The organism is Streptomyces sp. NPDC051563, assembly GCF_044454225.1.
Classification (GTDB): Bacteria; Actinomycetota; Actinomycetes; order Streptomycetales; family Streptomycetaceae; genus Streptomyces.
Window position 1 is genome coordinate 1 of record NZ_JBITDL010000042.1, and the last position, 54,779, is coordinate 54,779.

Sequence of the window (54,779 nt, forward strand, 5' to 3'; positions counted from 1 at the left end):
GGGTGTTGGCCTGGACGTAGAGCGTGATTTGTGGCGCGTGGGGAAGCCACAACTGTCGAAAGTCGGGGACAGGGCGCCTAAATCATGCAGTCCAGGCCAACACCCCACCCCGACCCCGGCACCGCCCCACCCCCCGCAGCCACCAAGCCCCGACAACACCCCAGCCCCGCCGGCGCTTGAGGCGCAGGGGCCCGGGGACAGAGTCCCCGGCAACGGCGCCGCGGATGGGCCGGGTCAGGGCCACAGGAGGTGGCGGGTCCAGGGGGTGGTGGGGGTGCGGGTGTAGCGCAGGCGGGTGTGGAGGCGGGCCGCGTCGCCCTGGAAGAACTCGATCTCCGTGGGGGACAGGACGTACCGGGTCCACGTCGGCGCCACCGCATCCGGCTCCGCACCGGCCCGCTCCCAGGACCGCGCCGCGACGGCGGCCAGCTCCTCCCGGGAGTCCAGGACCTCGCTCTGGCGTCCCGTCAGCGCCGCCGCCAGCGTCCCGCGCGTGCGGGAGGCCAGGTCGGCCCGGCTCTCGGCCGCATCGCACGCCGTGACCAGGCCGCGGATGCGGATCTGGCGGGCCACCGCCGGCCAGTAGAAGCCCAGCGCCGCCGCCGGCTGCCCGGCCAGCTGGCGGCCCTTCGTGCTGGTGGAGTGCGAGGCGAAGTGCACGCCGCGCTCGTCGGCGTCGTGGAGCATGAGCGTGCGTACGTCCGCGCGGCCGTCCGCGTCCACCGTGGCCAGGCTCATCGTGTGCGGCTCGGGCTGCCCCGCCTTGGCGGCGTGCGTGAACCACTCCCGGAACAGCTCCAGCGGGTCGGCCGGTGCGGTGGCCGTGTCGAAGGTGGGCAGCGGGCCGTCCCAGACGCGCAGGGAGTGCAGGGTGGTGTGGAAGTCGCTGAAATCGCTCGTCATTTCTCAATCGAACACCACGCGGCTCGGCCGTCACTACGATGTGCGCGTTTTAGGTGCTTTACGCGAGCCGTGAGGGTGGGGAGTCGTAGGAATGAAGAGCAGAGCCGGAGCCAGATCCGGAGTCATACGAAGAATGCTGGTGGCGGTGGTCGTTGCGGGGGCCGCCGTGGCGTGCGGGCCCGCTCCGGGGAGCCCGTCCGGGCTCGCGTCCGCGACGGCCGGCGCTGTCGTATCCGTACCGGCGACCTCGTCGCCCCCCGCCGCCACCTCCGTGGCACCGAGTCCGAGCCAGAGTCCGACGCCCACGCCGACGCCCACCCCCACACCCACCCCCGCTCCGAGCAAGCCGCAGACCCGCCCCCCGGCCCCCGCGGACCCGAAGCCGGCCCCGACCCCCACCCGCAGCGCGGCGAAGCCGCCGGTCGCGAGCAGGACGCCGGCGCCGCCGGAGCCCCCGAGCGGGGTCTGCGAGATCGTCTCCAATGCCGGGAACTGCTACAACGCCGGTCAGTTCTGCCGCAAGGCCGACCTCGGCCGCTCCACCCATGCCGCGAACCGGCGGATGATCTACTGCCGGATGGACGGGTCGCAGGCCCGTTGGCAGTACTAGAGCGGGCGACCAGGCGGCCGCCCGGCCCGGAGAACGGCACGGGGGCGCCCCGGCCGACCTGTTCGGTCGGGCGGAGCGCCCCCGTGGGAGTCCGTCCGGACGGTGTGCCGGAAGGGCTCAGGGCGTCAGGTGGTGCCGGATCAGTCGAGGACGTCCGGGATGTGCTCGGTGGTGCTGCGCTGGAGCGCCGGGGCGCCGGCGGGTGCGCCGAGGGCCCAGTCGGTGAGCTTGATTGCGTCCGGGTAGCGGTCCGTGGAGTTCAGCAGGACGCCGATGATGGTCTTGCCGTTGCGGGTCACGGAGAAGACGAGGCACTGGCCGGCGACCGAGCCGCTGCCCGTCTTGACGCCGATGGCGCCCGGGACCGCGTAGCCGCCGGGACGGGGCTGGATCATCAGGTTGGTGTTCGTCCACGTGGCGCTGGTGGACGTGCCGCCGGTGCTGTACGAGGTGGTCTTGACGATCGACTTGAAGGTCGTGCCCTTCATCGCGGCCATGGTGAGCTTCGCCAGGTCGCGCGCGGTGATCTTGTTGTTGCCGTGCTGCGAGATGCCGTCGAAGGCGTCGTAGTACGTGTTGGTCATGCCGAGGGCCTTGGCCTTGGCGTTCATCTTCGCGATGAAGTCCAGGATGCGGGCCTGCCGGGACGCGCCCGAGCCGAAGGTGTCGGCGAGGGCGTAGGCCGCGTCGCAGCCCGAGGGCAGCATCATCCCGTAGAGGAGCTGGCGGACGGTGGGGGTGGCGCCGGCCTTCAGGTGGGCCGTGCTCGCGCCCTCGCGGACGACGTAGTCCAGGTACTCCTGCTGGACGGTGACCTTCTTGTTGAGGTCGATGCCCGGCGAGGTCAGGACGACGAGGGCCGTCATGATCTTCGTGGTGCTGGCGCCCTCGAGCTTGGTGTCGCCGACCTTGTTGGCGAGCGTGGCGCCCGTGGTGCCGTCCATGAGGAAGGCCGACTTGGCCAGGGTCGGCGGGCCGGTGACGGCCTGGGCGGGCGCGGCGACCGCGATCAGGGCGCCGGTGGCGACGGTGATGGCGAGAGCGGCGCGAGAACGCCGCAGAAGGTTCGATATCAAGTCAGTTCCCGTGATGGCTGGAGATTCCCCGAAGGGGCCGTGGGCACCGAGGTGCCGGCCCCTCCGGGAGCTTACGCAGCCCGACCGACAAGGAGATCAGTCCCGTCCGAGAATGAGGGTGCCCGAGGAACAGAACCAGCCACCCGTCCCCGAGGCCAAGGCGATTCGGGGGAGGGTTCCGCCTGGTTTGCGTACTTGGCCCGCTCCTGCCTCGCCGCGCAGTTGGCGTACGGCCTCGACCAGAAGGAACAGGCCGCGCATGCCGGGGTGGCAGGCGGAGAGTCCGCCGCCGTCCGTATTGACCGGGAATTCACCGTCCCGCAGGAGGCGGCCCTTCTCCACGAAGGCCCCGCCCTCGCCCTTCGCGCAGAAGCCGAGGTCTTCGAGGGTGACGAGCGTCATGTAGGTGAAGGCATCGTAGATTTCGGCCAGGTCCACGTCCGCCGGGGCGAGTCCGGCGCGGGCGAAGGCCTGGCGGCCCGAGACCGCCGCGGGGGAGACGGTGAAGTCCTCCCACTCCGACATCGTGGTGTGCGAGACGGCGGTGCCGGAGCCGAGGATCCAGACGGGTTCCTTGGCCGTGTCCGGTACGTAGTCCTCCGCGGCCAGCAGGACCGCGCAGCCGCCGTCCGAGCGGATGCAGCAGTTCAGCTTCGTGAAGGGGTCCGCGATCATGCCGGAGGACAGCACGTCGTCGACGGTGATCGGGTCGCGGAACATTGCGTCGGGGTTGGTGGCGGCGTTCGCCCGGGCCTGGACGGCGACTTCGGCGAGCTGCTCCAGCGTCGTGCCGTACTCGTGCATGTGGCGGCGCGCGGCCATCGCGTACTTGGACACCAGCGTGTGCCCGTACGGGACTTCGAACTGGAGCGGTCCCCGCGCGCCGAAGGAGAGGTTCGAGGTCCGGCGGCGGGCTTTGATGTCGGCGCGCGCGGTGGACCCGTAGACGAGCAGGACCGCGTTGGCGTGGCCGGCGGCGATGGCGTCGGCGGCGTGGGCGGCCATGACCTCCCAGGTGGAGCCGCCGACCGAGGTGGAGTCGACCCAGGTGGGGCGCAGGCCCAGGTACTCGGCCACCTCCACGGGCGCCAGGATGCCGAGGCCGGCCGAGGCGAAGCCGTCGATCACCGAGCGGTCCAGGCCGGAATCGGCCAGGGCCCGGCGGGCGGCCTGTGCGTGCAGGGCGTACGGGGTGGGGCCGTCCACCCGGCCGCAGTCGGAGAGGGCGACGCCGACGACGGCGACCCTGCGGGGCCGGGCCTGACGGCCGGCGTCGGCGGGTGCGGTGGCGGGGGCGGAGAGGGGTCCGGGTCCAGGCATGCCCTGACGGTACAACTGACGCATCGTCAGATGCTAGGGGGTCCGGGTGGGTTGAGTCGCCGCGCGCTCCCTCCTATGCTGCGCCGCGTGATGGAGGCCGCCGATGTGCTGTCCGTGCTGGCGCTGCTGCGCCGGGCGGGGGTGGACGTGTGGGTCGGCGGCGGATGGGGCATCGACGCGCTCCTCGGGCGCCGGACCCGGGACCACCGCGATCTGGACCTGATGCACCGGCAGGAACAGGAGCCCGCCCTGCTGGCGGCCCTCGCGGGCGCGGGCTTCTCGCAGACCCTGGACTGGCGCCCCGTACGGTTCGTCCTCGCGCACGCCGACGGCCGGGAGATCGACCTCCACCCGCTGGTCTTCGCGGCCGACGGCTCGGCGCTCCAGGCCTCGCCGGAACCGGAGCGCCCCTTCCACTACCCCGCCCCGTGCTTCGTGGCGGGCCGGATCGGCGGAACCGCCGTCCCGTGCCTGTCCGCCGAGCAGCAGGTCTATTTCCACCAGGGCTACGAGCCCACCGACCGCGACCGGCAGGACATGGCCCACCTCCGGCAGGCCTTCGGGATCGTCACCCACTTCTGAGGCGGGGGCGCGGGGCCCCGGCCTCCGCCCGACCCGCCCCCGGCGATCGGCTTCGGGGCGGTCCGCCCCCTGGGCTTATGGCGCCGCTCGCCCTAACATGACGGCCCGTCAGATACGGGGAGGAGCCCGACGATGGATGCCGCCTTCACCGCGGAGCAGGACGAGATGCGCCGCACCCTGCGCGAGATCCTGGGCAAACGCTGCGGCCCGGACGAGGTCAAGGCCGCGGTCCGCACCGACGCCGGACACGACCGCGAGCTGTGGCAGCAGCTCGCCCGGCAGCTCGGGCTGCCGGGCATCGCGGTGCCCGAGGAGTACGGGGGCGTCGGCTGTACCGCCGCCGACCTGGTGCTGGCCTGCGAGGAGACCGGGCGGGTGCTGCTGCCCTCGCCGCTGCTGGCCACCGCCGTGCTCGCCGTGCCGCTGGTCACCGCACTGGGGACCGGCGACCAGCGCTCCGCCCTGCTCCCGCCGCTCGCCGCTGGCGGGCTCACGGCCGCGCTCGCCGTGCCCGGCCCCGCCCTGGCCACCGCCCTCGCGCTGACCGGGGACAACGCCCCGGGCGACTGGGCCGGCGGCGGCCGGGCCGGCGGGGTGCAGGCCCGCGCCGTGGACGGCGGCTGGCGGCTGTACGGGGAGGTCGCCCAGGTGCTCGACGGGCACAGCGCCTCGCTGCTGCTGGTCGCCGCGCACACGGGAGGCTTCGCCCGCAGTCGCACGCTGCTGTTCCTCGTACGGGAGGACGCACCCGGGCTCGTACGGGCGCGGCAGACCACCCTGGACGAGACCCGCCCGCAGGCGCGCATCCAACTGCGCGATGTGGAAGCGGAGTTGCTGGGGGGTGAGGACGCCGACGTGGCCGGAGCCCTCGCCGCCACCGGGCGCGGGGCGGCTGCCGTGCTGGCCGCCGAGGCGGTCGGCGCGGCCGGGCAGGCGCTCGCGCGCACCGTGGAGTACGTACAGCAGCGGGAGCAGTTCGGCCGGGCCATCGGCTCCTTCCAGGCGGTCAAACACCGCCTCGCCGACCTCTACGTACGGGTCCAGGCGGCCAGGTCCGCCGCCTACTACGCCGCATGGGACCCGGAACAGGGCGGACTCGCCCTGGCCCAGGCCCTGGAAGCGCTGCGGATCACCGCCGGCGAGGCCATCCAGCTGCACGGCGGCATCGGCTTCACCTGGGAGCACGACGCACACCTCTACTTCAAGCGGGCGGCCGCCGACGAACTGCTCTTCGGCCCCGTCCACCGGCTGCGCGCCCATGCCGCGGAAGCCGCCGGGCTGTTCGCCCCCGCGGCCCGGGCAGTGGCACCGGTACCCGCACCAGCCCCTGCCCCCGCACCGCGCACTGAGAAGGTGGCCGTCTGATGGCGCCCGGAGTCAAGCTGATGCAGAAGGTCTCCTCGACCATGCTGTTCGCCAAGATCGCACCGCACTTCATCCCCGCCATGGACAAGGCGGTGCACAAGCTGACCCGCGGCAAGGTCATCCTCAGTGCCCAGATGCTCCCCGGCGTGATCCTCACCGCCAAGGGAGCCAAGACCGGCGAACCGCGCACCACCCCGCTCGCGTGCATGCCGGAGCAGGACGGGGCGAGCTGGATCCTGATCGGCTCGAACTTCGGCCGCCCCGGACACCCGGCGTGGACCGGGAACCTGCTCAAGAACCCTGATGCGGACGTGAGTTGGAAGGGTCAGGACATCGCCGTACGCGCCCGCCTGCTGGCGGGTGAGGAACGCGCGGCGGCGTGGCAGGCGGTACTGAAGTTCTGGCCGCCGTACGCGGCGTACCAGGCGCGCATCGAGCGCGAGATCCGGTTGTTCCGCCTGGAGCGTCGCTGATCGCGGCGGAAGGCCCGGTGGCCGAGGCCCTGGCGGCCGAAGCCCCGTAGGCAAGGCTCCGTAGGCAAGGCTCCGTGGGCGAAGCCCCGTAAGGCCGAAGCCCCGTAAGGCCGAAGCCCCGTAAGGCCGAAGGCGCGGCGGACCCGCTCAGGGTCCGCCGCTTACTTCGTCGGCTTCTTGCCCGTGATGCCCAGGTGGACCAGCAGCGCCAGGTTCGGCTTGAGTTCCGCCTGCTTGACGCCCCAGGTCTGGAACCCCTTCTGGTGCGAGGCGACCGCCGCGAGCATGGCGACCAGCGAACCCGCCATCGCCGCCGGGCTCACGTCCTTGTCGACCTTGCCCTTGGCCTGGAGCTCCTTCATCGACTCCGTGAGGGAGTTGGTGACGGAGTTGAGGATCTTCATGCGGATCTTGTAGAACCGCTTGTCGCCCTCGGCGGCACCGAGGTCGACGACCCGCAGGATGGCGTCGTTGCGCCGCCAGAACTCCAGGAATCCGTCGACGAGTTCCTCGGCCGCAGCCCAGCCCGCCTTGCCGACCCACGCGCGCCCCTCGACCAGCGAGGTCAGCTGCGCGCCCTCGTTGGCCATGCGCTCCGCGATCTCCAGGACGGCGCCTTCGACGTCCGGGAAGTACTGGTAGAAGGTCGCGGGGGAGGTGCCGGCCTTGCGGGCGACGTCGATCACCTTGACGTCGCGGTACGGCGAGGAGCTGAGCATCTCGCTGAGGCAGTCGAGCAGCTTCTGCCTCGTCGCCTGACCGCGCCGGCCGGCAACGCGGCCGTCGACGGTACGTACTTGTCCTGTCATGCCGTCAGCTTACCGAGGGGTGATCGGCGCGCGATTCGGCCGCCTGCAAATGGGGTGACGGGACGCCTGGCCTGGGCGTACGCCCGTCCCGGCCCGTCGCGGCGACCGATTCCGGCCGGGCGTGCGCCCCGGGCGCGCCGTCCGGGTTCCGACCCTATCCCCCGAATAGTCTTATCAACAGGCTGTGGACAAGTTTTCGGGCACATCATGATCCGGAGGACATGGCTGGGCGAGCGAGGCGGAACGTGCGCGGAGGGTGCACACCCTCGCACACCCCCGCACAACGGAAGGAACCGGGCTCATGGCCGCATTCGTGGAAGGCTCACCCTGCTGGGTCGACGCCTCCCTGCCGGACGTGGAAGCGGGCAAGCGCTTCTACGGTGAGCTCTTCGGGTGGACCTTCGCCGAGGGCGCGGGAGCCGAGTACGGCCACTACACCCAGGCCTACAGCCGCGGCCGCAACGTCGCCGCCCTCGCCCCCAAGCCGGACGGCCGCATGCCGACCGTCTGGGGGATCTACCTCTACACCAACGACGCCTACGCCTGCGCCCAGCGCATCCGCGCCGCCGGCGGCCAGATGGTGATGGACCCGATGCCGGTCGGCCCGTACGGGACCGCCGCGATGGCCGCCGACCCCGGCGGGGCCGTCTTCGGCCTGTGGCAGCCCGGCACCCACCACGGTTTCGACGCCCAGAACGAGCCCTACACGTACTGCTGGTCCGAGGTGTACACCCGGGCCCGCGACGCCGTGGACGTCTTCTACGCCAAGGTCTTCGGCTACGTCCCCGAGGACCAGAACGACGCCGAGTCGGGCATCGAGTACCGCGTCTGGTCCCCGCCCGGCAGGGCGCCCGGCTCGGAGACGGCCGTCCTGGGGCGCAGCCTGATCACCGACGCCTTCCCGGAGATCATGCCCGCGCACTTCCTCGCGTACTTCGCCGTCCCGGACTGCGACCAGTCCGTGGCGATGGTCCAGCGCCTCGGCGGCCGGGTCACCGCCGACCCCTTCGACACCCCGTACGGGCGCATCGCGGTGGTCGCGGACAACCAGGGCGCCGTCTTCGGGCTCCTCTCGGAGCCGCGGACGAGGCTGGGCACCCCTTAGGGCCGGGCACCCCTTAGGGGTGCCCGGCCGCCGGGTCAGCCGGTGACCTCGACGGAGTCCACGCGGCTCTCGGCGCGCAGCCCCCAGGCGTCCCGGGACGTGACCGCCATCCAGTCGCCACTGCGGTCCACGATGAACGCCTTCTTGAAGGCGCCGCGGGCATCGGTGGCCGTGGTTCCGACCTTCACCCATGCGCTGGTGCTCGTCGGCCGGTAGAGGATGGCGACCGTGGCGCGGGCGACCGGCGTGGCCGGGCTGTTCATCCCGTTCACCCGGCCCTCTACGGTCAGCTGCCCACCGCGCTTGACCGGCTCGGGATGGGCGTTGAACTCGGAGATCGCGGGTACGACGCGATCGACCTTGAGGACGTCCGAGGAGCCGTGCGGCACGTCCTTGCCCGCGTACCGCAGGCGCCAGTACCCGCGCTCCGCGGGCACGGACTGGTCGAATCGGGTCTCGAAGGTGGTCACGAAGGTCTGACGGGTGGTCCAGGCCTTGCCGTCCGTCGAGAACTGGATCTCGACGGGACCGCCGGTCGGGAGCTTCGGGCCCGAGTGCACCGTCGTGTGGTACAGCGTCGCGTACTGGTTGAACCGGACCGTCCACGGGACACCCGGCCCGTACTGCTCGGTGGGCTGCCCGGGGAAGTGCACGTCCGCGGGGACGTCGGCCACAAGGGAGGCGGACGTCTTCTGGTCGAGCCAGATCTGACGATCGGTCGTGACCTCGGCCGTCCGGTCGTCATCCGCCCTGAAGCTGGTGGAGAAGCGGCCGTCCGCGGTGCTCTTGAACTTGTACGGGTACCTGAGGACGTGCAGGCTCATGGGTGTCGCCACCGGCTTGAGCGTGCCGTCGGCCGCGACCCGCTTGATCGAGCCCTTGACCGGGACCGTTCCGTTCTCCGGCACGGACACGGCGCGGGAGCCCGGATCCAGTTCGATCTTCACGGCCTGGGCCGACACCCGGACGTCGGCCTTGGCCCAGACGGAGAGACCGGCCGCGGTCTTGTGGCCCACCTGGACCTGTGCGCTGGCCTCGGTCCCCGTGAAGGTGATGGGCGCCTTGACGTGGCCCTTGCCGTCCGTGGTCGCGGTGAAGGGCTTCTCCGCGACCCAGACGGCGACCTCCGCGTTGGCCAGCGGGGTCTGCTTGCCGTCGCGCGGGTCGAGGCCCTGGAGGTCCGCCTCGACGGTGGTGCCCAGGCTGTCGAGGGACACCGCCTTCGAGCTGGTGATGCCGCTGAGGACGGGCTTGAGGGTGTAGGGGAGGGTGGCCGTGTCCTTGCGCACGAGCGACTCGCCCTCGGTGCCCCGGTACTCGACGTCGACGTCGTAGAGCCCGAGCTTGTCGAGCTTCACCGGGCCGGAGGTGAAGGAACCCTCCGTCGACGACGAATCGCTGTCCTCGTACTTGAAGTCCTTGATGGTCTGGACGCGGGTGTTGGAGCCCTTCACCCGCAGGTGGACCACGGGGTTCATGAACTGGCCGCGGACCACGTCGATCTGTATGCCTTCCGCGCTGGCCGTGACGTAGAAATCCTGGTCGGCGGCGTGCGCCGGGCCCGGAGCGAGGAGCATGCCGCCGACGACGGCGGCGGTGACCGCCAGTGCGGTGGTGTAGCGCATGTGCTTCACAGGGTCCCCCCAAGGACTGGTTGCTTACGGCTTACGGCTTACGGCTTACGGGCTACGGGTTCACCGTGAGGTCGTCCCGGCGGCTCTCGGCGTTGAAGTGCTTGCCGTCGGAGTCGGCGTAGCGGACGATCCAGGCGCCGGTCTCGTCGGCGGTGAACGTCTGGACGAACGTGCCGTCCGCGCCGGTCTCGGCCTCGCCCCGGTAGACGAAGTCCTGGCTGCCGACGGGCTGGAAGTAGTACCGCACCGTCTGGCCCTCGTACGGCTTCGCCGGGGTCTCGTGCTTGAGCGTGCCCTTGATGGTGAAGGTCTGGCCCTTGCGGACCGGCTCCGGGGCGGCGTTGAAGTAGGTGAAGGCCGTCGCCGTCCGGGTCAGCCGGACCGGCTCGGTGACGGAGCCCTGCATGCGGGGCGCGGCGGCGTACCGCAGCCGCCAGTAGCCGTCGCTCTCACCGACGCCGGGCAGCGTCAGGTCGAAGCGGGCGGAGGCGAAGTCCACGGTGAAGACGTGGTGCGTCTTCCAGTCCGAGTCGGCCTTGCCGTCGGCCGAGTACTGGACCTCGATGAGGGTGGGGGCCGGGCTGAGGGGCTTGTGGGCGAGGCCGCCGGAGAACTTCAGGCCGGCGGCGTCGGCCGTGACCTCGAGGTCCGTGAAGTAGCTGACCTCGACGACCTCGGCCTCCGTACTGGCGATGGCGTAGCGCAGCCACGGGGACCTGCCGCCCGCCCACGTGGTCTTCACCGGGCCGCCGCGCGACATCAGCAGCTGCCGCTCGAACCGGCCGTCCGCCGTCGTCCCGGGCTCCCCGGTGAGGTCCGCGAGCATCTCGGTGCCCTCGGGTACGGGCTTGCGCGTGCCGTCCGCGGCGACCCTGATGGCCCGGCCGGTGATCGTGGCGGTCGATCCGTAGCGCGCCTTGATCTTCCGGGACTCGGGGTCGAGGAGGATCTCGGCCTTCTGCGGGACCGTGCGAGCGGTCTCGCCGCGTCCCCCGGTGCGGACGTCGGGGGTGTCCGGGACCTCGACGCGCACCTCGGTGTGGTTCTCCGTGCCCCGGAAGGTGAACGGGGAGGACAGGTGGCCCTGGGCGTCCGTGGTCGCGTCCCGCGCCGTGCGGTCGGCGGTGAGGCGGACCTTGGCGTTCTTGAGCGGGGCGCTCGCCCCGGTCCGCGGGTCGAGGGTGGTGACCTCCGCCGTGACGGTGGTCCCGAGGTGGTCGAGGGAGACCCCGTCCGCCGCGTCGACCTTGGAGACCACCGCACGCAGCCGGTAGTCGAAGTTCCCGCAGGAGACGGGGGCGGTTTCGGCGCCGACTTCGAGCGCGTAGATGCCGAGGGCGGACAGCTTGAGCGGCTCCGAGACCAGCCGGAAGTCGGGGAGGATGCCGTCCGGGTCGGTCACCTTGCGGAAGGCGTCGACGCGGGCGACCCGCAGCCCCGTCTTCTTGTCCCGCAGGTGGACGACGAGCCCCTCGGGCACGCCCGTCCCGTCCTGTGCGCTGTGGACGCTGAGGGATCCGTCCTGGGTGGCGGCCATGTCCGGCGGGCACGAAACGGCCCCGCCGGACGCACCAGCCGCACCGGCCACCACCGCCGCACCGGCCGCACCCGGTGCGACCGAGGCGAGGGATGCATCGGATGCGGCGTGCACCGACCCCGGCACGGCCAGTCCCCCGAGCAGCGCTGTGGAGACGACGACGGCTGAAGTCAAACGGTGACGCACGGATTCCCCCGGATCTTGACGAGCTGAGCAACTGTTAGACCCCCGAGACAGCCGAGGGGTTGTACGGCTATTCCCGCAGGCGGAGCGGCCTGCCTACGGGTTCACGGTGAGCTCGTCCCGGCGGCTCTCGGCGTTGAGGTGCTTGCCGTCGGCGTCGCGGTAGCGGGCGATCCAGGTGCCGGTGCGGTCGGCCTTGAAGGCGCGGACGAAGGTGCCGTCGGCGGCGGTCTTCGCGTTGCCCTGGTAGACGTACTCCTGGCTTCCGGCGGGCTGGAAGTAGAAGAGGACCGTCTGTCCGGCGTAGGGCTTCGCCGGGGTGCCGTGGCGGAGGGTGCCCTTGATGGTGAAGGTCTGGCCCTTGCGGACCGGCTCCGGTGCCGCGTTGAACCCACCGAAGACCGTCGCCGTCCGGGTCAGCCGGATGGGCGGGGTGACGGAGCCCTGGATCAGGGACTCGCCGGTGTACCGGAGCCGCCAGTAGCCGTCCGCGTCGCCGGGCAGCGTCTGCTTGACCGCGCCGGCGCCGAACGTGGTGGTGAAGGTCTTGCGCGTCGTCCAGTTCGTCTTCCCGTCGGCCGAGTACTGCGCCTCGACGACGACCGGCTTGTTCGCGACCGCGGGCTTGAGGATCAGGTCCCCGGTGAGGGTCACCCGGCGCGCGGAGTCCAGGGTGGCGTGGACGTTGCCGAAGGCGGTGACGGAGACGAGCTCGACCTGCGCCGAGCTTCCCGCGGCCTCCAGCCACGGAGTGGCGCGCCCGATGTCCCACCCGGTGTACGCGCCGGGGCCCTGGATCCGTACCTGCCGCTCGAACCGGCCGTCCGCCTTCGTCAGGGGCACTCCGGTCAGGTCGGCCGACAGGCGCGTGCCCTCGGGTACGGGCTTGCGCGTGCCGTCGGCGGCGATCCTGACCGCCCGGCCCGTGAGCGTCCGCAGCTCTCCGTACGTGGCCCTGAAGCGCTGGGATGCGGGGTCGAGGACGATCTCGCCCTTCTGGCGGACCGTGCCCACCCTGATGTCGGTGACCACGTCGTCCACCTGCGGTGTCGCCGTCACCTCGATGCGCACGTAGGTCGAGCTCTCCGTGCCCCGGAAGGTGTGCGGGACCGACAGGCGGCCCTGGGCGTCCGTGGTCGCCTCCCGGGGGAAGCCCTCACCGGTGAGGACGACCTTGGTGTGCGCGAGCGGGGAGCTCTTCTGGGTCCGCGGGTCGAAGCCGGTGAGGTCCGCGGACACGGTGGTCTTCAGGTTGTCGAGGGACACCTTGCCGGCGGTGGGCTTGGTCGTTTCCGAGCGCAGCCGGTAGTCGAACTTCCCGCAGACGGTGGTGCCGGATTCGGTGTCGACTTCGAGCCGGTAGATCCCGAGCTCGGGCAGCTTGAGCGGATCGGAGACCACGTCCGTCGCGTACATGTCGCCCGACGGATCCCGGGGCAGGTCCTTGAACGTGTCGACGGTCGCGACGCGCAGGCCCGTCTTCTCGTCCCGCACGTGGACGGTCACCTCGGGCCGGACGTAGACGTTCATGACGACGAGCGCCCCCTCGCGGGTGGCGTACATCCCCTGGAAGCAGGGAGAGGAGTCGGCCTGCGCCACCCCTGGCACGGCCAGCCCCCCGAGTGCCGCCGCTGCGATGACGATGGCCGAAGTCAAACGGTGACGCATGAATCCCCCCGGATCTTGGTGAGTTGAACGGGAGCTAGACCCACGACACCGCCCCGGGGTTGTACGCCGATCCCGGCAGCCCGTACGCGACCACCCGCCGTGCCGGGGCCGGACCAGGCGCGGGCCTGACAGAATCGGGGGTGCGCGACCCGGGCGGCCCCCGGGGGTGAGACGCTGCACGGGGCAGGGACCCGCGGCGGCTCGTGCGCATCCGGTGGCATGACGGCGATGACGGCGATGCCACCGGCGCTGGCTGGAAGAGCGGGGACCGCGAGGGACCCCGTACGGGGATGGGTGTGGAGGCGAGTGGTGGAGCAGCTGACGCAGCACGACCCGAGACGGATCGGCCCCTTCGAGGTGCTGGGACGGCTCGGCGCCGGCGGCATGGGGCTGGTCTATCTCGCCCGGTCGGCGTCCGGACGCCGGGTGGCGATCAAGACGGTGCGCACCGAGCTCGCCGAGGACCAGCTGTTCCGCGTCCGTTTCACCCGTGAAGTGGAGGCGGCCCGCGCCGTCTCCGGCTTCTACACGGCCGCCGTCGTCGACGCCGACCCGCGTGCGGCGGTGCCGTGGCTGGCGACCGCGTACGTACCGGCGCCCTCCCTGGAGGAGATCGTCCACGAGTGCGGGCCGATGCCGGCCCAGGCCGTACGGTGGCTCGCCGCCGGCATCGCCGAGGCGCTCCAGTCGATCCACGGGGCGGGCCTGGTCCACCGCGACCTGAAGCCCTCCAACGTGCTCGTCGTCGAGGACGGTCCGCGCGTGATCGACTTCGGCATCGCCAGCGGGGTCTCCAACACCCGCCTGACCATGACGAACGTGGCCGTCGGCACCCCCGCGTACATGTCGCCGGAGCAGGCGAAGGACTCGCGCAGCGTCAAGGGCGCCAGCGACGTCTTCTCGCTCGGCTCCACGCTGGTCTTCGCCGCCACCGGGCATCCGCCGTACCACGGGGCGAACCCGGTGGAGACGGTCTTCATGCTGCTGCGCGAGGGCCCCAACCTGGAGGGGCTCCCCGACGAGCTCCGCCCGCTGATCGACTCCTGCATGCAGATGGACGCCACGCAGCGGCCCACCCCGGCCGATCTGCAGGCGCAGCTCGCCCCGCACCTCTTCGAGGGCGGCGACGAGAGCGGTACCGCTTCGGCGTGGCTGCCCGAGCGGGCCGTCGAGATGATCGAGGCCCGGCGGGCCGGACACCGCAACGCCGCCGCCGCGGCCGCTGCGGCGGCGGCCGCCGTGCCGAAGCCGGCGCTTCCCCGGGCGGGCGTCTCCGCCCCCATCGAGAGCCCCGGTCCGGCCGCCGGTCCGGCCACGCACCGCCGCCAGCGCGGCGGCGCCGACCCGTGGACCGACCCGCGGACCGGCCAGGCCGTCCCGCAGCGGCCCGAGCACCCGCCGATGGCGCCCTCGGGCGAGCCCGTGCGGCTCGGCGGTTCCCCGGTGCCGATCGGGCCCGGCCCGCAGGCCTCCGCTTCCGCTCCGGCCGCGCACGCGGCCGCCGCGGACTCGGCGACCGGCTGGATCCGGCCGCCCGCCGGGATCCCGGTGGCGGGCTCCGCACCCTCGGTCCTCGTACCGAACCCCGGACCGGCCCCGGACAGCGGCCGGTGGCGGCCCTGGCGGTTCCGGATGTCGAACGAGGTCTGGGGCACCCCGACGGTCGCCGGCGACCTGCTCTACGTCACCTCCTTCGAGGTGCACGCCCTGGACGTGGCCAGCGGCCGCCGCCAGTTCAAGACCCGCGACGTCGCCTGGTCCATGGCCGTCTCCGACGGGCGCATCCACGCCTCCGACGGCCCCTCCCTCTACGCCCTGGACGCCACCGACGGCTCCGAGCGCTGGCGGCTGTCCGCCGAGGCCTGGGTGTACGCCCTGCGCGCCGACCGGGGCACCGTGGTCACCGCCACGCGCGGGGGCGGCGTACAGGCCTGGGAGTCCTCCAGCGGGCACAAGCTGTGGGAGCTGTCCGGCGCGCAGAGCGAGTTCGAGACCACCGAGGCGGCCCCCGTCCTGCACGAGGGCACGGTCTACGTCTGGCAGGACGCCCGGCTGCGGGCCCTGGACGCCCGCTCCGGCCGCGAGTCCTGGTCCTACCCGGTCGGCGACGCCGGCTCCTGCGGGAACGTGCCCGTACGGGTCACGCCCGCCCCCGACGGCAACGTCTACGTGGCCGCCGGCACCCGGGTGATCTCCATCGACCGGGCCTCGGGCCGGGTCCGCTGGCACTTCGAGGCCCCGGCCGTGTTCCTCGCGCCGCCGGCCTTCGCTGCGGGCGCGGCCGTCACGGGCGGCGGGGTCTACCTCGCGGACTACCTGGGCACCGTCTACGCCCTGGACGCGGCCACCGGCAAGGACCGCTGGCGCATCGCCACCGAACCCCGGCAGTCCGCCGACCCGGTGCTCGTCGCCGCCGGCAACGTCCACCTCGCCGCGGGCAGCGCCGTCTACACCCTCGACGCGGTCACCGGCACCCCGAAGTGGCGGTTCGCGGCGGGCGGGGAGATCACCGGTTCCCCGGCGGTCGCGGACGGCCGCGTGCACTTCGGATCGGCCGACCACTGCCTGTACACCCTGGACGCGGCGGGCGGCCAGCTCCGCTGGAAGCTGGCCACCGGCGGGGAGATCACCGGGGCCCCGGTGGCCGAGGCGGGCGTGGTGTACGCGTGCAGCAAGGACCGCTGCGTCTACGCCCTGGACGCCGCCAAGGGCACGGGAACCCGTACGGGCGGCTGACCCGGTTCAGCCGCCGCCTGAGCTGCGGCTGAGCCGTTCGGGGGCCCGGTCGCGGCCCCCTCGGGGTCGCGCACCGCACCGGGAGTGACAGGATGGACCCCATGAGCAACGTATTCTTCGACATCAAGATCGACGGCCAGCCCGCCGGCCGCATCGTCTTCAACCTCTTCGACGAGGTCGTCCCGAAGACCGCCCAGAACTTCCGCGAGCTGTGCACGGGCCAGAACGGCTTCGGCTACGCCGGCTCCGGCTTCCACCGCGTCATCCCGCAGTTCATGCTGCAGGGCGGTGACTTCACCAACCACAACGGCACGGGTGGCAAGAGCATCTACGGCGAGAAGTTCGCCGACGAGAACTTCAACCTGAAGCACGACCGCAAGTACCTGCTGTCGATGGCGAACGCCGGCCGCAACACCAACGGCTCGCAGTTCTTCATCACCACCGTCCTCACCCCGTGGCTCGACGGCAAGCACGTCGTCTTCGGCGAGGTCGTCGAGGGCTCCGAGATCGTCGACGCGATCGAGAAGCTCGGCTCCCCCTCGGGCTCCACCAAGGGCAAGATCGAGATCGCGGCGTCCGGCGTCGTCGAGGCCTGATCCCCACCCCGCCCGCAACGGCTGGCCGGCCCCGCCCCCTCAGGGGGACGGGGCCGCCGTCATGTCCGCGGACGGGGCCCCCGCACCAGGGCGGCGATCAGCCCCTCCGGCGTTTGAGGAGCGGGGTCCGGGGCGGAGCCCCGGGGAACGGGCGAAGGGCGGGTAGGGGACAGCCCCCGCAGGCCCCCGGGCCGCACCCGCCCGCCGCACCCGCCCGCCCCGAGGCGTTACGAGTGGTCCTTCGGCGGGGGAGGCCAGGCCGAGGGGGCCGGGGGATGCGCGGGGTCCTCGACGGGCTCCGGATACGGCGGCTCCGAGGAGGGCCCCCGCTGCCCCCGCTCCGGGTACGGCTCCGGGTAGGACCCAGGCTCCGGAACGGGCTCCCGGGCCACCCGGTCACGGCGCCGCGGCCGGCCACTCATCACGGCCGCCGCAAGGATGAGCAGCGCGCCCGCGCCGAAGGCGTTGGCGACGCCGTCGCCGAGGCCCGCGCCGTCGCCGCCGACCGAGAGGCTCCCCGCGGCCTGCCCCTGGCGGACCATCCACAGCACGGCGAAGCCGAGGACGACGACTCCGGAGAAGGCCATGAGCAGCCGCGAGCGCAGCACGATCGCGACGAGCGCGAGCAGCGCGGCGAAGAGGAACGGCAGCAGCAGCGAGCCCAGCAGGGCGGCCTTGTCCTCGGTGATCCCGGCGGAGCTGAAGAGCTCCTCGATGCGGTAATCGCGCCCGTGACGGCCGTCGTACCAGGCACGGAAGGGGCTCCAGACGGCGGCCGTCGCTCCGATCAGACCCAGGAGCGAGCCGAGTGCGTTGCGGATCATGCCCGGCCCTCCGGGGGAGTGGGTCTGGATCTCGATCCCGACGCTACGCCCGCCCCCGGAGTACCGCACGCGGAGGTGCAGCCGGCGCCCTACGAGGGCAGCGCCGGCGGGAACACCCGCACGACCGGTGCCCCGGCGAGCAGCGCCCCCGTGCGGGCCAGGGCCTCGGCGAGGTGCGGGGAGGCCATGTGGGCGTCCCAGGAGGCGCCGTCCGCCCATTCCTCCAGGACGACCCAGGCACCCGGAGCGCTCGGGTCCTCGTAGGCGCGGTAGGAGATGTTGCCCGGTTCGGCCCGGGTCGGCGCGACCAGGGCCAGGGCCTGGGCGCGGACCTCCGCCTCCAGCCCCGGCCGGGCCTGGAGGCGGGCGATCGCGGTGATGACGCCGGCGCTCGTGAAGTCGGTGGCGGCGGCCGTGGTCTCGTCGGTCATGGTGTGTCCCCCCGGGGAGCGATCGTGACGGGTGGCGGTCACCGTACCGTTGCGGCCTTGCGCCTCCTGATAGCGTGCCGCCCGTTGTGCAACGGGGAGGGGTTCGGGCCATGGTGGTGACGGGGCGGCGGGTCAGGCTCACGGCGGTGCTGGTCGGTGTGGTGCTCGCGCTGACGGGGTTCTCGTCGACGGGCGGGAGCGGCAAGGGCAAGAGCAAGAGCGGCGGGGGCGGCTGCTCCAGCTCCAAGAGCAAGACGAAGAAGAAGAGCTACGGCGGCAGCGGCGGGAGCGGCGGCTCCACGGCCACGCCGACCGCCACCGCCACCGCCACCCCCACCGGGACCCGCCCGCTCGCGCACGCCGAGGTCGTCACCTGCGCCGGCCCGGCTGCGGCGAAGGCCACCGTGAAGGTCACCTCGGACGCGTCGGCCGGGCACACCTTCCGCGTCCCGCTCGTCTTCGAGGGCGCCTCGGGCCGGGTCGACTCGGGCTCGGTGGACCTGGTGCTCAAGGCGGGCGAGAGCCGTACGGTCGACCTGCCGATGACGAACGCGGCCAAGGCGGCCGAGGTCCAGCGCTGCACCGTCGGCCCGGTCCAGACCCTCTCGACCGCGTCGCCCACCCCGACGTCGGACTCCGGGACCTCGGGATCCTCCGTCACGGGCGGCAGCACGGGCGGCAACACTCCGGGCAACACGAGCAAGCCGAAGCCCCGCTCCACCCGGAAGACCCGCTGACCCGCCAGCCCGTACGGGCCACGGGGCCCCGTACCCCCTCCCCGCCCGCCGTCACCGCACCCGCGGCTCCGGTCCCGTCCCGCTCCGCCGCCCGGCGAACAGCTCCGCCTGACGTTCGGGCGGGAGGTTTCCCAGCGCGATCAGCCCCGGAGCCTGGGCCAGTGCCTGCTGGAGCGCGCCCTGCTTCGCCGCCCACAGGGACCGTACGGTGCCCTGCACGGCCTCCGTCGGGAAGCCGGCCAGCGTTTCGGCCGCCCGCAGGGCCGCCGGGAGCAGTTCCCCGGGCTCGGCCAGCTCGGAGACCAGGCCGATCTCGTAGGCCCGCCGTGCGGAGAGCCGTTCCGCGGTGCCCATCAGGGACATCCGGGCGGCCTCGCCGAAGGGCATGCGCTGCGCCATGTAGATGGCCTCGTAGGCGCTGACCATCCCGTAGCTGGTGTGCGGGTCGAAGTAGGTGGCGGACGCCGAGGAGATGATGAACTCCGACTCGCCCAGCAGGTAGAACGCCCCGCCGCAAGCCATGCCGTTGACGGCGGCGACGACCGGCTTCCACAGGTCGTTCGCCTTCGGCCCGATGGAGACGAGCGGGTCGTCCACCGAGTACGGCGAGGACGGCTGCGGCACCTCGACGCCCCGGTCGATGCCCGTGCAGAAGGCCGCCTGCCCGGCGCCCGTGAGCACGATCGCCCGTACCTCGTCCTCGTAGCGGAACTCCCGCCACACGGCCGCCAGTTCGGCGGCCGTGGCGAGGTCGATCGCGTTGTGCTTGCGCTCCCGGTCGAGGGTGACGACCGCGACCCCGGTGGCCTTGTCCCGTTCCACCCGCAGTCCGGGGGCGCGGTCGGCCCCGGGGCTCCGCCCGGCCGTCACGACTTCTCCAGCACCCAGCGCGGCACCGCCACCCCGCCGGTCTCGGTGAAGACCACCTGGACCCGTGCGCCGATGCGCAGCCGCGCGGGGTCCATGGAGTCGAGCGGGGCGTCGGCGGAGGTGACGAGGTTCCCGACGAGGCGGATCTGCGGGGCGTCGGCCAGCTCCACGAGGATCACGTTGTACGGGGCCTGCGCGGCGTACGCGGGCAGCAGCGGCGGGTGCGGGCGTACGTAGGACCAGATCCGGCCCCGGCCGCTCATGGGGCGCCATTCGGATTCGAAGGACCGGCAGTGCGGGCAGCAGGGGCGGGGCGGGAAGCGCAGTTTCCCGCAGTCGGGTGCGGCGCAGGCCTGGATGCGCAGTTCGCCCCGGGCCGCGTACTCCCAGAAGGGGGCCCCGTCCCCGTCGGGAACGGGCAGGAGCAGCTCGTCCGCGGGGGCGGGGGGCGTCCCGGGCGTGGTGCCGGTGGTCGTCGTCGTCATCGTCTTCCTCAGCTCCTCGGGTCCTCAGGCGCGCAGCAGGATGGCGGACGTCGGGACGCCCTCGCCGGCGGTCACCAGGCAGGTCGCGGCATCGGGCACCTGGGCGGTGGAGATGCCGCGGAGCTGCTTGACGCCCTCGTTGATCAGGTTGAAGCCGTGCACGTAGGCCTCGCTGAGGCCGCCGCCGCCGGTGTTGATGGGGAGCCGGCCGCCCATTTCCAGGGCGCCGCCCTCGGTGAACGCGGCGCCCTCGCCGCGCCCGCAGAAGCCGTAGCCCTCCAGGGAGAGCGGGATCAGGGGGGTGAAGGCGTCGTAGATCTGGGCGACGTCCACGTCCTGGGGGCCGAAGTCGGCCTGCTTCCACAGGTGTCGGGCGGCGGTCCAGGCGGGGCCGGACAGCGGGTCGTCGTTCCAGTAGTTGACCATCCCGTGGTGCTGGGAGGGCAGGCCCTGGGCGACGGAGTGGACGTAGACGGGCTTCTGGCGGCAGTCGCGGGCGCGCTCGGCGCTCACGATGACGCAGGCGAGCGCGCCGTCGGTCTCCAGGCAGTTGTCGAAGAGGCAGAGCGGGTCGCTGATCATGCGGGCGGTCATGTACATCTCGCGGGTCAGCGGGCGCTCGTACATCATGGCGGCCGGGTTCTCGTTGGCCCGGTTGCGGCAGGCCATCGCGACGTTGAAGAGGTGGTCGCGGGTGGCGCCGTACTCGTGCATGTAGCGCCGGGCCAGGATGCCGATCTCGTCGGCGGGGCGCAGCAGGCCGAAGGGGCGGGTCCACTGGCCGGGGGTGGGGAGCTGGACGGCCGTGTTCTTCCACGGCCGTGGCCCCGAGCCGCGCTTGCGCGAGCGCCAGGCCACGCCGACGCTCGCCTGGCCGGTGGCGACGGCGGCGGCCAGGTGGCCGACGGTGGCGCAGGAACCGCCGCCGCCGTAGCCGATCTTGGAGAAGAAGGTGACGTCGCCGGCGCCGATGGCTTTGGCGACCTCCACCTCGTCGGTCTCCTCCATGGTGTAGGAGGAGAAGGCGTCGACCTCGGACGGGTCTATGCCCGCGTCGTCGAGCGCCGCGAGAATGGCCCGGCAGGCCAGTTCCTTTTCGGACTGCGGCAGTTGTTTGGCAAAGGCGGTCTGCCCGATGCCGACTATCGCCGTAGCGTCCTTGAGCGTTGCCGCCATCGCCACCTCCGGGGTGCACCAGTACTGACAGCCGCGAAGGCTACAGCTAATCTGACGGATAGTCAGCTACTGGTATCGCGGGAGGGCGGACGATGGACGAGGACGAGGGCGCACGCGGGGCCACGGACACGACGGACGCGACGGGTGGGGCGGACGTGACGGGCGGGGTGGACGGCGCGGTGGCGGCGGGCGCGGCGGACGCGACGGGTGGGGCGGACGTGACGGGCGGGGTGGACGGCGCGGTGGCGGCGGGCGCGGCGGACGCGACGGGTGGGGCTGACGCGACAGGCAGGGCTGACGCGACAGGCAGGGCGGACGCGGCGGCCATGACGGAGGACGGCCGGGCCGATCTCGCCTGGACCAGCATCGGCGGCCTCGTCCGGGCCGCCGCCGCCCGCTACGCCGGCCGCGAGGCCGTCGTCGACGGCCGGGTCCGGATCGACTACGCGCAGCTCGGCGAGCGCGTCGAGCGGGCTGCCGCCGCCTGCATGGCCGCCGGGGTCGAGCCGGGCGACCGGGTCGCCGTCTGGGCGCCCAACACCCTCGAATGGATCGTCTCCGCCCTCGGCGCCGTCTCCGCGGGCGCCGTCCTCGTCCCCCTCAACACCCGCTTCAAGGGCTCCGAAGCCGCCTACGTCCTCCACCGCAGCCGCGCCCGGCTCCTCTTCGTCACCGGCACCTTCCTCGGCACCTCCTACGTCGCCTCCCTGCGCCGCGCCGCCGCCGAGGGCGAGGGCTCCGGGCCGCTGCCCGGGCTGCCCCACCTGGAGCAGGTCGTCGTCCTGTCCGAGGACGCCCCGGATTCCTTCCGCACCTGGAAGGAGTTCCTGACCGGCGGCGACGGCGTATCCGCCGAGGCCGTCCGGGCCCGTACGGACGCGATCCCCGCCTCCGCCCCCTCGGACATCATCTTCACCTCGGGCACCACCGGCAGCCCCAAGGGCGCCGTCATCACCCACGCCCAGTCCCTGCGCTGCTACGACGTGTGGAGCGAGCTCGCCGGACTGCGCGAGGGCGACCGCTACCTGATCGTGAACCCCTTCTTCCACACCTTCGGCTACAAGGCGGGCGTCATAGCCTGCCTCATGCGCGGCGCCACGATGATCCCCCAGCCCGTCTTCAACGTGGACACCGTCCTCGCCAACATCGCCGCCGAGCGGATCTCCGTACTCCCCGGCCCGCCCACCCTGCACCAGTCCCTCCTCGACCACCCCCAGCGCGACCACCACGACCTCTCCGCCCTGCGCCTGGTCGTCACCGGCGCGGCCGTGGTCCCCCTCCAGCTCGTGGAACGGCTCCGCGGCGAACTGCGCATCGGCACCGTCCTGACCGCGTACGGGCTCTCCGAGGCGAGCGGCATCGTCACCATGTGCCGCCGCGGCGACCCGGCGGAGACCATCGCGTCGACCTCGGGCCGGGCCATCCCCGGGACGGAGGTCAGGATCGTGGACGCGGACGGCGAGACCCAGTCCACCGGCCGCCCCGGAGAGGTGTGGGTGCGCGGCCACAACGTCATGCGCGGCTACTTCGAGGACCCGGCCGAAACCGCCGAGGCCATCACCCCCGAAGGCTGGCTCCGCACCGGCGACGTGGGCGTCCTCGACGCCGCCGGAAACCTGCGCATCACCGACCGCATCAAGGACATGTTCATCGTCGGTGGTTTCAACGCCTACCCCGCCGAGATCGAGCAACTCCTGGGCCTGCACCCCGACATCGCCGACGTCGCGGTGGTCGGCATCCCCGACCCCCGACTGGGCGAGGTCGGCAAGGCGTACGCGGTCCGCCGCCCCGGCGCGGTCCTCACGTCCGACGACCTGATCGCATGGTCCCGCCGGGAAATGGCCAACTACAAGGTCCCGCGCGAGGTGGAGTTCGTCACCGAACTCCCCCGCAACGCAAGCGGCAAGGTCCTGAAGCGAGAACTCCGCGTCCGCTGACCCCACCGGCGGGGCCGGGGGAGGACCCGGCCCGGGGCCACGGTTCGAGGGATCCGCCGAACGGGTGGTCCCTGGCCCCGGGCTGGTCCGATCGGTCGGATCTGACGGTGGGTCGCACCGGGACGCTCCGAGGGCCACCAGGGCCGGGGCTATGCATGGGTGGCCCGACCCTCCATGCGCCCCGACCCCAGGAGCCCCGCATGCGCCCCATGCGTTTCACACGCCCCACGCACCTCACAGACCCCACACGCGCCACGCGCCCCACGCGCCGCGTCAGAACAGCCGGACTCGGCACGGCCACGGCGCTGCTGTCCCTGCTCGCCTGCGTCCCCGCCGCATCCGCGGCGGACACGGCCTCCCCCCACGACAAGAACAAGAACCACGAGGTCATCACCCTGACCGGCCGGCTGGCCGAGCAGTCACGCTTCCCCGTCCACCCCGGCGGCGCCGCCGCGCAGGGCGACCGGACGATCTTCCGGTCGATCCTCTTCGACAAGGACGGCAACCAGGTCGGCGAAACCGGCGGCATCTGCACCACCACCCGGGTCGACAACGACGGCGCGGAGGCCTGCAACGTGACCTACAGCCTCCCGGGCGGCCAGATCACCGTGCAGGGGATGGTCTTCGGCCACCTGGTCCCGGGGCCGCCCCCCGCGTTCGACAACGCGATCACCGGCGGAACCGGCAAGTACGACCGGGCCCGCGGCTCGATCCACGCCGAGACGACCGCCCCGGGCGAGCGCCGCTTCACGATCACCCTGGAACCCTGACGCGCCCTGAGCCAGCCCGATGCGCGCAGAGCCCTCCGGTATCGCCGCCGGGTAGATGTCAGGACGTGCTGCAGTCCTTGCACTTCCCGGGTGCCGGGCTTCGGAACGCCCGCTCGCACTCGGTGCAGTTCACGAACGGATCGGGCGGTACGAAGGCAGGCGCGCGGGGCAGCGGGACCAGCGCCGGTGGCAACTGCGCGGCCAGCCGGTGGGCGATCAGCCCGACCGGATTGCGCAACTCTTCGGGCAGCCGGGCGGTCAGCGCACCGACCAGCGCCTCCACCCCCGCCCCGCGCTCCAGCCAGGCCTCGACCCCGCCCGCGAGGTACCGGACGTCCCGCTCCCCGAGCAGCAGTCGCGAATCGACCCGCCGCAACTCCGCGAGCACCTCGCGCGCGAGCCGCCGCCGCCCGGGATCCTCCGGCTCCCGGGGGACGGGCAGCCCACCCGAGGGCGTCGCCTCGGCCCCGGACGGCTCCGCCGCCGGGCCCCGCACCCCTGACTCCGGAGCCTCCGGCTCGACCGCCGAGGCCGGCACGTCCGGCACGGCCGGTTCCGTCTCGGGCGGGGGCGGCGGCGGGTCCACGACGGAGGGAGCCGATGCGCCCGAACCCGCCCCGTGACGCACCCGCCCCACCTGGGCTCCGCGCCGCGCGGCGGCCACGACGGCGGCCCGGGGATGGTTGTAGGAGACCGTGCGGGTGGCGATCCGCCCACCCGGAAGGCTCTCCAGGGACCGCTCCAGGTACCCGAACAGCACGAGTTCCCGGAGCCCCTTGGCGATCGAGGTCTCCCCGATCGAAAGCCGTTTGGCCAGGTCCTTGATGCCGATGGGAGTCCCGGAGGGCATCGACTGGATGAAGATCCCCAACATCCGTGCGATCACCGACATTTCGGGATGCTGGATGAGGTCGTTGCTCACGACGGTGAACCGCCCGGTGAGCCGGACGTTGGCGTGTCGAACTCCGTATGCCGCGCGCGAGGGCGCGGTAAAGTGCACCGAAGCCATGGGGAAAGGGTTCGTTTCCTTATTGGTAGCCAGCGGGAAGGTTCTACTTCCTCGTTGGTCAGGCCCTCGATCGGGATTCGCAGTCCCGGCGGGGGCCGTCTCATGTCCAAGTTGTCGGGGCGAGCATATGCCAGACAACCACCCGAAAATCCACCCCAGTTGGCCAATTCACCCGTGCGAGTGAGCACCCGCCCGGCGGGAGGCTGGTGGGGTCTGGAAGAGGTTTCTTTCCCTGGATTCTCAAGCCAAAAGAAGCATCGGGCCCCACCGGGACGCGCCCGGGCGCGTCCCGGTGGCGTCGGACTCCCGCACCAAAGTTCGAGACGGATGGACTGCGATGATCATCGCCGAAGAGGTGGAGTTCGACCCCCGGGAGATGTTCGAGCTCTACGACTCGGTCGACTGGCAGGGCTACACCAGCGACCCCGAAAAACTGCACCGGGGCCTAGCGAACTCACACCTGGTCATCACCGCCAGAGACGAGTCCGGCGCCCTCCTCGGACTGGCCCGCACGATCTCCGACGACGAGGCCGTCTGCTACGTACAGGACCTGCTGGTGAACCCCAAGTACCACCGGCAGGGAATCGGCCGGGCGCTGATCGAGCGCCTCAAGGCGCGCTACGCCCACTGCCGCTTCTTCCTGCTGTCCACCGACCACGAGTCGACCCCCGAAGGCCCCCGCAACCACGCCTTCTACCGCTCCCTCGGCTTCCTCTCCTACGAGGAGAAGCAGATGTCCGCCTTCGGCCTGCCGAGAGCCCGCTGATCCACGTCCCTGATGAGGGTCTCTTTATGCCAAGACGGGCATAGTCGCGTTCGCGCATAGACGGCCTGACCCGTCGCTTCGTACGGTCTTGGGCATCAGGCCCAGCGGGGGTCTGGCATCGAGGGAGCTCTCCATGGCACGTGAGGAACTCACCCGTCTCACAGGCAACGGAAATGGCGAGTGCGGCCAGGGCGACTGCCCGAACGTCTACCAGACCGCCTCCGGCTCGTTCATCGTCCAGGGTGACCTATCCGAAGCGTTCACCCCGCCGACCGGCGAGGGTCTGGTGGAGATCCCCGAGGCAGTGCTCAGGGAGGCCTTCCGTGCTCTTGGATGGTGAGGAATGGGCGTCCAAGTTCAAGACGTTCCAGACGGAGGCGTGGCGGCTGGAGACACTTCCGCAGTACCTCGTACCGCAGGAAGCGGAAGAGTTCGAAGCCTTCAAGGCGGGGGCGCGGTTCCCCGGTCCGTACGAGGACGCGTGGACGGACATGGTCCGCAGCCGGGACGTCGGGCGGGTGCACGTGGTCGCCCAGCCGTTGAGTGACTACCTACGGTTCGAGTTCGAGCGGTACTACCGGCACCAGGCCCCCGCAGGAGAAGACATCCGCATCCTGGACGTGACCCACCGGGCGAACCCGCTCCCGGACGTCGGGGACTTCTGGATGTTCGACCGCTCCACCGTGGTGCTCATGCACTACGAACCGGATGGCAAGCAGATCGGCCGCGAGCTGTACGAGGGGGACCCTGCCCCCTTCGTCGAATACCAGCGCGTGGCCGTAGAGGCCTCCGTGCCGTTCATGGAGTACATCCGTACGTGAGCGTCGGACCCGAGGAACTCGGACGGTCGGGGGAGGAACTGGCGTCCCTGCTGAAGGCCGTGCGCAAACGGTCCGGGCTCTCCGGTGCCCGGGCCGCCGCCCGCTGCAACATGTCTCAGTCGAAGGTCAGCCGGATCGAGAACGGCAAGGTCCGTCCCTCCGTCGTGGATGTGGAGCAACTCCTGCGGGCCTGCGATGCGGCCCCGGCTCTGGTGGCCCAGGTCATGTCCCTGGCCCGTCTCGCGCATACGGAGTGGCAGGGAGCGCGGGGCATGCGCCGCAAGGGGCTGGACAAGAAGCAACTCGAACTCGCCGGCCTCGAGGCGTCGTCGGCAGAGTTCAGGTTCTTCCTGCTGTCGATGATCACGGGCTTGCTCTCGACCCCCGAGTACATCCGAGCCAGCCTCGCCCACATTCCCGGCGACCATTCCAAGACCATCGCCAGGAAGCTGGAACGGCAGCAGGTCCTGTACGACCGCTCGAAGCGGTTCACGTTCGTACTCACCGAGCAGGCCGTCCGGTGGCCCCTCGTAGGCCCCGACGCACTCGCGGTGCAGGTCGATCACCTGACGTCGCTCACGCATCTGCCCAACGTGCGGTTGGGCGTCATCCCCCTGTCCGTGCCGACCGGTCCCGCGCCGTTGAACACCTTCACGGTCTACGACGACCGCATCGCCACAGTCGAGTTGTCCACGGGAGTCATGGTCTTCCGAGACCCCCGGGACGTGGCGAGCCATCGTGAGGAGTTCACTAACTTGGAGGACCGGGCCCTCTTCGGTGCCGACGCTCGGGTGTTCCTCGGGGCGTGCGCAGCCGCCCTCAGGTGATCTTTAGTCCATGACGCGCATGGATGTGGGTCTCAGCCGTCCGCCGGTGAAGCCTGGATCGAGACGTCCGGCTACGGCTATAGGGGTGCAGGGTGGAATCCAACAGGCTTTGGCAACAGGTCAGGCAGCGGGACCCGTTTCCCGCCGATCCACCAAGGGCCGTACCGGGGTGCCCTGTATGCCTGAGGCTGGCGGTACAGCGGGAGAATGCGGGCAGTGCTCTCGACTACAGCGGGGTGACGGACGCGAACATTCGTATCCGCGCCCACCGGGCGGAGGACCACTGATGCCCAGGGCCGTCTACGGGTTCGTAGAGCTCACCATCCGGCATGTGCCTGCCGGCGGGTCCGTATGGGAAGCGTTCTGCACGGCTCACGGCTGTGCGGCCGATTCGGGTCCTCACGATGAGCAAGGTGCGGCCCAGGACTGGGCGTTGCAGCATTCGGGGCGGACGGGGCATCGGCTCTTCCGGCGGGTGTTCACAGACCATGCCGAGGTCAGCCCGTGAAGGGCTCCGGGCCGAAGCGGCCCCAGGCGACGAAGGCGGCCAGGAGGGTGTAGGCCAGGTCCACCGCCATGTACGCGGGCTCGTGGCGGCGGTAGCGGGTGAGGGTGGCGCCGAGCATGAGGAGGACCAGGCCGGTCGCGGCCAGGGGGACCAGGATCGGGGCGGTGTTCAGGACGGCCGGGAGGATCAGGGCTGTCGAGGCCAGCATCTCCACGGCGCCGATGGACTTCACCGCGACGGGGCCGAAGTCCTCGACCCACTGCGCGCCGGCGCCGCTGGCCGCGATCTTTTCCTTCGGGGTGAACGCCTTGAAGGCGCCGCCGAGCAGGTAGGCGACGGCGAGCAGGCCGGTCACGATCCACAGCGCGAGGTTCATGGGAGCGGTCGGTCCTTGTGGGGAGGGGAGGGGGGAGAGGGGATGCGCCGGGCTCCGGCCGCGGGGCCGGAGCCGTGTGGCGTGTGGCGCGGGGGTCAGTGCTGGAGGGTGCCGGGCTGGTAGTCGCCCGCCGGGGTCTGGACCATGACGTTGCCGCGGTTGAAGGCGTTGATGAGTGCGATCTGGGTCACCAGGGCGGCGAGCTGCTCGTCGTCGAAGTGCTTGGCGGCGTTCGCCCAGACCTCGTCGCTGACCCCGCCGGCCGCGTCCGCGATGCGGGTGGCCTCCTCGGTCAGGAGGAGGGCCGCGCGCTCGGCTTCGGTGTACACGGTGGCCTCGCGCCAGGCCGCGACCAGGTGGAGGCGTACCGCGGTCTCGCCCGCCGCCGCCGCGTCCTTGGTGTGCATGTCGATGCATCCGGCGCAGCCGTTGATCTGGCTGGCGCGGAGCATGACCAGTTCGCGGGTCGAGGCCGGCAGGGTCGACTCCCCGAGCGCCTTGCTCGCGGCGATGATGTGCTTCCACGCCTTGACGGCGACCGGGTCGGCGAAGAGATTCAGGCGAGCGGTCATGGCGGATTCCTTTGCCGTTGTGGGGTGTTCCCCGAGTTTTCCGTCGTGCTCCCTCTAAGACACGGGACCCCTGCGGGCTGTGACAGATCGCGAATGTGACCCGGGTCACGGAGCCCGGTCATGATCAACAAGGTGGGTGCGTCCCCCGATAACCTGCCGGACGGCGCGCAACGCATCGGGGAGGGTTTCGTGCAGGAATCGACGGACGCGGCGGACGCCGTGGCGTACCGGCCGCTGCTGTTCTCCATCGCCTACGGGATGACCGGGTCGGTGGGTGACGCGGAGGACATCGTCCAGGACGCGTTCCTCGGGCTCACCAAGGCCCTTCGGGCCGGAACCGAGATCGCCGCCCCGAAGGCGTACCTGACCACCTCGGTGACCCGGCTCGGGATCAACCATCTGAGCTCGGCGCGGGTGCGCCGGGAGACGTACGTGGGGGAGTGGCTGCCCGAGCCCGTCGTCGTGTCCGGCGAACGGCCGGGCCCGGCCGAGCACGCAGAGCTGGCCGACTCCCTGTCGATGGCGTTCCTCGTCCTGCTGGAAGCCCTGTCTCCGGTGGAGCGCGCGGTGTTCATGCTCCGCGAGGTGTTCGGGTACGAGTACCCGCAAGTGGCCCGCGCCACCGGCAAGTCGGAGGCGAACTGCCGCCAGATCTTCGCCCGTGCCAGGAAGCGCATCGCCGCCGGCGGTCCGCCGCCCCCGGACCGGCGGGCGGAGGGGCAGGAGCTGGCCCGTACGTTCTTCGAGGCCGCGGCCGGCGGCGAGATGGACGCCCTGCTCGACATGCTCGCGCCCGACGTCGTCTTCCACGGCGACGGCGGCGGCAAGGCGCGGGCCGTCGCGCGGTCGGTGGCCGAGCCGCGGCGCGTCGGACAGCTGCTCATCGGCGGACTCCGCCGGCTCCGCTCGCTCGGCGCCTCGCTGCGCCCGGCCCTGGTCAACGGCCGGCCGGGCGTCCTGATCGTCGACGCCGAGGGGCGGGTGGCCAGCGTGGTCGAGCTCGACATCGCCGACGGTGTGGTCCGGGCGGTCCACACCGTGTCCAACCCCGACAAGCTCGGCCACCTCGGCCCCGTCTCCGACATCGGCCGCCTGCCGGAGAGGGCGGAGCAGGAGAGGGCGGAGTAGGGGAGAGTGGACCGGGCGCTCAGGCCGCCCGGCGGGCCAGGACCAGGCGCCACCTCGGTGTTCCGTCCGGGCGGCGGCCGAAGTGGTCCAGGGGGAGCGTCTCCACCGTGAAGCCGGCCGCGCGCAGGTCCGTACGGACGCCGCCCAGCGGGAAGGTGCGGTAGTACATGACGAACGGCGGGCGCCAGACGGCATTGCGCACGCGCATCGCCGCATCGAAGCCGGACAGGGCCCACCAGGCCGGGCGGCTCGGCGGGATCGGAGCGCCGATCGGGAAGGCGAACACCCCGCCGGGGCGCAGCGCCGCGTGGACCCCGGAGAAGACCGCGGGGCGCTCGGCCGGGAGGAAGTGACCGAAGGCGCCGAAGCTGACGGCCAGGTCGTACGAGTCCCCGAGCGCGGCGGGCAGGGAGCGCGCGTCGGCCCGCAGGAGGTCCACCCGCTCCTCGGGGTGGGCGAGCCCGGCCTCGGCGAGCATGCCCGAGCTCAGGTCCACCCCGGTCACCCGCCCCCGGCACAGCCGCCGCAGCATGCCGAGGCCCGCGCCCGTACCGCAGCACACGTCGAGTCCGGTGCCGAAGCCGCCCTCGTGGCGGGCGAGCGTCTCCTCGACCGCGTCGAGCATGCGGTCGGGGGTCCGGAAGGGGGTCTGGTCGAACTTCGGGGCCAGCAGGTCGTAGCCCCGCTCGATGGAGGACATGGCCTGGACGGCCAGTTCGCGGAGGGTCGGGCCCTGGGAGGTGAACACACGGTCAGCCTAGTCAGCGCGGATGCGGGCGACCGGCATTTCGGGCCCTTCGGCCCCGGGCAAAACGGGCATCCCGTGCCGTAGGGTGAACCGATACGTTTTACCAACCCTTGGGGATTTCGTGGTCAAAGCCATACGAAGTGTGGTCCAAGGCGTGGACCGGGGTCCCACGAACGGCAGTGCCCTGGAGAAGACGCTGCGGATCACGGAGGCGCTGACCGCGTTCGGCGGCCCGCACCGGCTCGCCGAGCTGTCGGCCGCCGCCGGGGTCCCCAAGTCCAGCACGTACCGGATCCTGGTCTCCCTCGTCGAGCAGGGCTACGCCGTCACCGACGGCGAGGGCAGCTACGGGGTCGGCCTGCGGCTGCGCGCCCTGGCCGCCGAGATCTCCGCCGAACGGCCCGAGGGCATCGTCGAACTGCTCGAATTCCTCCAGAAATGCACCGGCCAGGGCGTCCACCTGGCCCTGCGCAGCGGCTACGCGCTCACCTGCATCCGCACGATCGAGGGCTCCCGCTCCCACCGGACCACCACCCGCGTCGGCATGCGCATCCCCCTGCACGCCACCGCGATCGGCAAGGCCGTCCTCGCGCACCTGCCGCCCGAGGAGACCGAGGGCATCCTGCGCGCCACCGGGATGGCCCCCCTGACCCCGCGGACCCTCACCGACCGGGAGGCATTCGCGGCCGCCCTGCGGACGGTCCGGGAGCGCGGCTACGCCGTCGACGACGAGGAGCACGAGCCCTCGGTCCGCTGCCTGGGCGCGCCGGTCTTCGACCGGGAAGGCGTTCCGGTGGGCGGGATCAGCCTGACCGCCTCCACCCTCCTGAGCACGCGGGCGGAACTGGAGCGGTTCTCGCCGGCGCTGCTGGAAGCCGCCCGGGGCGTACAGCGGCTGCTCCAGCTCGGCGGCTGAACCGGCCGGCGGTCCGCGGTCCGCGGTCCGCCGGCCCCGGCGTCCGCCGCCCCGCCGTCCGCCGTCCGCTCGTCCGCCGCCCCGCGCGCACGCGCACGTACGGCGGCCGCGGTGGTCCCCCTCCTGGCCACCGCGGCCGCCGTTCCCCCGTGCCCCCCGTGCCCCCCCCGCCGGGTCCCCCGTACCCCCGTACCCCCGTGGGTCCCCCGTGGTGCGTGTGCCGCCGTTAAGGCAGCGTGCCGGTCGCGTGGTTGTCGAGCGTCACGATCTGCTCGTCCGCCGCCGCGGCGGCCGGCTTGGCCGGAGCTGCCGCGAGCGGTTCGCCCGTGGCGTGGTTGTCCAGCGGCTTCACTTCGATGCCGGTGGCGTGGTTGTCCATCGGCTGCAGGTCGCCGTCGTTCGGCAGGGCGTTCTCGTTCGTCGTCATCGCGCACTCCTGAAGGTGATTGGACCCGTTCGGCGATTCCCCCGCGGACCGCCGAACGGGCGGTCCAGCCGACCCGCTAGCCCCCCCGAGTTGACGAGTCGATGCACTTACTGTGACCCGGGGCGATAAACGAACGATGAACGTCTCATTCAGCGGTCGTTCGGCGGTCGGCATATGGGCAGCAGGGGGGCGGGAGGCGGGCGCCAAGCGGGCCGTACGCGGGCGCAGTACGGCCGCCACGCGCGCGGCCGGCGGCCGGCGCGTGCCAGGTCAGGCGGCGATTTCCGCCGCCAGCAGGGCCCGTACCTCGGCGAGCTCGGACGAGCCCAGCTGCGCGAAGACCACCTCCGCGTCCCGCCAGCACACCCGTGCCCGGTCCCGCTGGCCCAGCCGCCGCAGTGCCCGCCCCAGCACCATCAGGACGCACGCCCGCCGCCACTCGCCGCCCATCACGCGGAGCGCGACGGCCTGTTCGGCGTGCGCGGCCGCCAGCGTGGCCCGCCCGGCCAGCAGGTGGACCTCGGCCAGCCGGAAGTGGGTGATGCCCTCCCACAACGGCTGGCGGTTGTCGTGGAACAGTGCCAGCGCCGCCGTCAGCTGGACGAGCGCCTCCGTGGTCTGGCCCGCCTGGGTGAGGGCGATGCCCAGCGCGTAGCGGCCGTTGGCCAGGCGCAGGGTGAGTCCCATCCGGTCGTAGATGGCGATGCCCTGCTGCGCCAGGTCTATGGCGCTGCTGAGGCGGCCCAGCGCCACGTGGATGCGGGAGAGGTTGCACAGGGCGCTGGCCTCGCCCACGTAGTTGGCGTCCGCCCGGAAGTTGGCGATGGCCTCCAGCAGGTAGCGCTCGCCGTCCTGGTGGCGGCCTTCGTAGAGGGCGATGATCCCGCGGTCGTTGGGCGCCCAGCAGCTGGGCAGCGGGTCCCCGGCGGCGCGGGCCAGCACCGTGGCCTGGCGGGCCTCGTCGTCGGCCTCGGTGAAACGGCCCGCGATCAGGTGGGTGTTGGTGAGCGTGGTCCGGGCGCGGCCCTCGGCGTGCGGGTCCTTCGCGGCGTGCGCGGCCTCGCACAGGGACTGCGCGGCCGACTCGTACTGCTTGGAGTTGGCGCCCGACTCGGCGAGGTCCTTCGCGGCCCACAGCAGGTCCACGGCCCGGCGCAGTACGTCCGCCCGGCCGGTGGTGCGCACGGCGGCCTGCCGGACGCACGCGAGCAGCGGGTCGGCCTCGGCGTACAGCCAGTCCTGGGCGGCGTGCGGCTCGGTGAAGACCAGCCCGGGGTAGCGGGTCGCCGACAGGTGGGCCACGAGCCGGTCGCCCGGCCGCTCCAGGCCGTACACCTCGGCGGCGGTGGCCAGGTAGAAGTCCAGCAGCCGGTCGAGGGCGGCCTCGCGCGCGCTCGGCGGCTGCTCGTCGCGCTCGGCGCAGGCCCGCGCGTAGAGGCGTACGAGGTCGTGGAAGCGGTAGCGGCCGGGCGCGGCCGATTCGAGGAGGGAGCAGTCCACCAGGGCTTCGAGCAGGTCCTCGGTGTCGTGCTCCGGCCGGTCGAGTACGGCGGCTGCCGCCGCGAGCGAGATGTCCGGCCCGTCGGGGAGCCCCAGCAGGCGGAACGCGCGCTGCTGAGCGGGCTCCAGCTGCCCGTACCCCAGCTCGAAGGTGGCTTTGACGGCGAGGTCCCCGGCCTGGAGCTCGTCCAGGCGGCGGCGCTCGTCGGCGAGCTTCGCGGCGAGCACGGAGACGGTCCAGGTGCGGCGGGCGGCGAGCCGGGAGGCGGCGATGCGGATGGCGAGCGGCAGGAACCCGCAGGCGCCGACCACGTCGAGGGCGGCCTGCCGCTCGGCGCCGACCCGCTCGGCCCCGACGATCCGGGTGAACAGCTGGAGCGCCTCGTCGGGGCTCATCACGTCGAGGTCGACGAGGTGCGCCCCGGCCAGGCCGGCCATCCGCACCCGGCTGGTGACCAGGGCGGCGCAGCCCGCGGTGCCCGGCAGCAGCGGGCGGACCTGGGCCGCGTCGCGGGCGTTGTCGAGGAGGACCAGGACGCGGCGGCCGTCGAGGGTGGAGCGGTAGAGCGCGGCCCGCTCGGCGGGGGAGTCGGGGATCGAGGCGTCGGGGGTCCCGAGGGCGCGCAGGAAGGAGCCGAGGACGGCTTCGGGCTCGGCGGGGCGGGCCTCGGTGCCCTGGAGGTCGACGTAGAGCTGCCCGTCGGGGAAGTGCGGGCGGGCGGCGTGCGCGACGTGCACGGCGAGGGTGGTCTTGCCGACGCCCCCGATGCCGGCGAGGGCGGAGACCGCCATCACCTGGCCCTCGGCGCCGGAGAGGATCGCGCCGAGGTCCCGGACGAAGCTGCTGCGTCCGGTGAAGTCGGAGACGGTGGCGGGCAATTGGGCGGGCCTCACGTGGACGGGCGCGGCTGCCGGCGCCGGGTCCTCGGCGACGGCGAGCTCGGAGTCGGCCCGCAGGATGCGCTGTTGGAGCTCGGAGAGTTCGGGGCGCGGGTCGACGCCGAGTTCGTCGGCGAGGAGCCGGCGGGTGTCGGCGTAGACGGCGAGGGCCTCGGCCTGGCGTCCGCTGCGGTACAGGGCGAGCATCAGCAGCTCGCGCAGCCGCTCCCGCAGCGGGTGGGCCGCGGTGAGGGCGGTGAGCTCGGAGACGGCCTCGGCGTGGTGGCCGAGCTCCAGATCCAGGTCCAGGCGGGTCTCCAGCAACTGGAGGCGCCACTCGCCGAGTCGGGTGCGTTCGGTGTCGGCGTGCGGTCCGGGGACCCCGGCCAGCGGTTCGCCGTCCCAGACGTCCAGGGCGCGGGCCAGCAGCGTACGGGCGAGCTCGCGGTCGCCCTTGCCGTTGTGGGCGGGGGTGTGGCCGGGGGCGGGCGCCTGGGGGGCGAGGGCCTTCGTGTCCGTCTGCGCGTGTGCGTGCGTGTGTACGTGCGCGTGGCCGTGCCCGTCCCCGGATGTGTGGGTATGGGTATGGGTGTCCGTGTGCGCCTGCGTGTGGCCGTGGAGGTGGGCGTGGCCGTGGGAGTGGTCGTGCGTGTGCGTGTGGGGCTTCGCCTGCGCCTTGCCGGCGCGTGCGGCCTCGGCGTCGGCCGCCAGGGCCCGGGCGATGCCGAGGTCGAGGGCCTCGGGGTGGGGCAGGCGGATCGCGTAGCCGCCGGACTCGCTGACGAGGAGCCCGGGTTCGAGGATCTTGCGCAGGCGGGAGGCGTACGTACGGATGGTCGCGAGGGCCTGCTGCGGCGGGTCCTCGCCCCAGATGGCGTCGATGAGCTCGGGCGCCGTGGCGGTGCGGCCCTCGCGGAGCAGGAGCACGGCGAGCAGCGCCCGCTGCTGCGGGGTCCCGGAGCTCAGTGCCTCGCCGCCGCGCCAGGCCCGGATGGGCCCGAGCACGGCGAAACGGTTGCCTCCGGCGGTGGAGGGGGGCGGGGTCCCGGTGCCGGTCCGGGCGACGGCTCCGGTGACGGCTTCGGCGGCTCTGGCTTCCGCGGCGGGCGCTGCTTCGACTCCGACTCCGGGTCCGGCGGCTGCGGCAATGGCGGTGTCACCGGACTCGGGGTGGTTCCGCTGGTGCGGGATGGCCGGTGTGCCGTCCATCTGGTCTCCCCCTGCCTTCCATAGGTGTAAGGGTCAGTCTGCCCTGTGTTGCGCGTACACGTCAGTCCGTAACGGACCCAGTCCGTACGGATCCGGTGGCCGGTCCGCGGGGACCGGGGGGCCGTTGCGCACGGATCCGACGGCCGCTGCGTACGGGTCCGGCGGCCGTCCGGGGCGGATCCACGGGTCGTTCCGTTCGCCTCCACCCTCCGTTCCGTGCTGATCCACCGTCCGTTCCGTAGGCCGTCTCCGCCCTCCGCTCCGTGCCGATCCGCCGCCGGCCTCCGCGGAACCGGCTCCCGATCCCCGCGGATCCACATACGCGATCCCCGTACGCGATCCCCGTAGATCCACGTACGCGATCCCCGTAGATCCGGGATCCGTCCCCGTTCAACTAGCTGACGGTTCGTCAGATTGCCGCTACCGTGAGGGTATGGAGACCTTCCCGAAGATCATCTCGGTGGACGACCACACGGTTGAGCCCCCCAACGTCTGGCGGGACCGGCTCCCGTCCAAGTACCACGACGTCGGCCCCCGCGTCGTCCGTGCGCCCTTGAAGGAAATGACCTTCCTCGGCGGCAAGTTCGCTCCCGTGATGGGGGCCAAGGGCGACGACGGCCCGATAGGCGACTGGTGGGTGTACGAGGACCTGCACCGACCCCTCACCCGGCTCGACACGGCCGTCGGCTACGACCGCGACGAGATCAAGCTCGAAGTCATCACGTACGAGCAGATGCGCCCGGGCTCCTTCTCGGTTCCCGACCGGCTCGCCGACATGGACGTCAACCACGTCCAGTCGGCCCTCTGCTTCCCGACCTTCCCGCGCTTCTGCGGCCAGACCTTCACCGAGGCCAAGGACCGCGAACTCGGCCTGCTCGGCGTGCGCGCGTACAACGACTGGATGGTGGAGGAGTGGTGCGGACCCGAGGCGCACGGCCGCCTCATCCCGCTCACCCTCGTTCCGCTCTGGGACGCGCGCCTGGCCGCCGCCGAGGTCCGCCGCAACGCCGCGCGCGGGGTCCGGGCGGTCGCCTTCTCGGAGATCCCGCCCCACCTCGGGCTCCCCTCCATCCACACCGACGAGTGGGACCCCTTCCTGGAGGCGTGCAACGAGACCGGCACGGTCATCGCCATGCACATCGGCTCCTCCTCGCGCATGCCCTCCACCTCGGCCGACGCCCCGCCGGCCGTCGGCTCCACCATCACCTTCGCCAACTGCTGCTTCTCGATGGTGGACTGGCTGATGAGCGGCAAGTTCGAGCGGTTCCCGAACCTCAAGATCATGTACGCGGAGGGCCAGATCGGCTGGATCCCGTACATCCTGGAGCGCGCGAACGTGGTCTGGGAGGAGAACCGCGGCTGGGGCGGAGTCGCCGACAAGGTGCTGCGCCCGCCGTCGGAGCTCTTCGCGGAACACGTCTTCGGCTGCTTCTTCGACGACGCCTTCGGCCTGAAGAACCTGGACTCCATCGGCGTGGCCAACGTCCTCTACGAGACGGACTACCCCCACTCCGACTCCACGTGGCCCAAGTCCCGCGAGGTGGGCGAGTCCCAGATGGGCCACCTGTCCCCGGACGTGGTGGACCGCATCGTGCGCGGCAATGCGATCGACCTGCTGGGCCTGACGCCGGAAGGCCTCTGGCCGGGCGCGTAGCGGCGGCCGGAGCGGCGGAGCGGCGGCCCCGGGGGACTCCTCCGGGGCCGCCGCCGTTCGGAGGCGCCGGCCGCACGGACCTACGGACCTACGGGCCTACGGGCCTACGGGCCTACGGGCCTACGGGCCTACGGGCCCCCGCACTTCCGGACCCCCGGGCCCCCGTACCCCCACCTCATCCGGGTGCTACTTAAGTACTAGATCCCGATCCCACTCCAAGGCGTGATGTGCCGGTGGCCTTCCCTCGCGAGACTGGAGCCATCACCAAGATCCACGCCGAAGGAGCAGCACGATGACCATCCAGATGACGCAGGCCGCGCGCACCGTCTTCCCGTCGCTCCGGGTGTGGGGTGCGCGGGCCGTCCGCCCGGCCCTGGCCCTTCCCGTGGGGCTCGCCGGCCTCGTCCTGGGCCTCACCGGCCAGGGTGGGCGGGCCGCCCGGCTCCAGGCATGGGCCTCCGGCCTCCCGGGCTGGACGGGCCCGCGCGTGGCGGCCCGTACGGCGCTCGGTCTGCCCCTGGACATAGCCGCCTTCGTCCTCGGCGCCTACTCGGTGTTCAACACCGTGCGCAATCTCGGATACCCGATCTGGTACGGCGACACCGACTACCACCAGGCCTGGGGCGGCCCGACCCTGACCGGCGTCTGGCTGGTGCACGCCTTCGGCTGGCTGGCCTGCCTCTACGTCATCGGCTGGATCCTGCGAGGCCTGGGCCGCGGCCAGCACGCGATAGCCCGCAGGGTCGTCGGCGCCGGCGCGATATCGGCCGTGTGAGTCATGGCTGCAGAAACGATATCGCTTGACGGTGATCTTGATATCGTTGACCGTGTGGGGCCGATCGGCCCTCCCCGTCGAGGAGGTTCACCATGGCTCGGACCGTGATCGACGTCGATGACGCACTGCTGGCGCAGGCCGCTGAGCTCTTCGGCACGAAGACGAAGGTGGCGACGGTGAACGCGGCCCTTCAGGACGTGGTGAACCGGCGCAAGCGTGAATCGTTCTTCGCCCGCCTGGCCGAGGGGCGGCTTCCGGACCTGACGGGTCCCGTCGGCCAGCCTGAGGCCCCTGCCGGACCGGCCGCGACTGCCGCGGCGGACGTTCAGGACAGGGCGGCATGAGGACGAGGTTCCTCATCGACGAGTCCGCACTCGCCCGCTACCCCAAGCCGGCCGTACGCAGCGTGCTCGACCCCCTGCACAATGCGGGCCTGCTCGCCTTGTGCGGCGCGATCGAGCTGGAAGTGCTGCACAGCGCCCGGGGGCGGGCCGAGGCGCAGGAGATCAGTGAGGAGCTGCGCGGGTTCGACTGGCTCGCCACGTACGACGAGGCGTGGAGCCGTGCGGTCGAGGTCCAGGCGCTGCTCATCGAGGCGGGAACCTGGAAGGCGGTGTCCGTCCCCGACCTGATCATCGCGGCGACGGCCGAACGGCACGGAGCCACCGTCCTGCACTACGACGGTGACTACGACATGATCGCGGAGGTCACCGGCCAGCCGATGCAGTGGGTCGTGCCGCGCGGAACGGCCGACTGAGGGCGACCGAGCCCGTCCAGTAGGGGGTGGCCGGTTGAGGCCCACCGCCTCCTTCCGGAACTCGTGCGGTGCTTCCGTGCCTCTTGCGGGTGTCGGTGCGGGCAAGGCATGCTTCGCCAGAGCAAATTGGGGAGGGTGTCGGTGATGGACAAGCGGGCCGTGGTCACCGCGGTGTTGTGTGCGGTGGCGGCGCTGGGCGCGTCCGCAGCCATGACGGCGGTGGTCCCGGCCGACGACGGCAAGGCCCCGGCGCAGGTGAAGTCCACGGCTCGTGCGGTGTCGCCCACTGGTGTTCCATCGCCGTCGTCATCGCCATCGCAATCTCCGGAACTGTCTCCGGCGTCCGCTGGGCAGATCCCCGGGCCCTCGGCTTCGGCCTCCGCGCAGGGCGGTCCCGCCGCCTTCGCCGGGGCGCTGTTCGAGGGGGCCGTGACCGGTGAGCACTTCTGTACGGCGACCGTCGTGCACAGTCCCGGGCGGAATCTGATCGTCACCGCCGGGCACTGCCTGCTCGCCGGCCGGGCCGGAGAAGACGGCGCCTCCTTCGCACCCGCATACGCGGACGGCCGGGCTCCGTACGGCACCTGGAAGATCGCGGAGGTCTTCGAGGACCCGCGCTGGTCGGACGGGACGAACGACGACTACGACCTGGCCTTCGCCCGGCTCGCCCCCGACGCCTCGGGCCGCAACATCGAGGACGTCACCGGCGCCGCGGTCCTGGACACCACGGGCCGCACGGACGAGCAGGTCACGGTGACGGGTTACCCCTCGGACCGCAAGGTCGCCCGCACCTGCCGGTCCCGCGCGGTGCGGCTCAGCGCCACTGAGCAGCGCTTCGACTGCGCGGACTTTCCCGGCGGGACGAGCGGCAGCTCGTGGATCGCCTCCGACGGGAAGATCATCGGCGTCTTGACCGGCGGGGACACGGACGACGTCTCGACGAGCACGATCCTGTCCGGCTATGCGGCGGAGCTCTACGCGAAGGCGACGGGTGGCGCGCCCGGTGGTGGTCGGTGAGCCAGTACTACGACGTCGGGGACGAGACCGTCTGGAACCCTTCGAACGGGGCCGCCCGGCTCTTCCACCGCCAAGTGGCCGTCTTCGAGGAGGAGCTGGGCCTCCCGTCGGGCATCGGCCCCTTGATCAACGACGAATGCCGGCTCGACCCGGCCGCCCTCGGCGCCTTCGCCGAAGCCCTCGTCGCCCGCCACGGAGCCACCGGTCACGCCGTGATCCGCGCCCTGTCCGAGGGCTTCGTGGCCACCGTGCTGGTGCTGGCGGAGCGGGCGGGTGCGCAGGTGCGCTGGCCGCGGCCGGCCGATTCGCTGGAGGGGGCGAGGGACGTCCAGGTCCCGCTCCCGGACTCCTACGGGTCCTCGGCGGAATCGCAGGTGCGCGCGGCTGCCCGGGAGCTCTCCCGGAGGATGCCGCGCTCAGGTCAGGCGAGCAGTCCCAGGTGGACGGGCTCGGCGGGAGACTCGTGGAGCAGCTCGGCGAGGCGCGGCGGCCAGAGCGGTTCGCCTAGGGCGGCGAGGTTCTGCGGCGACAGCCACCGCCAATGGGCCTCGGGGTACTCCGGGACCGGATCGCGGTGCGGGCCGGTGGTCACGTAGATGTGCTCGTGCTGGCGTACCGGGATGCCCTGGTGGGTGAAGTCGTGTTCCCAGGTGCAGAGCAGCCGCTCCGGCTCCAGGTCGGTCCAGCCGGTCTCCTCCCGCAACTCCCTGCGCACGCACTCCTCGGGCGTCTCCCCGGGGTCGATGCCGCCGCCGGGCGGCAGCCAGTGGATGCCGACTTCCACGTTGTTCTCGCGGAAGAGGAACACGGAACCAGCGGGGTTGAGGACGACGATTCTGGCTGCCTGCCGGGGAGTTCGAGGTGAAGTGTGCATCAGACCAGCGTACGACGGGGGGTGCGGGGGCGGGAGAGGTCGGATCGATCAGGGGTGGCGGGACGGATCTGTTTTCGAGAGCCATTCGGGCCGCCCCGCAGCCCGAGCCCCCCCACCATCGGCTCAGCCAGCACGGCCAGTTCCGCCAGCCCCGCCCCCCCCCCGCCCCCTACCCCGCCTGTAGTGCCAGGGTCGGGGACAGCTTTGCTGCTCGGACCGCCGGGTAGAGGCCTGCGATCGTGCCGATGGCCAGGGTTGCTGCGAAGCCGCCCGTGACGGCCCAGAGGGGGACGACCCAGGGGAGGTCGCCGGCGCGGGCGTACACCGCGGTGGCCGCGCCGCCGAGCACGATGCCGGCCACGCCGCCCAGGCCCGACAGGAGCAGGGACTCCGTGACGAACTGGATGCGGATCTGGCCCTTGGTGGCGCCCAGGGAGCGGCGCAGGCCGATCTCGTGGCGGCGTTCCAGCACCGAGATGATCATGGTGTTGGCCACCCCGACCCCGCCCACCAGCAGGGCGATGCCGCCCAGGCCGAGGAGGAGGGTGCTGAAGGCGCCCTCGGTGGCGGCCTTCGCCTGGAGGGCCGCCGAGGGGTCGGTGACCGCGACCGTGCCCGGGCTCTCGGGGTTGGCCGTCTTGGCGATGAGGCTCCGGACCTCCTGGACGCGGTCGTCGGCGGAGCGCTCGTAGACGGACGTGGGATGGCCGTCGAAGCCCAGGAGGCTCTGCGCGGCGTCCCAGCCGATGAGGGCCGAGCGTTCGATCTCCGGGGCCAGCGGGATGGGGTCCAGGATGCCGATGACGGTGAAGTACTGCCCGCCGATGAACACCTGGCCGCCGGGTGCCGTGATGCCCAGGCGTTCGGCGCTGACGTGTCCGAGGACCACGGACGGGTAGCGGCCCGTGGCGTCGTTGAGCCAGGTCCCGCTCTGCATCCGGGCCCGGAGGGTCTTCAGGAGGTCGCCCTGCGCCGCCATGAGGGCGATGCCGCTCGTCTCCTCCTTCGGGATGTTCTCGCTGCGCCGGACGGACTCCTTCACGGCGCCCGTCGTGCCGACCGATTCGACCCCGTCGATCCGGGCGATCATGCCGGGGGCGTCCTTCGGCAGCTTGGTGTCCTGTCCGGAGAACATCGACGGGGCGGGTGTCGCGACCATCATGTTCGTGCCGAGCTTGTCGAGTTCCTGGAGGAGCTTGGCCTGGCTGGACGAGGAGATGCCGACGACCGCGATCATCGTCGCGATGCCGATCGCGATCCCGAGCGCGGACAGGAACACGCGCATGGGCCGCGAGCGCAGCCCCGCCGATCCGACGTGGAACACGTCCCGGGGGCCGAGCCGCGGAGGCGACAGCTTGCGGGCCTTCTTCTCGGCCGCGCGGGACTTCGTACGGGTACCGGAACCCATTACGCGCCCACCCCCAGCGCGTCCGCGTTCCACAGGTCGGCCACGATCTCGCCGTCGCGGATGCGGACCTGGCGGGGCAGGCTCGCCGCGATCTCGTTGTCGTGGGTGATCACGGCGATGGTGGCCCCGTCCTGGTTGAGCTCGTGCAGCAGTTCCATCACCGACTCCCCGGACGCCGTGTCCAGGGCGCCCGTCGGTTCGTCGGCGAGCAGCAGGTCGGGTTCGCCCGCCACCGCGCGGGCGATCGCCACGCGCTGCTTCTGCCCGCCGGACAGCTCGTGCGGACGGTGGTCCATGCGGTCGCCGAGGCCGACGCGCTCCAGGGCGCGTTCCGCCCGCCGGCCGCGCTCGGCGCGGGAGAGGCCGGAGTAGAGCAGCCCCTCGGCGACGTTGGCGCGGGCGCTGATGCCCGGTACCAGGTGGAAGGACTGGAACACGAAGCCGACGTGCCGGGAGCGCAGGGCGGACAGGGAGCGGTCGGAGAGGCTCGCGATGTCGTACCCGGCGATGGCGACGCGCCCGGCGGTCGGCCGGTCCAGCGTGCCGACGATGTGCAGGAGCGTGGACTTGCCGGAGCCCGACGGCCCGACGATGGCGAGGAGCTCGCCGTTCAGGACGGTCAGGTCGACCCCGCGCAGGGCCGCGACCCCGCCGGGATACTCCTTGGTGACGCCGGTCAGTTCGACGACGGCGTGGGCGTGTTTGTTCATGACTTGGGGACCCCGACGAGCATGCCCTCCTTGAGGGCGTCCCCCTTCACCTCCACCCGGCCCTGGCCGAACATGCCGAGCTCGACCTTGACCTCGCGGACCTTGCCGTCCTCGACGACCTGGACCCCGAAGCCGCCTTCGGAGAGGGCGAGGAGCGAGTTGACCGGTACGGAGAGCACTCCCTTGCGGACCTCGCCCGTCAGGCTCACCGAGACCGGGGACTGGTCGGGACCCGTGGCCTCGGTGGGGTTGTCGAGGGCGACCTCGACGTCGACCTTCGGCTTCTTGTCGCCGCCGCCACCGCCGCCGCCCGAGGACGGATCGTCGCCGTTGGCGGTGGCGCCGATGGAGCTGATCTTCCCGGTGCCGGTGCCGCCGCCGGGCAGGCTCACGGTCACCGGGTCGCCGGTCTTGACCTTGCCCGCCTTGGCCACGTCGAGCTGCAGGCGGACCGTCCGCTCGGTGCCGGTCAGGGTCATGACGGGCTTGCCGGCGGACGCCTCGTCGCCGACGGCCATGTCGTTCTTCTGGATCCGCTGGGGTCCGGAGGCGAAGGCGATGTCGCCCTTGCCGACCTCACCGGTCTCCTTCACCTTGTGGGACTTCTGCCAGCGCTTGACCGCGGTGGCCGTGCCGTCGGTGAAGGTGCCGTCCGTGGTGTCCAGGCCGGTGCCGAAGCCGAGGGCCTGGAGGTTCTGCTTGAGCTGCTTGACGTCCTCGCCCTTGTCCCCGGACTTCAGCGAGCGGTACATGGGGGTGGAGCCGTACATCAGCCGCACCGGCTTGCCGTTGACCTCGTAGAGCTTGCCGTCGCGCTCGACGGAGGAGCCGGCGGGCGCCACCCAGGTCAGGGTCGCGGAGCCGGAGCCGGAGCCGGCTCCCGCCCCCGCCGAACCCCCCGCCCCACCGGCGCCCGCAGCGCCACCCGCACCACCTGCTCCACCCGCACCACCCGCGCCTCCGGCCCCGCCCGCCCCGCCGCCCGCGTCCGCGCCCACCGCGTTGAGCTTGCGTTCCTTCGCGAAGCCCAGCGTCCCGTCGACCTTGAACCCGGAGCTCAGGTCGCCGCGCGTGACCGGCTGCGTGGCCCCGGGCAGTCCGTCGGCGCGGTTCTGCTTCGAGTCGCCACCGCCGTCGCCGTCCGTCCCGGCCTGCGCGACGACCGCGTACCCGCCGCCCGTGACGGCGAGCACCACGGCCAGCGAGCCCAGGAGCCACTTCCCCCGCTTCCTCACTGGTCCCCGCTGCACTTGTTCAGCTGGGCCATGAACTTGTCCTTGTCGGTGCCCTCGGGTATCGAGAACCCGGTCCGGGCGTTTCCGTTGAACTCCGGGTCCGGGAAGTCGAAGCCGTTGTCCCGCATGCACTTGGCCTGCTTGAGGGCCTTGTCCTTCTCCGCCTGCGGCATCTCGCCGCCGGAGCCGGGACCCTTCATCCCGCACTTGTCCATGGCCTTCTTCAGGACCTCCTGGTCCGCGCCCGCGCCCAGGGTCATGCCGCGCGGGTCCTCGCCGGGCTTCGGGTCGGGGGCGTCGACGCCGTTGTCGCGCAAGCACTTGCGCAGCTTGAGGGCGTTGTCGGCGTCCGCACCGCCGCCGCTGCCGCCCGTGCCGCTCGAATTCGAGGAGTCGCTCTTCCCGTCCTTCTTTCCGTCCGAGCCGCCGGCGCCGCCCGTGCACGCGGTGACGAAGAGGGTGAGGCCGGTGAGGAGCGCGGCCGTGGTCATGGTCGTGGATCGCTTCATGGGCCCGAGCGTGCGCGAACAGCGGGTTTCGCTTCTCTAACGGCTCGTGCTTACAACGGCGAAATGCACCTCTCGGGTAAAGAGGACGCCATGCGAGTTCTGGTGGTGGAGGACGAGGAGTTCCTGCGGGAGATGATCGCCGAGGGGCTGCGCGGCGACGCCCTGGCCGTGGACGAGGCGAGCGACGGCCTGGAGGCCCTGCGCCGCCTGCGGCTGGGCGCGTACGACGTCCTCGTCCTCGACCGGGACCTGCCCGGCCTGCACGGCGACGAGGTCTGCCGCCAGGTGGTGCGCGAGCGGCTGCTGACCCGCGTCCTGATGCTGACGGCCTCCGGGACCGTACGGGACCGGGTGGAGGGCCTGGGCCTGGGCGCCGACGACTACCTCACCAAGCCCTTCGCCTACGACGAGCTCCTCGCCCGGGTGCTGGCGCTGGGGCGGCGCGCCCAGCCGGCCCTGCCGCCGGTGCTGGAACGGGCGGGGGTGGCCGTGGACGTCGCGCGGCGCACCGCCACCCGGGAGGGGCGCCGGCTCGCGCTCTCCCGCAAGGAGTTCGCGGTCCTGGAGTCGCTGCTGCGCGCGGAGGGCGCGGTCCTCAGCAATGACGACCTGATCGAGCAGGTGTGGGAGGAGGACACCTCGTACAGCACCAATGCGGTACGGGTGACCCTGAGCAAGCTGCGCGCCAAGCTGGGGGAGCCGCCCCTGATCGAGACCGTCCAGGGCGCCGGATACCGGATCGGTGATCCCCGATGAGAGCAGTGCTCCAATCCGAGCGCGCCCGTCTCACCGTCCTCTACGGGTCCCTGCTGCTCCTCGCGGGCGGCGGCCTCATCGCGCTGATCAACGTCCTGCTCCGCAACGGCCTCTACGGCCGCATCAGCGGAGCCGTCTCCACCACCACCTACGCCCCGGCCGTCCAGGGCACCCCGCCGCCGTCCGTGGTCCCGGGCCGGCGCGTGCCGGTCCCCGCCGAGAGCCTCGGCTCCGACCCCGGCGCCACCCCCGAACAGATCGCCCAGTGGCAGGCCACCCGCAACCTGACCACCGCCGTCGAGCAGGCCACCCTCCACGAACTGCTCCTCGTCTCCCTCGTCGCCCTCGCCGTGTTCGCCGTCCTGTCCATCTGGCTGGCCTGGTGGATGGCCGGCCGCGTCCTGCGCCCCGTCGGCGTGATCACCGAGACGGCCCGGCGGCTGTCCGGCGCCAACCTCCACGAGCGGATCGGCCTCAAGGCCCCGCCCGGCGAACTCAAACGGCTCGCGGACACCTTCGACGGGATGCTCGACCGGATGGAGGACCTGGTCGGAGCGCAGCGCCGGTTCGCCGCGAACGCCGCCCACGAGCTGCGCACCCCGCTCGCCGTCCAGCGGGCGGCCGCGGAGATCGGTCTCGCGGGGGAGCCGCCGCCGGAGAAGGTGGCGCGGATCCGCTCCAAGCTCATCGAGGTCGCCGACTCCAGTCAGCACCTCGTCGAGTCCCTGCTCCTGCTCGCCGTCTCGGAGGACGGCCTGGAGGCGACGGAGCCGGTGGACCTGGCCGTGCTCGCCGAGGCGGAGCTGTCGGACATCGAGGGGACGGCCCCTCAGGACCTGCTGGTGGTACGGGATCTCGCGCCGCTGACCGTCTCCGGCGACCGGACCCTCCTGGGGCACCTCCTGCGGAACCTGCTGGCCAATGCCGTACGTCACAACCGCGCGGGCGGCCGCCTGGAGGTGTCGACCTCCCGGGAGGGGGTGCTGACGGTCTCCAACACCGGTCCGGTGATCGAGCCGGCGGACGTGCCGCGGCTGCTGGAGCCCTTCCGGCGGCGGGCGGAGCGGCAGCATACGGCGGGCGAGGGCGCCGGGTTGGGGCTCTCGATCGTCGCCTCGATCGCGCGGGCGCACGGCGCTGAACTGACGGCGCGCGCCAACCCGGCGCCGGGCGGCGGGCTGATGGTCCGGGTCTGGTTTCCGGCCGATGCGCCGGCCGCGCGACGCGCCGGGGAAACGCCGGGCGCTTGACCGGTCAACAAAAATGAAGATCGGCTGTGTACGGTCGGGTCAATGAGCAAGCACGCCCGAGCCGGCTCCCGCGCGCCCCGTCCGCCCCGAACGCCCGGTACGTCCCGCCCGACCCGGCGCTCCCGCGCCGACGGCAGGCGGCGCGCCGACGGCGCACCCCGGGGTTCCCGCGGCTCGCGCCCGCTGGCCTTCGCGGCCGCCCTCGGGCTGCTCGGCTTCGGCGCCGGCTGGGTGTACCTGGCCTACGAGCCGCCGGCCAATGCCGCGGCCCGCTCCGCGGCCGACGCCCGGCCGCCGGCCGAGCAGCGGGCCGCGCGGGCGGCCGAACGCGACCCGCTCCAGGGCCTGCCCGAGGTCAGCGAGCAGACCCGGGCGAAGATCCCCGCGGAGGCCCGCCAGCTCATCCTGGTCACGGGCAGGGCGAGGGACTCCTCGGAGTCCACCGCCGCCCTGTACACCCGTCCGGCGGCCGGCGCCGACTGGGCGAAGAGCGACAGCTGGCCCGCGCGCAACGGGGCCAAGGGCTGGTCCACGGAGCGTACGTACGGGGACCTGACCTCCCCCGAGGGCGTGTTCGCGCTGACCGACGCGGGCGGGCTGCTGGCGAAGCCGGCGGGCACGAAGTTCCCGTACGACCAGGACGGCTCCTTCGTGGCGACCGGCCTCGGGGTCAACGGGGAGTCGCTGCGCGGCTCCTTCGACTACGTCGTCGCCATCGACTACAACCGCAAGACCGGTGTGAGTCCGCTCGACCCGACGAAGCCCGAGGGCGAGGAGAAGGGCGGCAACATCTGGCTCCACGTGGACCACGACGGCCCCTCCCAGGGCTGCGTGGGCATCCCCAAGGCCGCGATGCAGAAGGTCCTGGAGACCCTCGACCCGGCGGCCAAGCCGGTCATCGTGATGGGCCCGAAGGGCTTCTGACCACGGGCCGCCCGGGCCGCGCGGGCCGCCCGGGCCCGTACGGGCGGTGCCGTACGGGCAGTCCCGCCCGCGCCGCCTCGCCCGCGCCGCCCCCGGCCTCAGCCGGTGGCGGCCACGCCCTCCTTGGCCGCCGATGCCTCCGCCGCCGGACGTGCGCCACCGCGCACCCCGCCCGCCGGGTTCTTGATCAGCAGAGCGATGTAGGCGAGGTCGAACACCGAGCACAGCACGCCCAGGCCGAGCACCAGCGGAGAGTGCTCCAGGACCCCGAAGAGGAAGGCCGCCGAGAGCGTGCCGATCCACTTGGCGATCGCGATGGTGAGGGACTGGCCCTGCGGGCCGCCGCGGCTCACGTACAGGGCGATGAAGAGCCCGGACATCAGCAGGTTCTGCAGGAACGCCGAGTAGTGGCTGCCGTCCTGCGAGCCGAACTGGGCGATGAAGAGCAGTTGCACGACGAAGGCGCTCGCGAAGAGGACCGCGCTCCAGACGAGGAACAGCGGCTGGGTCACGAAGCCGGGCAGCTCGGCCCGGCCCCAGCGCAGGTAGGTGTAGATGATGACGACATCGGCAACGGCCCACAGCGCGTTGATGACGACCTGGGTCGTGTCGGCGGCTCCGCTGAAGCCGACGACGGCGTAGATCGCCTCCCACGCGAAGTTCAGTGCGAGGACCCCGACGGGTATCGCGTACGTCTTGTCCCGCAGTCCCACCCGTATCGCCTCGACGTACACGACCGTCCATGCAAGCCCGCCGACCAGGGCCAAAAGCTCTTTCACGCCGTTCCCCACCATTTCGTACCGTCCGGGGGCCCGTACCGGGACCCCGCACCCGGCGCCTGACACCCTCCTGTGCGCCGCGGATGCCGTCATTGTCACCCGGGGCCCGGACCGGGCCGCCGTCTTCGGGCCTACCCCTTGCCTGACGACCCGTCAGCTACGACGATGGCCCCCGCACCGGTATGACGAATCGGCAGTCGAGGACGAGGCGGGTACGGCCCATGGCGCGCGTGTTTCCGGAAGGTCGGCTGGTCTACGGGATGCAGCTCCCGATCCAGTCGCAGAGCACCATCTACGCCGAACCCTGGGAGGCGACGGCCGGCGCCGCCGACCTCGCGGCGGTCGCCCGGGCGGCCGACCGGGCCGGCTTCGGCTACGTCGCCACCTGCGACCACGTGGCCATCCCGCGGCACATGGCGGGCCCCATGAGCACCATCTGGTACGACCCGGTCGCCACCCTCTCCTTCCTGGCCGGGATTACCGAGAACGTGCGGCTGCTCAGCCACGTCGCGATCCTCGGCCTGCGCCACCCGCTGCTCAGCGCCAAGCAGTACGCCACCGTCGACCACCTCTCGGGCGGCCGGCTGATCCTCGGCGTCGGCGCCGGGCACGTGAAGGAGGAGTTCGAGGTGCTCGGCGTGGACTTCGCGCGCCGCGGCGCCGTCCTCGACGAGACCCTCGACGCACTGCGCGCCGCGCTGGGCCCCGAGGAGTACCCGGAGTTCGAGGGCGAGCTGTTCTCCTTCAAGGACCTCGGGCAGCTGCCCCGCCCCGTCCAGGCCCGGATCCCCGTCTGGGTGGGCGGCTCCTCGCCCGCCGCCGTCCGCCGGGCCGCCGTGCGCGGCGACGGCTGGCTGCCGCAGGGCGACCCGCTCGACAAGCTCCCGGCGCAGATCGCCCGCATCAAGGAGCTCCGCGCCGAGGCCGGGGTCACCGGGCCCGTGGAGTTCGGCGCGATCACCGCACCGCTGTACGTCGGCGAGCCCGGCTGGGACACCGGCCGGCGGGCCCTCACCGGCAAGGCGGAGGCGCTCGCCGAGTCGCTGCGCGCGTACAAGGCGATCGGCATCGACCAGATCCAGGTCCGCTTCCGCAACCGCGACCGGGCCGAACTCATCGACCAGATCACCGCTTTCGGGTCCGAAGTGGGCCCGCTCCTCAACGACTAGCGACCTAGGTAGGGGTACGGCATGGGCAAGCTGGACGGACGCGTCGTCATCATCACGGGCGCCGCACGCGGCCAGGGCGAACAGGAGGCCCGGCTCTTCGCCGCCGAGGGGGCCAAGGTGCTCCTGGGCGACGTACTGGACGAGCAGGGCGCGGCGGTCGCGAAGGAGATCGGCGAGGACCGGGCCCGGTACGTACGGATGGACGTGAGCCGCGAGGAGGACTGGGCGGCGGCCATCGCGGCGGCGAAGGAGGCCTTCGGCCCGGTGGACGGCCTGGTCAACAATGCGGGCATCCTGCGCTTCAACGAGCTGACCGCGACCCCGCTGGAGGAGTTCCAGCACGTGGTCCAGGTCAACCAGGTCGGGGCCTTCCTCGGCATCAAGTCGGTGGCCCCCGAGATCGAGGCGGCCGGCGGCGGCACGATCGTCAACACCTCCTCGTACACGGGCCTGACGGGCATGGCGTACGTGGGCACGTACGCGGCGACCAAGGCGGCGATCCTGGGCCTGACCCGGGTGGCCGCGCTGGAGCTGGCCGCGAAGAACATCCGGGTCAACGCGATGTGCCCGGGGGCCGTGGACACCGCGATGGCCACCCCCGGGAACACGAATCCGGCGGACCTCCCGCAGGAGGCCCGGGACGCCATGGCGGAGCTCTACCAGCGCGTGGTGCCGATGGGCCGGGTGGGGCAGCCCGAGGAGATAGCCAAGCTGGCACTGTTCCTGACCAGCGAGGACTCCTCGTACATCACCGGCCAGCCGTTCGTGATCGACGGCGGCTGGATGGCCGGCGTCAGCATCGGCTAGCCCCTTCCGACCGTATCTGATGGAGCGTCAGGTATTGACGCTCCCGCCCTCGCGATGGAACAGTCGTGACATCGAATCTGACGCAACGTCAGAAACAGAAGGACGGTGAATCCCCTTGGAATTCGGGCTCTTTGTGCAGGGATACGTGCCTGAGGCACGGTCCAAGGTCGACCCCGAGGCAGAGCACAAGGCGCTGATCGAGGAGACCGAGTACGTCATCCAGGCGGACAAGTCCGGGTTCAAGTACGCCTGGGCCTCCGAGCACCACTTCCTGGAGGAGTACTCGCACCTTTCGGCGAACGAGGTGTTCCTCGGGTACCTCGCTCACGCCACCGAGCGCATCCACCTCGGCTCCGGCATCTTCAACCCGCTCGCCCCGGTCAACCACCCGGTCAAGGTGGCCGAGAAGGTCGCCATGCTCGACCACCTCTCCAAGGGCCGCTTCGAGTTCGGCACCGGCCGCGGCGCCGGCAGCCACGAGATCCTCGGCTTCCTCCCCGGCATCGAGAACATGGACGGGACCAAGGAGATCTGGGAGGAGACCATCGCCGAGTTCCCCAAGATGTTCCTCCAGGAGGAGTACGAGGGGTTCCAGGGCAAGCACTGGTCGCTCCCGCCGCGCAAGATCTTCCCCAAGCCGTACGGCAAGGGCCACCCGGCCATGTGGTACGCCGCCGGCTCCCCGGCCTCGTACGCCATGGCGGCCAAGAAGGGCCTGGGCGTCCTCGGCTTCAGCGTCCAGAAGGTCTCCGACATGGCCTGGGTGCTGGACCAGTACAAGACCGCGATCCAGGAGGCGAAGGCCATCGGCGCCTTCGTCAACGACAACGTCATGGTCACCTCGACCGCGATCTGCGCCGAGACCCACGACAAGGCCGTCGAGATCGCCGTCAACGCCAACATGAACCGCTTCCAGTCGCTGGTCTTCCGCTACCACGACACCTTCCCGCGCCCCGAGATCATCCCCGAGTGGCCCGAGATCCTCCCCGAGTACAACGCGGAGATCGTCGAGCTCCTCATCGAGGAGGAGCTGCTCATCTGCGGCGACCCCTCCGAGGTCCGCGCCCAGTGCAAGCGCTGGGAGGAGGCCGGCGCCGACCAGCTCTCCTTCGGCCTGCCGACCGGCGTCTCGCCCGAGGACACGATGACCACCATCAAGCTCATCGGCGAGCACGTCATCCCGCACATCGACACCGACCCGGTGCACCGCACGACGCGCTTCCGCGAGGCCGTCTGAGCCGGCGGGGGAACTCGGGGCGGCGTCTTCCCGGACCGCCGCCCCGGAACCGGCCCCGGCCGGAGGTCCAACCGTGGCCGCGGCCGGCCCCAGGACCCCCGACCGGGGCTCGCGGCGGTCCCCGCGCGGCGCCGCTGCCGGGGACCGGGCCCCGGGGCGGAGACCCGGGAGACGGCGTGCAACGCGAACACCGGCAGAGAGGACGTCATGCTCGACCACCTGATCAAGGGCGCCACCGTCGTGGACGGGACGGGCGCCCCGGCTCGCGTAGCCGACGTAGGGATACGCGACGGCCGCATCGCCGTCATCGCCGAGCCCGGCACCGTGACCGAAGAGGCCACCACCACCGAGGACGCGACCGGCCTCGTCCTCACCCCCGGCTTCATCGACCCCCACACGCACTACGACGCCCAGCTCTTCTGGGACCCGTACGCGACCCCCTCCATGAACCACGGAGTGACCACCGTCGCGGGCGGCAACTGCGGATTCACCCTGGCCCCGCTCAACCCGGCCCGCCCGGAAGACGCCGACTACACCCGCCGCATGATGAGCAAGGTCGAGGGCATGGCCCTGGCCGCGCTCGAAGAGGGCGTCGACTGGACCTGGTCCACCTTCGGCGAGTACCTCGACGCGCTCGACGGCCGCATCGCCGTCAACGCCGGCTTCATGGTCGGCCACTGCGCGCTGCGCCGGCACGTCATGGGCGAGGAAGCCGTCGGCGGCCAGCCGAGCGAAGAGCAGATGCAGCAGATGCTCGACCTGTTCCACGACGCCATGAACGCCGGCGCCTGGGGCCTGTCGACCACCCAGTCCTCCACCCACTCCGACGGCTCCGGAGCCCCCGTCGCCTCCCGGCACGCCAAGCCCGAGGAGCTCCTCGCGCTCTCCCGGGCGGTCTCCGAGCACGAGGGCACCCAGCTGGAGGCGATCGTCGCGGGCTGCCTCGACCAGTTCGCCGACGAGGAGATCGACCTCTTCGTCGAGATGAGCGCGGCCGCCGGCCGGCCCCTGAACTGGAACGTGCTCACCATCGACGCCTCCGTCCCGGAGCGCGTGCCGCGCCAGTTGATCCCCAGCGAGCGCGCCCGCAAGGCAGGCGGCCGCATCGTCGCGCTGACGATGCCGATCCTGACGCCCATGAACATGTCGCTGGGCACCTTCTGCGCCCTCAACCTGATCCCCGGCTGGGGCGAGATCCTGGGCCTGCCCGTCCCCGAGCGCATCGTGAAGCTGCGCGACGCCGACGTGCGCGCCGAGATGCTGGTCCGCGCCTCCTCCAAGGAGGCCGGGGTCTTCCGGCGGCTGGCCAACTTCGGCCGCTACGTCATCGGCGACACCTACAGCGAGGCGAACGCGGGCCTGTCGGGCCGCGTCGTCAACGACATCGCGGCCGAGCGCGGCCAGGACGCCTTCCAGTGCCTGGTGGAGATCTGCGCCAACGACGACCTGCGTACGGTGCTCTGGCCCATGCCGACCGACAACGACCCGGCGAGCTGGGCGCTGCGCGCCGAGACCTGGCAGCACGAGGACGTCATGCTCGGCGGCTCCGACGCCGGCGCCCACCTGGACCGCATGTGCGGAGCCCCGTACACGACCCGCTTCCTCGGGGACTGCCTGCGCGGCCGCAAGCTGGTGCCGCTGGAGCAGGCGGTACGGATGCTCACCGACGACCCGGCCCGGTTGTTCGGGCTGCGCGAGCGCGGCCGGATCGAGGAGGGCTTCCACGCGGACCTGGTGCTCTTCGACCCGGAGCGGATCGAGGCCGGACCGGCGACGCTCGTGCACGACCTGCCCGGGGACAGCCCGCGGCTGGACGCGCGGGCGATCGGCATGGTCTCCGTACGCGTCAACGGCGTGGAGACCATCCGCGACGACGAGATCACGGGGGCGATCCCCGGGATCGTGCTCCGTTCGGGCCGCGACACGAGGACGGTGAGCACCAGGTGACCGCTCAGGACGCTCAGGACGCTCCGCAGAAGCTCTACATCGGCGGCGAATGGGTCGAGCCGGCGGGCGGGCACTACGAGGTGGTCAACCCGGCCGACGAATCCGTCGTCGGCCTGGCCCCCGAGGCCTCGCGCGGGCAGGTCGAGGACGCGGCGCGCGCCGCGGCGGCGGCCTTCGAGGGCTGGTCCCGGACGAAGCCGCAGGAGCGGGCCGCGATCCTGGACCGGGCCGCGGACATCATCCAGCGCGAGTACGAGCCCTGGGCGGCGCTCGCGCAGGCCGAGACGGGCGCCCCCACCGGGATCGCGCGGGGCATGCAGGTCGGAGTGGGTGTGGCCCGCTTCCGCCGGTACGCGAAGGGCGCCCTGGAACCGGTCGAGCGCGGGCTGCCGCCGCAGGTCACCGACGCGGGACCGATGGGCGCGGCGAGCATCCTCGGCGCACTGGAGGTGCGCCAGCCGGTCGGGGTCGTCACCTGCATCACCTCCTACAACAACCCGTGGGCCAACCCGGCGGGCAAGGTGGCCCCGGCGCTGGCCATGGGCAACACGGTGGTGGTCAAGCCGGCCCCGCAGGACCCGCTGTCGGTGTTCCGGATGGCCGAGGCGCTGCACGAGGCCGGGGTGCCGGCGGGCGTGGTGAACGTGGTCTCCGGCACCTCGGTGGAGGTCGGCGAGGCGGCCGTGGACTCCCCGGACGTGGACATGGTGTCCTTCACCGGATCCACCGGCGTCGGGCAGCGCATCGCCGAGGTCTGCGGCCGCACGATGAAGCGGCAGCTGATGGAGCTGGGCGGCAAGGGCGCGGCGATCGTCCTGGCGGACGCCGACCTGGACGCGGCGGTGATGGGGATCGGCACCACCTTCTCCTTCTACTCCGGGCAGATCTGCACGGCTCCGACCCGGGTGATCGTCCACCGCTCGGTGTACGAGCAGCTGGTGGAGAAGCTGCAGGGCTACCTGGCCTTCATGAAGGTCGGGGACCCGTCGGTGCGCGGGACGGTGGTGGGCCCGGTCATCTCGGCGGCGCACCGGGACCGGGTGGAGTCGTACATCGAGCTGGGGAAGAAGGAGGGCGCCCGGATCGCCTTCGGCGGCGAGCGTCCGGTGCTCGGCGAAGGCGCTGCCGCGGGCAAGGGCTTCTACGTGGCTCCCACCCTCCTCGTCGACTGCACGAACGACATGCGGGTGGTCCGGGAGGAGATCTTCGGGCCGGTGGTCGTGGTCGTCCCCTTCGACGGAGGTGAGGACGAGGCGGTGGCGCTGGCCAACGACAGCGATTTCGGCCTGATCAGCTACGTGTGGTCCGCGGACGCGGCGCGCGCCTTCCGGGTGGCGCGGCGGCTGCGGGCGGGCGGGGTCGGCGTGAACACCATCGGGCGGAACATGGAGGCGCCCTTCGGCGGCTTCAAGCGCTCGGGGGTCGGCCGGGACGTGGGTTCGTACGCCCTGCACGCCT

Annotated in this window: 52 protein-coding genes and 2 pseudogenes (1 of these 54 running past the window's edge); 30 read left to right on the plus strand and 24 right to left on the minus strand. The window is 72.1% G+C overall.

Annotation, left to right across the window (positions count from 1 at the left end; genetic code table 11):
- Positions 1-234: 234 nt before the first annotated feature.
- Positions 235-903 (minus strand): pyridoxal 5'-phosphate synthase, encoded by a 669-nt coding sequence (locus tag ACIA8F_RS35075; protein WP_399385002.1) that lies wholly within the window; start codon positions 901-903, stop codon positions 235-237.
- A gap of 271 nt (positions 904-1,174) precedes the next feature.
- Between ACIA8F_RS35075 and ACIA8F_RS35080 the strand changes: the two genes are divergently transcribed.
- Positions 1,175-1,513: a hypothetical protein gene (locus ACIA8F_RS35080; protein ID WP_399385004.1), complete on the plus strand. Its 339-nt coding sequence runs from the start codon at positions 1,175-1,177 to the stop codon at positions 1,511-1,513.
- A 140-nt stretch (positions 1,514-1,653) separates the two neighbouring features.
- Here ACIA8F_RS35080 and ACIA8F_RS35085 read toward each other — a convergent pair whose 3' ends face one another.
- Complete coding sequence (locus ACIA8F_RS35085) at positions 1,654-2,589, minus strand: D-alanyl-D-alanine carboxypeptidase family protein (protein ID WP_399385006.1); 936 nt, start codon at positions 2,587-2,589, stop codon at positions 1,654-1,656.
- A 96-nt stretch (positions 2,590-2,685) separates the two neighbouring features.
- The gene (locus ACIA8F_RS35090; RefSeq protein WP_399385008.1) at positions 2,686-3,909 is read right to left on the minus strand and encodes an acetyl-CoA acetyltransferase; all 1,224 of its coding nucleotides are present in this window, start codon (positions 3,907-3,909) and stop codon (positions 2,686-2,688) included.
- A 90-nt stretch (positions 3,910-3,999) separates the two neighbouring features.
- Between ACIA8F_RS35090 and ACIA8F_RS35095 the strand changes: the two genes are divergently transcribed.
- The 3 genes from ACIA8F_RS35095 to ACIA8F_RS35105 all read left to right on the plus strand — a co-directional run bounded on the left by ACIA8F_RS35095 (position 4,000) and on the right by ACIA8F_RS35105 (position 6,329).
- Positions 4,000-4,491 carry a nucleotidyltransferase domain-containing protein gene (locus ACIA8F_RS35095; protein WP_399385109.1) on the plus strand — a complete coding sequence of 164 codons (492 nt, stop codon included), beginning with the start codon at positions 4,000-4,002 and terminating at the stop codon, positions 4,489-4,491.
- A 132-nt stretch (positions 4,492-4,623) separates the two neighbouring features.
- A complete protein-coding gene (locus ACIA8F_RS35100) occupies positions 4,624-5,856 on the plus strand; it encodes an acyl-CoA dehydrogenase family protein (protein ID WP_399385010.1) in 1,233 nt (410 codons plus the stop codon).
- On the plus strand, positions 5,856-6,329 hold the full coding sequence (locus tag ACIA8F_RS35105) for a nitroreductase family deazaflavin-dependent oxidoreductase (RefSeq protein WP_327253356.1): 474 nt from the start codon (positions 5,856-5,858) through the stop codon (positions 6,327-6,329). The genes ACIA8F_RS35100 and ACIA8F_RS35105 overlap by 1 nt, the downstream gene beginning before the upstream one ends.
- A gap of 161 nt (positions 6,330-6,490) precedes the next feature.
- Here the strand turns inward: ACIA8F_RS35105 and ACIA8F_RS35110 are convergent, their stop codons facing one another.
- The gene (locus ACIA8F_RS35110; RefSeq protein ID WP_250742709.1) at positions 6,491-7,138 is read right to left on the minus strand and encodes a TetR family transcriptional regulator; all 648 of its coding nucleotides are present in this window, start codon (positions 7,136-7,138) and stop codon (positions 6,491-6,493) included.
- 301 nt (positions 7,139-7,439) lie between these two features.
- On the opposite strand from ACIA8F_RS35110, the gene ACIA8F_RS35115 reads away from it, so the two are divergent.
- Positions 7,440-8,243 carry a VOC family protein gene (locus tag ACIA8F_RS35115; RefSeq protein WP_399385012.1) on the plus strand — a complete coding sequence of 268 codons (804 nt, stop codon included), beginning with the start codon at positions 7,440-7,442 and terminating at the stop codon, positions 8,241-8,243.
- A 35-nt stretch (positions 8,244-8,278) separates the two neighbouring features.
- Here ACIA8F_RS35115 and ACIA8F_RS35120 read toward each other — a convergent pair whose 3' ends face one another.
- The 3 genes from ACIA8F_RS35120 to ACIA8F_RS35130 all read right to left on the minus strand — a co-directional run bounded on the left by ACIA8F_RS35120 (position 8,279) and on the right by ACIA8F_RS35130 (position 13,265).
- Positions 8,279-9,868, minus strand: coding sequence for a hypothetical protein (locus ACIA8F_RS35120; protein WP_399385014.1), 1,590 nt, complete (start codon positions 9,866-9,868; stop codon positions 8,279-8,281).
- A gap of 61 nt (positions 9,869-9,929) precedes the next feature.
- Positions 9,930-11,588, minus strand: a complete 1,659-nt coding sequence (locus ACIA8F_RS35125) for a hypothetical protein (protein ID WP_399385016.1) — start codon at positions 11,586-11,588, stop codon at positions 9,930-9,932.
- 105 nt (positions 11,589-11,693) lie between these two features.
- Positions 11,694-13,265, minus strand: coding sequence for a hypothetical protein (locus ACIA8F_RS35130; protein WP_399385018.1), 1,572 nt, complete (start codon positions 13,263-13,265; stop codon positions 11,694-11,696).
- 306 nt (positions 13,266-13,571) lie between these two features.
- Between ACIA8F_RS35130 and ACIA8F_RS35135 the strand changes: the two genes are divergently transcribed.
- A complete protein-coding gene (locus tag ACIA8F_RS35135) occupies positions 13,572-16,001 on the plus strand; it encodes a PQQ-binding-like beta-propeller repeat protein (RefSeq protein WP_399385020.1) in 2,430 nt (809 codons plus the stop codon).
- Positions 16,002-16,102: 101 nt separating this feature from the next.
- Entirely contained in the window at positions 16,103-16,597 is a 495-nt protein-coding gene (locus ACIA8F_RS35140) for a peptidylprolyl isomerase (RefSeq protein WP_399385022.1), read from the plus strand.
- Positions 16,598-16,824: 227 nt separating this feature from the next.
- Here ACIA8F_RS35140 and ACIA8F_RS35145 read toward each other — a convergent pair whose 3' ends face one another.
- Positions 16,825-17,421 (minus strand): hypothetical protein, encoded by a 597-nt coding sequence (locus ACIA8F_RS35145; RefSeq protein ID WP_399385025.1) that lies wholly within the window; start codon positions 17,419-17,421, stop codon positions 16,825-16,827.
- 89 nt (positions 17,422-17,510) lie between these two features.
- On the minus strand, positions 17,511-17,852 hold the full coding sequence (locus tag ACIA8F_RS35150; protein ID WP_399385026.1) for a putative quinol monooxygenase: 342 nt from the start codon (positions 17,850-17,852) through the stop codon (positions 17,511-17,513).
- A 110-nt stretch (positions 17,853-17,962) separates the two neighbouring features.
- Between ACIA8F_RS35150 and ACIA8F_RS35155 the strand changes: the two genes are divergently transcribed.
- Positions 17,963-18,589, plus strand: coding sequence for a hypothetical protein (locus tag ACIA8F_RS35155; protein ID WP_399385028.1), 627 nt, complete (start codon positions 17,963-17,965; stop codon positions 18,587-18,589).
- Positions 18,590-18,640: 51 nt separating this feature from the next.
- Here ACIA8F_RS35155 and ACIA8F_RS35160 read toward each other — a convergent pair whose 3' ends face one another.
- From ACIA8F_RS35160 to ACIA8F_RS35170, 3 genes are read right to left on the minus strand one after another with little or no spacing between them, the layout of a single operon-like run.
- Positions 18,641-19,459: an enoyl-CoA hydratase/isomerase family protein gene (locus tag ACIA8F_RS35160; RefSeq protein WP_399385030.1), complete on the minus strand. Its 819-nt coding sequence runs from the start codon at positions 19,457-19,459 to the stop codon at positions 18,641-18,643.
- A complete protein-coding gene (locus tag ACIA8F_RS35165) occupies positions 19,456-19,944 on the minus strand; it encodes a Zn-ribbon domain-containing OB-fold protein (protein ID WP_399385031.1) in 489 nt (162 codons plus the stop codon). The genes ACIA8F_RS35160 and ACIA8F_RS35165 overlap by 4 nt, the downstream gene beginning before the upstream one ends.
- Positions 19,945-19,968: 24 nt before the next feature.
- Positions 19,969-21,120, minus strand: coding sequence for a lipid-transfer protein (locus tag ACIA8F_RS35170; RefSeq protein ID WP_399385033.1), 1,152 nt, complete (start codon positions 21,118-21,120; stop codon positions 19,969-19,971).
- Between the two features lie 326 nt (positions 21,121-21,446).
- Between ACIA8F_RS35170 and ACIA8F_RS35175 the strand changes: the two genes are divergently transcribed.
- Positions 21,447-23,057 carry a FadD3 family acyl-CoA ligase gene (locus ACIA8F_RS35175; protein WP_399385111.1) on the plus strand — a complete coding sequence of 537 codons (1,611 nt, stop codon included), beginning with the start codon at positions 21,447-21,449 and terminating at the stop codon, positions 23,055-23,057.
- Positions 23,058-23,266: 209 nt separating this feature from the next.
- The gene (locus ACIA8F_RS35180; RefSeq protein ID WP_399385034.1) at positions 23,267-23,827 is read left to right on the plus strand and encodes a hypothetical protein; all 561 of its coding nucleotides are present in this window, start codon (positions 23,267-23,269) and stop codon (positions 23,825-23,827) included.
- Between the two features lie 58 nt (positions 23,828-23,885).
- Here the strand turns inward: ACIA8F_RS35180 and ACIA8F_RS35185 are convergent, their stop codons facing one another.
- Positions 23,886-24,836, minus strand: coding sequence for a hypothetical protein (locus ACIA8F_RS35185; protein WP_399385035.1), 951 nt, complete (start codon positions 24,834-24,836; stop codon positions 23,886-23,888).
- A gap of 337 nt (positions 24,837-25,173) precedes the next feature.
- On the opposite strand from ACIA8F_RS35185, the gene ACIA8F_RS35190 reads away from it, so the two are divergent.
- The 4 genes from ACIA8F_RS35190 to ACIA8F_RS35205 all read left to right on the plus strand — a co-directional run bounded on the left by ACIA8F_RS35190 (position 25,174) and on the right by ACIA8F_RS35205 (position 27,250).
- Positions 25,174-25,602, plus strand: coding sequence for a GNAT family N-acetyltransferase (locus ACIA8F_RS35190; protein ID WP_399385037.1), 429 nt, complete (start codon positions 25,174-25,176; stop codon positions 25,600-25,602).
- A 133-nt stretch (positions 25,603-25,735) separates the two neighbouring features.
- On the plus strand, positions 25,736-25,942 hold the full coding sequence (locus tag ACIA8F_RS35195) for a hypothetical protein (protein ID WP_399385039.1): 207 nt from the start codon (positions 25,736-25,738) through the stop codon (positions 25,940-25,942).
- On the plus strand, positions 25,926-26,423 hold the full coding sequence (locus ACIA8F_RS35200; RefSeq protein WP_399385041.1) for a DUF6879 family protein: 498 nt from the start codon (positions 25,926-25,928) through the stop codon (positions 26,421-26,423). Before ACIA8F_RS35195 ends, ACIA8F_RS35200 begins: the two co-directional genes overlap by 17 nt.
- Entirely contained in the window at positions 26,420-27,250 is an 831-nt protein-coding gene (locus tag ACIA8F_RS35205; RefSeq protein WP_399385043.1) for a helix-turn-helix domain-containing protein, read from the plus strand. Before ACIA8F_RS35200 ends, ACIA8F_RS35205 begins: the two co-directional genes overlap by 4 nt.
- Before the next feature lie 497 nt (positions 27,251-27,747).
- On the opposite strand, the gene ACIA8F_RS35210 is transcribed toward ACIA8F_RS35205, so the two are convergent.
- Together ACIA8F_RS35210 and ACIA8F_RS35215 are read right to left on the minus strand one after the other, a co-directional pair.
- Positions 27,748-28,134, minus strand: a complete 387-nt coding sequence (locus ACIA8F_RS35210; RefSeq protein ID WP_399385045.1) for a DoxX family protein — start codon at positions 28,132-28,134, stop codon at positions 27,748-27,750.
- A gap of 95 nt (positions 28,135-28,229) precedes the next feature.
- Positions 28,230-28,706: a carboxymuconolactone decarboxylase family protein gene (locus ACIA8F_RS35215; RefSeq protein ID WP_399385046.1), complete on the minus strand. Its 477-nt coding sequence runs from the start codon at positions 28,704-28,706 to the stop codon at positions 28,230-28,232.
- Positions 28,707-28,826: 120 nt separating this feature from the next.
- Between ACIA8F_RS35215 and ACIA8F_RS35220 the strand changes: the two genes are divergently transcribed.
- Positions 28,827-29,834 carry an RNA polymerase sigma-70 factor gene (locus ACIA8F_RS35220; RefSeq protein ID WP_399385048.1) on the plus strand — a complete coding sequence of 336 codons (1,008 nt, stop codon included), beginning with the start codon at positions 28,827-28,829 and terminating at the stop codon, positions 29,832-29,834.
- 19 nt (positions 29,835-29,853) lie between these two features.
- On the opposite strand, the gene ACIA8F_RS35225 is transcribed toward ACIA8F_RS35220, so the two are convergent.
- A complete protein-coding gene (locus ACIA8F_RS35225) occupies positions 29,854-30,582 on the minus strand; it encodes a class I SAM-dependent methyltransferase (protein WP_399385049.1) in 729 nt (242 codons plus the stop codon).
- Between the two features lie 154 nt (positions 30,583-30,736).
- Here ACIA8F_RS35225 and ACIA8F_RS35230 point away from each other — a divergent pair, with 154 nt between their 5' ends.
- The gene (locus ACIA8F_RS35230; protein ID WP_399385051.1) at positions 30,737-31,498 is read left to right on the plus strand and encodes an IclR family transcriptional regulator; all 762 of its coding nucleotides are present in this window, start codon (positions 30,737-30,739) and stop codon (positions 31,496-31,498) included.
- 226 nt (positions 31,499-31,724) lie between these two features.
- Here the strand turns inward: ACIA8F_RS35230 and ACIA8F_RS35235 are convergent, their stop codons facing one another.
- Both ACIA8F_RS35235 and ACIA8F_RS35240 read right to left on the minus strand, forming a co-directional pair.
- Positions 31,725-31,925, minus strand: a complete 201-nt coding sequence (locus tag ACIA8F_RS35235; RefSeq protein WP_399385054.1) for a hypothetical protein — start codon at positions 31,923-31,925, stop codon at positions 31,725-31,727.
- A 270-nt stretch (positions 31,926-32,195) separates the two neighbouring features.
- Positions 32,196-35,513 (minus strand): BTAD domain-containing putative transcriptional regulator, encoded by a 3,318-nt coding sequence (locus ACIA8F_RS35240; RefSeq protein ID WP_399385055.1) that lies wholly within the window; start codon positions 35,511-35,513, stop codon positions 32,196-32,198.
- Positions 35,514-35,946: 433 nt separating this feature from the next.
- Between ACIA8F_RS35240 and ACIA8F_RS35245 the strand changes: the two genes are divergently transcribed.
- The 6 genes and pseudogenes from ACIA8F_RS35245 to ACIA8F_RS35270 all read left to right on the plus strand — a co-directional run.
- Positions 35,947-37,167, plus strand: a complete 1,221-nt coding sequence (locus tag ACIA8F_RS35245) for an amidohydrolase family protein (RefSeq protein ID WP_399385058.1) — start codon at positions 35,947-35,949, stop codon at positions 37,165-37,167.
- Between the two features lie 292 nt (positions 37,168-37,459).
- Positions 37,460-37,942, plus strand: a complete 483-nt coding sequence (locus tag ACIA8F_RS35250; protein WP_399385060.1) for a hypothetical protein — start codon at positions 37,460-37,462, stop codon at positions 37,940-37,942.
- Between the two features lie 92 nt (positions 37,943-38,034).
- Entirely contained in the window at positions 38,035-38,286 is a 252-nt protein-coding gene (locus ACIA8F_RS35255) for a type II toxin-antitoxin system VapB family antitoxin (protein WP_399385062.1), read from the plus strand.
- A complete protein-coding gene (locus ACIA8F_RS35260; protein ID WP_399385064.1) occupies positions 38,283-38,699 on the plus strand; it encodes a PIN domain nuclease in 417 nt (138 codons plus the stop codon). The genes ACIA8F_RS35255 and ACIA8F_RS35260 overlap by 4 nt, the downstream gene beginning before the upstream one ends.
- 144 nt (positions 38,700-38,843) lie before the next feature.
- On the plus strand, positions 38,844-39,716 hold the full coding sequence (locus ACIA8F_RS35265; RefSeq protein WP_399385066.1) for a trypsin-like serine peptidase: 873 nt from the start codon (positions 38,844-38,846) through the stop codon (positions 39,714-39,716).
- Positions 39,713-40,072 (plus strand): annotated as a pseudogene (locus ACIA8F_RS35270) (DUF6086 family protein); the annotation flags it as partial. The gene ACIA8F_RS35265 and the pseudogene ACIA8F_RS35270, both read left to right, overlap by 4 nt.
- Positions 40,073-40,137: 65 nt before the next feature.
- On the opposite strand, the gene ACIA8F_RS35275 reads toward ACIA8F_RS35270, so the two are convergent.
- The 5 genes from ACIA8F_RS35275 to ACIA8F_RS35295 all read right to left on the minus strand — a co-directional run bounded on the left by ACIA8F_RS35275 (position 40,138) and on the right by ACIA8F_RS35295 (position 44,452).
- Positions 40,138-40,590 (minus strand): NUDIX hydrolase, encoded by a 453-nt coding sequence (locus ACIA8F_RS35275; RefSeq protein WP_399385068.1) that lies wholly within the window; start codon positions 40,588-40,590, stop codon positions 40,138-40,140.
- Between the two features lie 169 nt (positions 40,591-40,759).
- Positions 40,760-41,998 (minus strand): ABC transporter permease, encoded by a 1,239-nt coding sequence (locus ACIA8F_RS35280; protein WP_399385069.1) that lies wholly within the window; start codon positions 41,996-41,998, stop codon positions 40,760-40,762.
- On the minus strand, positions 41,998-42,708 hold the full coding sequence (locus ACIA8F_RS35285) for an ABC transporter ATP-binding protein (protein WP_399385071.1): 711 nt from the start codon (positions 42,706-42,708) through the stop codon (positions 41,998-42,000). Before ACIA8F_RS35285 ends, ACIA8F_RS35280 begins: the two co-directional genes overlap by 1 nt.
- Positions 42,705-43,943 (minus strand): peptidoglycan-binding protein, encoded by a 1,239-nt coding sequence (locus tag ACIA8F_RS35290; protein WP_399385073.1) that lies wholly within the window; start codon positions 43,941-43,943, stop codon positions 42,705-42,707. The genes ACIA8F_RS35285 and ACIA8F_RS35290 overlap by 4 nt, the downstream gene beginning before the upstream one ends.
- On the minus strand, positions 43,940-44,452 hold the full coding sequence (locus tag ACIA8F_RS35295; RefSeq protein ID WP_399385075.1) for a hypothetical protein: 513 nt from the start codon (positions 44,450-44,452) through the stop codon (positions 43,940-43,942). Before ACIA8F_RS35295 ends, ACIA8F_RS35290 begins: the two co-directional genes overlap by 4 nt.
- 90 nt (positions 44,453-44,542) lie before the next feature.
- Here ACIA8F_RS35295 and ACIA8F_RS35300 point away from each other — a divergent pair, with 90 nt between their 5' ends.
- Genes ACIA8F_RS35300 through ACIA8F_RS35310 form a run of 3 tightly spaced genes read left to right on the plus strand, consistent with a single transcriptional unit; the run spans position 44,543 to position 47,382 of the window.
- Positions 44,543-45,208 (plus strand): response regulator transcription factor, encoded by a 666-nt coding sequence (locus tag ACIA8F_RS35300; protein WP_399385077.1) that lies wholly within the window; start codon positions 44,543-44,545, stop codon positions 45,206-45,208.
- A complete protein-coding gene (locus tag ACIA8F_RS35305; protein ID WP_399385079.1) occupies positions 45,205-46,458 on the plus strand; it encodes an ATP-binding protein in 1,254 nt (417 codons plus the stop codon). Before ACIA8F_RS35300 ends, ACIA8F_RS35305 begins: the two co-directional genes overlap by 4 nt.
- A gap of 42 nt (positions 46,459-46,500) precedes the next feature.
- Positions 46,501-47,382 (plus strand): hypothetical protein, encoded by an 882-nt coding sequence (locus tag ACIA8F_RS35310; RefSeq protein WP_399385081.1) that lies wholly within the window; start codon positions 46,501-46,503, stop codon positions 47,380-47,382.
- Positions 47,383-47,480: 98 nt separating this feature from the next.
- On the opposite strand, the gene ACIA8F_RS35315 is transcribed toward ACIA8F_RS35310, so the two are convergent.
- On the minus strand, positions 47,481-48,161 hold the full coding sequence (locus ACIA8F_RS35315) for a hypothetical protein (protein ID WP_399385082.1): 681 nt from the start codon (positions 48,159-48,161) through the stop codon (positions 47,481-47,483).
- Positions 48,162-48,382: 221 nt separating this feature from the next.
- Here ACIA8F_RS35315 and ACIA8F_RS35320 point away from each other — a divergent pair, with 221 nt between their 5' ends.
- The 5 genes and pseudogenes from ACIA8F_RS35320 to ACIA8F_RS35340 form a co-directional block, all read left to right on the plus strand.
- Positions 48,383-49,330, plus strand: a complete 948-nt coding sequence (locus ACIA8F_RS35320) for an LLM class F420-dependent oxidoreductase (RefSeq protein WP_399385083.1) — start codon at positions 48,383-48,385, stop codon at positions 49,328-49,330.
- A 21-nt stretch (positions 49,331-49,351) separates the two neighbouring features.
- Positions 49,352-50,137 (plus strand): SDR family NAD(P)-dependent oxidoreductase, encoded by a 786-nt coding sequence (locus tag ACIA8F_RS35325; protein WP_399385084.1) that lies wholly within the window; start codon positions 49,352-49,354, stop codon positions 50,135-50,137.
- Between the two features lie 115 nt (positions 50,138-50,252).
- Positions 50,253-51,374, plus strand: coding sequence for an LLM class flavin-dependent oxidoreductase (locus tag ACIA8F_RS35330; RefSeq protein ID WP_399385085.1), 1,122 nt, complete (start codon positions 50,253-50,255; stop codon positions 51,372-51,374).
- Between the two features lie 159 nt (positions 51,375-51,533).
- Positions 51,534-53,321 (plus strand): annotated as a pseudogene (locus ACIA8F_RS35335) (amidohydrolase family protein); the annotation flags it as partial.
- A protein-coding gene (locus tag ACIA8F_RS35340) for an aldehyde dehydrogenase family protein (protein ID WP_399385087.1) crosses the window boundary here: on the plus strand, positions 53,318-54,779 show its 5' portion. Its footprint extends 32 nt past the window's final position; only the first 1,462 of its 1,494 coding nucleotides appear in the window; its start codon is at positions 53,318-53,320; the stop codon falls past the right edge of the window. The pseudogene ACIA8F_RS35335 and the gene ACIA8F_RS35340, both read left to right, overlap by 4 nt.

Excerpts from the sequence above, each read along its gene's own strand:
- ACIA8F_RS35075 (WP_399385002.1), bottom strand. The coding sequence starts at position 903 with ATGACGAGCGATTTCAGCGACTTCCACACCACCCTGCACTCCCTGCGC.
- ACIA8F_RS35090 (WP_399385008.1), bottom strand. The coding sequence starts at position 3,909 with ATGCCTGGACCCGGACCCCTCTCCGCCCCCGCCACCGCACCCGCCGAC.
- ACIA8F_RS35095 (WP_399385109.1), top strand. The coding sequence starts at position 4,000 with ATGGAGGCCGCCGATGTGCTGTCCGTGCTGGCGCTGCTGCGCCGGGCG.
- ACIA8F_RS35100 (WP_399385010.1), top strand. The coding sequence starts at position 4,624 with ATGGATGCCGCCTTCACCGCGGAGCAGGACGAGATGCGCCGCACCCTG.
- ACIA8F_RS35105 (WP_327253356.1), top strand. The coding sequence starts at position 5,856 with ATGGCGCCCGGAGTCAAGCTGATGCAGAAGGTCTCCTCGACCATGCTG.
- ACIA8F_RS35110 (WP_250742709.1), bottom strand. The coding sequence starts at position 7,138 with ATGACAGGACAAGTACGTACCGTCGACGGCCGCGTTGCCGGCCGGCGC.
- ACIA8F_RS35115 (WP_399385012.1), top strand. The coding sequence starts at position 7,440 with ATGGCCGCATTCGTGGAAGGCTCACCCTGCTGGGTCGACGCCTCCCTG.
- ACIA8F_RS35120 (WP_399385014.1), bottom strand. The coding sequence starts at position 9,868 with ATGCGCTACACCACCGCACTGGCGGTCACCGCCGCCGTCGTCGGCGGC.
- ACIA8F_RS35130 (WP_399385018.1), bottom strand. The coding sequence starts at position 13,265 with ATGCGTCACCGTTTGACTTCGGCCATCGTCATCGCAGCGGCGGCACTC.
- ACIA8F_RS35140 (WP_399385022.1), top strand. The coding sequence starts at position 16,103 with ATGAGCAACGTATTCTTCGACATCAAGATCGACGGCCAGCCCGCCGGC.
- ACIA8F_RS35145 (WP_399385025.1), bottom strand. The coding sequence starts at position 17,421 with ATGATCCGCAACGCACTCGGCTCGCTCCTGGGTCTGATCGGAGCGACG.
- ACIA8F_RS35150 (WP_399385026.1), bottom strand. The coding sequence starts at position 17,852 with ATGACCGACGAGACCACGGCCGCCGCCACCGACTTCACGAGCGCCGGC.
- ACIA8F_RS35155 (WP_399385028.1), top strand. The coding sequence starts at position 17,963 with ATGGTGGTGACGGGGCGGCGGGTCAGGCTCACGGCGGTGCTGGTCGGT.
- ACIA8F_RS35165 (WP_399385031.1), bottom strand. The coding sequence starts at position 19,944 with ATGACGACGACGACCACCGGCACCACGCCCGGGACGCCCCCCGCCCCC.
- ACIA8F_RS35170 (WP_399385033.1), bottom strand. The coding sequence starts at position 21,120 with ATGGCGGCAACGCTCAAGGACGCTACGGCGATAGTCGGCATCGGGCAG.
- ACIA8F_RS35175 (WP_399385111.1), top strand. The coding sequence starts at position 21,447 with ATGACGGAGGACGGCCGGGCCGATCTCGCCTGGACCAGCATCGGCGGC.
- ACIA8F_RS35180 (WP_399385034.1), top strand. The coding sequence starts at position 23,267 with ATGCGTTTCACACGCCCCACGCACCTCACAGACCCCACACGCGCCACG.
- ACIA8F_RS35185 (WP_399385035.1), bottom strand. The coding sequence starts at position 24,836 with ATGGCTTCGGTGCACTTTACCGCGCCCTCGCGCGCGGCATACGGAGTT.
- ACIA8F_RS35190 (WP_399385037.1), top strand. The coding sequence starts at position 25,174 with ATGATCATCGCCGAAGAGGTGGAGTTCGACCCCCGGGAGATGTTCGAG.
- ACIA8F_RS35195 (WP_399385039.1), top strand. The coding sequence starts at position 25,736 with ATGGCACGTGAGGAACTCACCCGTCTCACAGGCAACGGAAATGGCGAG.
- ACIA8F_RS35210 (WP_399385045.1), bottom strand. The coding sequence starts at position 28,134 with ATGAACCTCGCGCTGTGGATCGTGACCGGCCTGCTCGCCGTCGCCTAC.
- ACIA8F_RS35215 (WP_399385046.1), bottom strand. The coding sequence starts at position 28,706 with ATGACCGCTCGCCTGAATCTCTTCGCCGACCCGGTCGCCGTCAAGGCG.
- ACIA8F_RS35220 (WP_399385048.1), top strand. The coding sequence starts at position 28,827 with ATGATCAACAAGGTGGGTGCGTCCCCCGATAACCTGCCGGACGGCGCG.
- ACIA8F_RS35235 (WP_399385054.1), bottom strand. The coding sequence starts at position 31,925 with ATGACGACGAACGAGAACGCCCTGCCGAACGACGGCGACCTGCAGCCG.
- ACIA8F_RS35240 (WP_399385055.1), bottom strand. The coding sequence starts at position 35,513 with ATGGACGGCACACCGGCCATCCCGCACCAGCGGAACCACCCCGAGTCC.
- ACIA8F_RS35245 (WP_399385058.1), top strand. The coding sequence starts at position 35,947 with ATGGAGACCTTCCCGAAGATCATCTCGGTGGACGACCACACGGTTGAG.
- ACIA8F_RS35250 (WP_399385060.1), top strand. The coding sequence starts at position 37,460 with ATGACCATCCAGATGACGCAGGCCGCGCGCACCGTCTTCCCGTCGCTC.
- ACIA8F_RS35255 (WP_399385062.1), top strand. The coding sequence starts at position 38,035 with ATGGCTCGGACCGTGATCGACGTCGATGACGCACTGCTGGCGCAGGCC.
- ACIA8F_RS35260 (WP_399385064.1), top strand. The coding sequence starts at position 38,283 with ATGAGGACGAGGTTCCTCATCGACGAGTCCGCACTCGCCCGCTACCCC.
- ACIA8F_RS35265 (WP_399385066.1), top strand. The coding sequence starts at position 38,844 with ATGGACAAGCGGGCCGTGGTCACCGCGGTGTTGTGTGCGGTGGCGGCG.
- ACIA8F_RS35275 (WP_399385068.1), bottom strand. The coding sequence starts at position 40,590 with ATGCACACTTCACCTCGAACTCCCCGGCAGGCAGCCAGAATCGTCGTC.
- ACIA8F_RS35280 (WP_399385069.1), bottom strand. The coding sequence starts at position 41,998 with ATGGGTTCCGGTACCCGTACGAAGTCCCGCGCGGCCGAGAAGAAGGCC.
- ACIA8F_RS35285 (WP_399385071.1), bottom strand. The coding sequence starts at position 42,708 with ATGAACAAACACGCCCACGCCGTCGTCGAACTGACCGGCGTCACCAAG.
- ACIA8F_RS35295 (WP_399385075.1), bottom strand. The coding sequence starts at position 44,452 with ATGAAGCGATCCACGACCATGACCACGGCCGCGCTCCTCACCGGCCTC.
- ACIA8F_RS35300 (WP_399385077.1), top strand. The coding sequence starts at position 44,543 with ATGCGAGTTCTGGTGGTGGAGGACGAGGAGTTCCTGCGGGAGATGATC.
- ACIA8F_RS35305 (WP_399385079.1), top strand. The coding sequence starts at position 45,205 with ATGAGAGCAGTGCTCCAATCCGAGCGCGCCCGTCTCACCGTCCTCTAC.
- ACIA8F_RS35310 (WP_399385081.1), top strand. The coding sequence starts at position 46,501 with ATGAGCAAGCACGCCCGAGCCGGCTCCCGCGCGCCCCGTCCGCCCCGA.
- ACIA8F_RS35320 (WP_399385083.1), top strand. The coding sequence starts at position 48,383 with ATGGCGCGCGTGTTTCCGGAAGGTCGGCTGGTCTACGGGATGCAGCTC.
- ACIA8F_RS35325 (WP_399385084.1), top strand. The coding sequence starts at position 49,352 with ATGGGCAAGCTGGACGGACGCGTCGTCATCATCACGGGCGCCGCACGC.